Below are 57,671 nucleotides of genomic sequence, written 5' to 3' on the forward strand. Positions count from 1 at the left end.
AGCTCGATCCGCCGGCCCATCGGGTCTTTTGCTCACTACTCAATCCACTGCTTTCACCAATGCGGGTAACGGAACTGGAACCGGCTATCCGCGAGCGAGCAATCACGCTGATCGAGAGGATCGCCGCATCGGGGACAAGCTGCGACGTCATGAAGGATTTCGCCTTTCCCTTCGCGGTCAACGTCTTCCTTCGCTGTCTGGGCCTGCCGGATAACCGACTGGACACATTTGTCGGCTGGGCGAAAGATTTGCTCCACGGCGATGATGTGAGACGGCCGGAGGCTGCCCGGACGATTGTGGCATTCATCGTCGAACTTGCAGGCTTGTGCCGCAAGGAACCCATGACATTTATCGTGCAGGCACAGGTCGAGGGCCGCGGGCTGACCGCTATGACCGCACGGCCTGCATCGGCCGCGGCTGCCGCTTCAAGGTCTGCTCGCGCGAGGTTATGTATCTTTACGACATCCGACGGGAAGAATTTATCGAATGACGCCGATCCGCACCGAACGTTTGATGCTGCGCAACTGGCAGGACCGCGACCGCGAGCTCTTTCACCGGATCAGTTCCGACGAGCGCGTCATGGAATTCTTTCCGTTCCGCCGCGACCGACCCCAGTCAGACGCCACGATGAACGAAATGCGGGACGTCATTGACCGCGATGGATTCGGCTGGTCGGCTGTCGAGATTGCAGTTTCCGGCGAGTGCATCGGCCTCGTTGGGCTAAGTTTCGCCGACATGGAACCTGTAGCGCCGGCCGGCGCCGTTGAGATAGGCTGGCGGCTGGCGCCTGAATACTGGGGCAAAGGCTATGTCACCGAGGCGGCCGAGGCTTGGCTCGCCTACGGCTTTGAAACGCTCGGTCTTCACGAGATCATGTCCTTCGCCGTGTGGAACAATCTTCGCTCGACGGCGGTGATGGAACGTCTTGGCATGAGCCGTGATCGTTCCGGCGGCTTTGACCATCCCCGCGTTCCGGACACGCATCCGCAACTTAAGCGCCACGTACTCTACAGGCTCTCGCGCAAGGACTGGCAGGCAAGAAAAAGGGCGACCCCTAGAGCGGGATGAGATTAATTTCGGTCAGCCCAGGAAGACGCGCATCAGCATCGCCGTGTCCAACCGATCGGTCTTCGCCCGACGATGCTCGCGCGACACCGCGACGCTAGAGCAGTTTCTGGATAATCACGGTTAGGCATCGTAGCCGGCGTGGGCGAACAGGTTTTCGCATTCTTTGGGGTGGAAACGATCGATGGCGACGGCCACGGCGTCCCATAATTCCGGGATGGACCGGGCTGCTGCCTTTCGCAGTAAAGCCTTCAGCTTGGCGAAGGCCATCTCAATGGGGTTAAAGTCCGGGGAGTAGGGCGGAAGATAGCGAAGGGAAGCCCCCGCAGCCTCGATGATTTCGCGGACACCGACCACTTTATGAGCAGGCAGGTTGTCCATCACGACGACATCGTCGGGTTGAAGCGTCGGCACGAGGACGCGGCGCAAGTAGACCAGGAATGCTTCGCCATCCATGGCGCCGTCCAGGAGCCAGGGCGCGACGATCCCGTCGAGGCGCAGGCCGGCCGTGAAGGTCGTGGATTTCCAGTGCCCATGAGGAACAGCCGCCCGGCAACGCTGTCCACGCGCAGAGCGGCCTCGTAGCCGGGCCATCTTGGTATTGAGGCCACTTTCGTCGATGAAGATCAGGCGGCTCGGATCGAGATCGAGTTGGCCTTCGAACCACTCTTCCCGCGCTGCCAAAACATCCGGTCGCTGCTGTTCGGCCGCGTGCGCTGTCTTTTTTTGTACGTGATGCCACGCTTTGCGAAGAACGCATGGACCGTCGTCAGGCTGGCTTTGACCCCGCGCTCTGCCGCAAGGCGATCGACGATCTCGGCAAGCGTGATGTCCCGCTCATCGGTCTCGACCAAGGCGAGAATGAAAGTCTCGTGCGCGTCCAGCTTCGATACCTTCGGCTTGCCCTGCCGCCCAGGTTCCAGATTGCCGCTCGAACGCCAGGCCCGATACCATGCACCAGACGTCGATATCCCGATGGCAAACCGCCGTGCCGCTTCTCGGGTCGACAGGCCTGCCTCTATCGCCTCGATAACACGCGTCCGCAAATCCAGGCTGTAAGCTCGTGCCATGCCGCTGCTCCTTCCGCAAATCACTTCGATCAGGGAATCAGAACAAGCCGTTCACTGCAAACAAACGACTCCGATTAAGGGAAAACCGCTCTAGTCGAATGGACGACGTGCACCTCGATGCCGCGCCTCTCCAGCCACCGCGCCAGCCAGAACCCATCGCGCCCGGCCTCGAAGGCCAGCGCAATCCGTTCGATTGCATTGCCCACCTTGACCGCCTCGTCACGCCACCGCTCCACCAGCCGCAGCAAAGCAATAGGATCAGGCTCCAACTTTTTCAGAGGCAAGCGTTCAATGCCGGGAACCTGTCCCGCCGCCAGCCAACTCGATTCACTCATTTCAACAACGACGATTACGCTGCTATTTTGATCAAACGGGACGAGCGAACGGCTCAGATCGTCAACCTGGGTCATGGTCATGGGACACCTCTATCGCTTCTATCAAACGACGATGGTGCCATGCCCGTCGCCGCTCACCCCATAGCTTCTCCAGATTCCACTTCGGGGCTTGATCGTGATTCAAGCTTTTGATGGAACGATTCGTGCTGACTGATGCCCAATGGGCGAAGATGGAACCGCATTGCCTTGGCAAGGCGACGGACCCTGGACGAAGCGGAGGCGACAACCGCCGCTTTATCGAGGCAGTGCTTTGGATCGTACGGACGGGGAGCCCGTGGCGAGACCTTCCGGCGTTCTTCGGCCAGTGGAACAGCGTCTTCAAGCGATACCGCAATTGGGTCAAAGCCGATGTTTTCGTTCGGCTTTTCGAGGCCTGCTCTGAGGCGCCCGACATGGAGTACGCCATGGTCGACGCTACCATCGTCAAGGTCCATCGCCACGGCCAGGGCGCAAAAGATCCCATGAGGCGACGGGCGGCGGAACTCAGGTAAGGTTTCGGGGTCCGACATCCTAACCCTGGAGACGTCTCATGAATCTCTCATCCGTTGCTCCGCCGCCCGCCGGCGAGAAGACTGCCACGATTTTCGTTGCACTGGAATTGAGCAAGTCGACCTGGCTTGTGGCGCTGCACTCGCCGGCGGTCGACAAGATCAGCCTGCATCGCCTGCAAGGAGGTGACACCGAAGGGCTTATGGCTCTCATTGAACACCGGCGCGAACAGGCGCAGGCCGCCTTGACGCGTCCGGTTCGGGTAATGTCGTGCTACGAGGCCGGCTACGACGGTTTCTGGCTACATCGTTTCCTGTGCGACCGCGGCATCGACAATCAGGTTCTGGACGCGGCCAGCATCCTGGTCGACCGCCGGTCACGCCGCGCCAAGACGGACCGCCTCGATGCGGCGGCGCTGCTGCGCACGCTGATGGCGCTGGAACGTGGCGAGCCGAGGGTCTGCCGGGTTGTGCGGGTGCCGAGCCTCGAGCAGGAGAACGATCGCCGTCGCAGCCGGGAACGGGCTCGGCTCGTCAACGAACGCGGCCAGCATTCCAGCCGCGTCAAGGGGCTTTTGATGACCCAGGGCATCCGCGACTTCAAGCCAGCCAGACGGGACTGGCGTGAGCAGCTCGAGACGCTGCGCACGGCTGACGGGCGGGATCTGCCGTCCTGCCTGAAGAACGAGATCAAGCGCGAGTGCCACCGCTTGTGGCAAGTGATTGAGATGATCATGGAGGTCGAGGCTGAGCAGCGTCAGGCCGCCGAGATCACAGCTCCCGGGATCATCCAACTGAGTCATCTGCGTGGCATTGGCCTGACGATCGCAAGCGTAATGACGAACGAGGTGTTCTTCCGCGACTTCCAGAATCGGCGTGAGGTCGCCGGTTATCTCGGTCTTGCATCCAGCCCTTGGAGCAGCGGCGCGGTCAGCCGCGATCAAGGCATCCAGAGATCGGGCAATCCGCGAGCGCGTCGAACCGCCATTGAACTTGCCTGGCTGTGGCTGCGCCATCAGCCCGATAGCGGTCTCGCGCGCTGGTTTCATGAGCGCGTCGGCGCCGGCAAAGGACGCATCCGCCGCACCATGATCGTCGCCTTGGCGCGCAAGCTGATAATCGCCTTGTGGCGGTATCTGACCCAGGGCCTGCTGCCGGAGGGCGCCATGACCAAGGCCTGACGAAAGAGTTCGACGCGAGGGGCGGCCAACGTCACTTGCGACGAAGCGGGATGGATGTGGACCGGCGCCCCCCAGGGCTGTTAACGCCGTCAAAAAGATGGGTCCCATCCTTCCCGGCCTCGCCAAACTTGCCCGTGCATGCGGGATATGGGTGCAGGCTCCACCAGAGCCGACCGGATATGAGGTGATGTGGACTTGTTCCGCAATTCGCCGCGAGGCCGATCCCGACAGCGTCCGAAGTGATTTCGCCGCCGCTACCGTTGACACAACTCGCCTCATATGAGGGGGACTCAGAGCCAGGCCATTGGCCGCTCCAAGGGCGGCATGACGACCAAAATCCTGGCGCTGACCGACGCCCTCGGCAACCTCGTCCGCTTTGTCTTGCTGCCGGGGCAGCGGTTCGACACGGTCGGCATTGAACCACTCGTCGACGGTCTCTCCTTCGACGCTCTGATCGCCGACAAGGCCTTCGACAGCAACTCCATCATCGCCGACCTCGACCAACGTGGTGCCAAGATCGTCATTTCCCAGCATCCGCGACGAACCAAGCCGCTTCCCTTCGATGCCGAGATGTACAAGTGGCGTCATCTGATCGAGAATTTCTTCTGCAAACTCAAAGAGTTCAAACGCATCGCCATGCGTGCCGACAAAACCGACAAGAGCTTTGCCGCGTTCATTCACCTCGCCGCCGCCATCATAAGCTCCAGATGAATATCAACAGCCCTTAGCCGCCCTAGCACTACTTTGGCAGATTTTTAGCGACGGGCAGTTTTTGTGATTCCCAAGAGAGGGTTTGCGTGATTCATGGGAGGTCGGCTTATGGAGGGCCGATCAATGGACGTGGATTGGCAAGCCGATCTGGATCGCTGGCTCGCGCCGTTTGTCGCGGCGCTACGGCACAAGACGAGGGCGCGGATGTGTCCGGCCTATATCGCCGGGCTGATTGGTCCAGGAGATCGCAAGAGCGTTCAGCCGATGGCGGCGCGCGCTGGCGAGGTCGGCTACGATCAGCTTCATCATTTCGTCGCTGCCGGCGTTTGGGACAGTGCTCCCCTCGAAGCTGCCCTGCTGAAGGAGGCAGATGGTCTGGTTGGCGATGATGCCGGGTTTCTTGTCATCGATGACACGGCGTTGCCCAAGAAGGGACGTCACTCGGTTGGCGTCGCGCCACAATATGCTTCGTCGCTCGGAAAGACTGCCAATTGTCAGTCGCTGGTCTCGGTAACGTTGGCCTCGCGCGAGGTGCCGGTGATGGTGGGCCTGCGGCTCTTCCTGCCCGAGAGCTGGACCGATGATCCTGAGCGCATGGCGCGGGCCGGTGTGCCGAAGGATAGACAAACCGCTCTGACAAAGCCGGAGATTGCGATCGAGGAGATCGACCGCGTCATCGCCTCCGGTGCGCATTTTGGCTGTGTGCTTGCCGATTCAGGGTACGGCTCCAGCGGGCCTTTCCGTCAGGCTTTGAGTGAGCGCAGTCTGCTGTGGGCGGTAGGACTATCGCGACGCCAAAACGTCTATCCGGCCGATGTTGATCTGATCTTCCCGGTCGCGACCACCGGCAGGCGCCGCCAATATCACATCCCGGACCGGTCGCCGGTCTCTGCCGAGGTAATGCTGTCTGGTGAGAAATGGCAGAAGATAAGCTGGCGGCGCGGCACTAAAGGTCGGCTGACATGCCTCTTTGCGGCTCGCCGTGTCCGCGTTGCGGATGGTCATAAGCACCGGATGCTCGACAATCGCATGCAATGCATGCCAGGCGACGAGGTCTGGCTCGTCGGCGAACGCCGGTCGACTGGCGAGCAGAAATACTATGTGTCGAACTTACCGGCCGATGCGAGCCTCAAGCTGCTCGCCGCCACGATCAAAGCCAGGTGGGTCTGTGAGCAGGCACATCAGCAATTGAAGGAGGAACTCGGCCTCGACCACTTCGAAGGTAGATCCTGGACCGGATTACACAGACACGCCTTGATGACCATGATCGCCTACGCCTTTCTCCAATCCCGCCGCCTCAAAGCAGCGGGACGGAAAAAAAAGAGTCGGCGGACCACCGCCACAACCGAGCATGCCAGCCATCAGGCAGGCCATCCTCGACCTCTTCGCACGGCCGCCACCCAGGCGATGCCCCCACTGTGAGAAACTCCTCGCCGACGCCGTCGAATCTAAACTGCCAAAGTAGTGCTTCTGTAATGGGCCTTCGTTCGTCAAGTCCCCTCTGAACGATATCTCGTCGCCAGGATCATGCTTCTGTCCGTGGTCAGCGCGAAGGCCGCCACACTATGCCATCAGATCCAGAGCTGACAGGTCAATCTAGGAAGCGTGGTTTGCCGAAGCATTCACAGCACTACACACGACCTTGCCAAGCCCTCGTCCCGGCGACGGGACCTCAGGAGAGCGGTGCCGTTTCGGCTCGCTCCGAACGCTCTATCTCCTATGCCATCGCTGCGGCCTTGCTCCAGCGGAAGTCGGTCGCATCCACCCACATGCGATGGAGCACGACGCCCAACTTGCGGGCAAGGGCCACCTTGGCGCGCTTCATGCCCCGACGTTTGGCCACGTCGAGCGCCCAGTGCTTCAGGCTCGAGAAGCGGATCGCCCGCGTCAGCATGACGTGCGCAGCTTCAAAGAGCGCAGTTCGCACCATGGCGTCGCCGACCTTGCTGACACCACCGTCCCGATCGGTCTCACCGGATTGATATTTTTTGGGCGTAAGCCCGAAGTAGGCTCCGACCGTACTGGATTTTCCAAACCGCATCGGGTCGTCCACCGCCGAGCGATAGGTCAGGGCGACCAAGGCCCCAACGCCAGGTGTGCTCATCAATCTGTGGCAGACCTTATCAGCGCGCGCGATCTTCAGCATCTCGCGATGGAGCTTGCTGAACTCGCACCACAACGCCATCCGCGCCGCCAGCATCGCACCAATCACCGTCTCCAAAGTGACGTGGCCTGCTGTCAGCTCCCGGATGCGCGTCTCAAACTTTCCACGACTGACCTCTCCGACCTTCAGCCCATAGCCGCGCAAGATCCCGCGGATGCTAAGTTCGACGTCGAGAAGCTTGCCTTGCAGAAGCTTGCGTCCAACAAGAAGGGCTCGGCTATCCTTGCAAGTCACCGATTTGGCATGAACCGGACGGTACCATCCCATCCTCAGCAGTTGGGCGATCCCGCGTGCATCTTTCCGGTCGGTCTTCACCGTCATAGCCGAGAGCGCCGCCTTCACGTGCCGCGTCTCCAGCAAAACCGCATCGCGTCCGGCGGCCACAAGCCCGGCATGCAGCCATTGCGACAATGGCCCGGCCTCGAGCCCAATGCGACTAACAGACAATTCCAGTTCGTCGAAATAGCGGACCAGCGCCTCCGGCTCGCTGGCGATCTTGACCTCGCGCATGATCGTTCCGGTCGCGTCAACAATGCACACGCTGCTCTCTTCCAGAGAGACATCGATTCCCGCATAATGTTCCATGGCTGTTCCTCTCATGATGTTTGGAGCCGATCGCTCGGACTCCGTTTCAACACCATCATTCTGAGGGACAGCCACCCAACCTGGCTATGCTCGCGAAGGCCGGCCCATTACGGCATCTAGTCTAGTCACCTGAATCTGAAGTTCGGTTCATTGTCTTGTGGCAGAAGCGCTTGACCGACGCGAGGATCTGGTCGGCGGATTTGACCCATTTGTATGGGGTGGGGTTCTCGTTGTGGGTTTCGATGAAGGCGTCGATATCAGCTTCCAGTTCTGCGGTGGAACGATGTACACCGCGCTGCAACTGCTTTCGCGTCAGCTCTGCAAACCACCGCTCGACCTGATTGATCCAGGATGCCGACGTTGGCGTGAAGTGAACATGCCAGTGTGGACGGCGCGCGAGCCAAGCCTTGATCCTCGGCGTCTTGTGGGTCGCATAGTTGTCCATCACCAGATGCACGTCCGGCCCATTGGGCATTTCGGCGTCAATCCGCTTCAGGAAGTCGAGGAATTCGGTAGCCCGGTGACGTTTGTAGCAATGGCCGATCACGGCGCCAGTCGCAACGTCGAGCGCCGCAAACAGGGATGTCGTGCCGTTTCGGACGTAGGTATGGGTGCGCCGTTCGGCGACACCTGGCGCCATGGGCGGAACCGGCTGCTCGCGGTCCAATGCCTGGATTTGCGATTTCTCATCCACGCATAGCACGATCGCCCGGTCCGGTGGTGACATATATAGGCCGACGATGTCCTGCACCGGATCGGAGGAAAGCTTGAATGTCTCGGCACGATGCGGCTGCAGGCCAAACGCGCTCCAGATCCGACGGATGGTGGTATGCGAAAGGCCGCTGTCGGCTGCCATCGAGCGGATCGACCAGTGCGTGGCATCCTTGGGAGTGGTGTTCAACGTACGCTCAACGACCTGAGCAACCTGGGCATCGGAGACAGTTCGTGGTCGACCGGCACGATATTCATCTGTCAGCCCTTCAATACCATCCTGAACGAACCGACGGCGCCACTTGCCAACCGTGTGCTCGTGAACACCCAGGCGTTCGGCAACGTCTTTGCTTTGCAAACCCTGCGCGCACAGCAAGACCATCCGGCATCGATCCGACAAGGACCGCGGCGCTTTATGCCGGCGCACCTGAGATTCGAGGAAACTTCTATCCGCGTCGCTCAGAACGACAAGGTCCGCCTGCCTGCCAACCATGAATCAAACTCCTGCTCTTGTGACAGAAGCCGAACAAATGAAGCTTACTTTGGTTCCAGGTGACTAGGACAATGAGTTCTTCTGGACTCAATCCACGCTGATCGTCAGGGACCTCAACTCGCCGGCCTTCGATGCCAGGATCAGAAGCGCGTTCTTGCGCCCCTGTTCCTTCAGTGCACCGATCCGGTCCATGACGTCCTACCGGAAGAACTGATGACCCATGGGTGGGACCGACAGGGTTGCTGCATGAAGGGGAAGAGACAAAGCCAGGAGGACGCTACCATGTTCGCCCATCACAATGGCTGGCTCGGCACCGGCCAGTGGCCGCGGACCGAGCTGGAGTGGGGTTCGACCAGGGCGCGGCCTTGAGCTGGCGCGCCTTTCAAAGAACGGTGCGTCGGTGGGGCGTCACCCGAACCTTGAAAGAGGTCCCATGAGCCTGGAATACGAGAACGATGGGGCTCTCCATGCGAAACTTATCGAGGAGGTGCTGTCGCAATATCCCGACAAGGGCGGCGAAGCGCCGCAAAAAGCATCTCAGCGTCGCAAAAAGCGGCGACGAGGCTGGCGAGGTCGTTTTCAATGCGACGTCAAATCGAACATCAAGACATCAAGTCCATTCCGGGCGTGATGACGGTTCGCGGCTGCGCCTATGCCGGCTCCAAGGGCGTGGTGTGGGGTCCAGTCAAGGATATGGTCCATATCTCGCACGGACCGGTCGGCTGCGGGCAATATTCCTGGTCGCCGCGCCGCAACTACTACGTCGGTACGACGGGCATCGACAGCGGCTGTTCGTCAACCGGTATGGCGCGCCGCTCAGCGTAAGCGGCGTCTCTGTCCCATTGATTATGCCGTTGCGACAGTCAGTTCGTGCGCTTGCTGATAGTACTATGCGCACGTCGGGAAGTCCCAGACGTGCTCATTACAAGGCGTTAGTCCGTTGCGCATAAGCCCTGGCATGAGGGCGTCGATATCTTTAGCGAGATGGCCATTTGCGAGGCTGATGAAGAGATCTCGCAGGTAGGCGTAGGGCTCGACACCATTCATTTTGCAGCTTCCGATCAGGCTGGCAAAGCGGGCCTAATTCCGTCCGCCTTCATCGTGGCCCGAGAATAAAGCATTGCGGCGGTTCATGGCCGGGCGGCGTATGGCGTTTTCGACCAGGTTTGATTCGACGTCGACGCAGCCGTCGTCCAGGAAAAGCCGAAAGCCATCCTGGCGTTTCAGCATATAGGCCATGGCCTCGCCGAGATCGGACTTGCGCGAGACGCGTGCCGTGCGATCTGGCGTAGCCAGGTGAGAGCACCCACCATAGGCATCAACTTGAATCGTGCCGTTGAAGCCGTCGAGGATCTCCGCGGCATATTCGCCTTTCCGCCCAGGCGTGGAATACCAGGCCTGCCGGAGCGGGTCCGTTCCAACCGCGATCATCGCGCAAAACAGCCCAGAGATAGCCGGTTTTCGTTTTGCCGCGTCCCGGATCCAACCCTGTCGGATCCAACCCTGGTGCCGTGGTTTCATCGACAGTAGAGTCTTGAGCTACCTTGCTTCAGGACAATGGCCATGTGGTCGACGACCGGCGCGATCACAGCACCCGTCCGGCCCATCCAATCTGCCAGGACCCTGCGGTCGATCGGCACTCCGTGTCGGGCCATGACTGCCGCCTGACGATTACGCGGCATGTGTTCGGAATGCTTCGACACGGCTATTTGGGCCAGAAGCGCCTCTGTCGGCCAACTGCCTTCCAACAGGTGTGCCGGTGCCTTGGCCTGAACGACGCCCGCGCGACCCTTGGGGCAAGCGTATTTGGGGCGGATCGTGACAATCACCTGATAGCAAGCCGGAATTTGATCGAGCGTTCCGTCCGATCTTCGCCGATCCAAACCATGTTGCCGCAACCGCAGGGGCAAGCAATGCTATCGGGCTCGGTCACCCGCTCGACCCGCGGCAGGCTCTGGGGCAGCGTGCTCTGCGCTCCTTGCGAGGAACGGTCTTTTCGGGATCGACTGCGCTGGCCGCGATCTTTTCCTCGACGGACCCGGCCCACTGCGAGACAGCCGAAATCCTACCAATGGAATTTGTCGAGATATGGAAAAGAATTCCGGAGCGCGAATTTCGACTTATGTGATCCCTGGCGAGCGTGGCTCGCGATGTTGTGTTTTGAACGGCGCCGCCGCACGGACATACCAGCCCGGGGACCAGATCATAGTCTGCAATCCCATCCAACTCGAGGAAACCGCAAACACCTCGCTCAGGCCACGGATCGGCACCTTCGATCAGGACAACCAATGTGACCGCCTGAGCTACGCGGTCGATGTCGACGCGGATGGTTCAGTATCGTGAACGAGGTAAACGCTCCTGTGGCCCTTCCTGCCGGAGTCGCCGGTGTATGATCTGATAACGCTGTCCCAAGCTAAAGCCCCGACGCTGGAACGGGCCGAGCCGGGGCTCCACCGATCCAGGCGGACACTTAATCGAAGTTGTTGCGGTAAGATCAATCGGCCGACCGCAAGATCGGGGGCGAGCGGGAAAGCTTGGCTCGTCCTGAACGCAATTGCCCCTACCCATTGCTCCCGCATGAGATCACCGTCGGAAAAGAAACTGGTCGACTGATCCCGTTTGCGGGCCGCGCCGGTCGGAGGCACAATCGCAAGCTTGGTGCGGGGTGGAAGCTCTCCCACATGCAATTCAAGGAGACGCTGGTCCAGTTCCTTGTCCGGTGCTGTGAGGCGATGGTTCAGGCGAAGATAATCCATCCAGGTCGGCGTGCGGAATGTCTCTGTCCAATGCTGCGGCTCCTGCAGGTCGCGCTGAAGGTTCCAGTGCCGAGCATCGACGCGGCTTTGCACCCGGCGTCGTTCCCTCATCTGATCTAGAGCAGTTTCTGGATAATCACGGTTAGGCATCGTAGCCGGCGTGGGCGAACAGGTTTTCGCATTCTTTGGGGTGGAAACGATCGATGGCGACGGCCACGGCGTCCCATAATTCCGGGATGGACCGGGCTGCTGCCTTTCGCAGTAAAGCCTTCAGCTTGGCGAAGGCCATCTCAATGGGGTTAAAGTCCGGGGAGTAGGGCGGAAGATAGCGAAGGGAAGCCCCCGCAGCCTCGATGATTTCGCGGACACCGACCACTTTATGAGCAGGCAGGTTGTCCATCACGACGACATCGTCGGGTTGAAGCGTCGGCACGAGGACGCGGCGCAAGTAGACCAGGAATGCTTCGCCATCCATGGCGCCGTCCAGGAGCCAGGGCGCGACGATCCCGTCGAGGCGCAGGCCGGCCGTGAAGGTCGTGGATTTCCAGTGCCCATGAGGAACAGCCGCCCGGCAACGCTGTCCACGCGCAGAGCGGCCTCGTAGCCGGGCCATCTTGGTATTGAGGCCACTTTCGTCGATGAAGATCAGGCGGCTCGGATCGAGATCGAGTTGGCCTTCGAACCACTCTTCCCGCGCTGCCAAAACATCCGGTCGCTGCTGTTCGGCCGCGTGCGCTGTCTTTTTTTGTACGTGATGCCACGCTTTGCGAAGAACGCATGGACCGTCGTCAGGCTGGCTTTGACCCCGCGCTCTGCCGCAAGGCGATCGACGATCTCGGCAAGCGTGATGTCCCGCTCATCGGTCTCGACCAAGGCGAGAATGAAAGTCTCGTGCGCGTCCAGCTTCGATACCTTCGGCTTGCCCTGCCGCCCAGGTTCCAGATTGCCGCTCGAACGCCAGGCCCGATACCATGCACCAGACGTCGATATCCCGATGGCAAACCGCCGTGCCGCTTCTCGGGTCGACAGGCCTGCCTCTATCGCCTCGATAACACGCGTCCGCAAATCCAGGCTGTAAGCTCGTGCCATGCCGCTGCTCCTTCCGCAAATCACTTCGATCAGGGAATCAGAACAAGCCGTTCACTGCAAACAAACGACTCCGATTAAGGGAAAACCGCTCTAGCAGGCTTCTCTGATTGGGGTCGTTAAGGTCAAGCTCCTCGTCGTGATATTTTTCCCTACTATGTCGCCCCGCGGGTCACTCGCTTCTCTTCGCGGTCGACGTTAGGCTCAGGACTCATTGATCAGAGCCAGAAGATGACGGTTGCCGCGATGCAGATGGCGGACAAGAAGGTGTGGGCGCAGCGATCGTAGCGGGTGTGGATGCGCCGCCAGTCCTTGAGCCTGCCGAACATGTTCTCGATCTTGTGCCTCTGGCGGTAGAGCGCCTTGTCATGGGGGATCGGCACTTTGCGGTTGGTCTTGGAGGGGATGCAGGCAGTGATGTCGCGCTCGGCCAGCGCGGTGCGGAACCAGTCGGCGTCGTAACCTTTGTCGCCGAGCAGCGATTGGGCTTTGGGTAAGGTGCCGAGCATCAAGGCAGCGCCCTTGTAATCGCTCATCTGGCCTTCGCTGAGCAACATGATCAGCGGTCGCCCCTGGCCATCGCACACGGCGTGGAGCTTCGAGTTCAATCCACCCTTGGTGCGCCCGATACGTCGGGGAACAGGCCCTTTTTTAAAAGGCTGGCTGCTGTCCGATGCGCCTTGAGGTGGGTGGCGTCGATCATGAGTTGGTCGGGCCTGCCACCCTTGGCCGCGAGCGCGGAGAAGATCTTGTTGAACACGCCCAGCCGGCTCCAGCGGATGAAGCGGTTGTAGATCGTCTTCGGCGGGCCGTAATCCGGCGGCGCATCCCGCCAGCGCAGCCCGTTCCTGATCACGAAGATGATGCCGCTAATCACCCGACGATCATCCACCCGGGGCACGCCGTGCGACAGCGGAAAATATGGCTCAATCCGACGCATCTGCGCCTGCGACAACCAGATCAGATCACTCATGCAGCGCCTCCTCGCGCTGCCATTGAATCAAGCGATCCCCACCTCCGCAAGCAATTTAATGGGTCCTGATCCTAGGTCGCCGCATGATGGGGTCAGTAGAGCGAGGCGTCTCAATCTGTTGAACGACCTTGGGAGAGTTCGCCCAGGCGCGCGGGTGCCCGCTATCACCGGAGGCTCGACAGAATTTCGCAGGGATCAGCGTCAAGAGCCGCGGTTACCTCAAGAAACTCAATGACATCGAGACGCCGCTCTCCACCCTCGTACTTGGCCACGAAAGATTGCGGACGAACAAGCTTCTCAGCAACCTGCGCCTGGGTCAGGCCTTTGGCCTTGCGCAGCGATACGAGATGAGCCAGAAACCTCTGGTGGCGGGGCGATCGAAGAGATTTGGGCATGTAGGCGAACCGGTCAGGTAAAGACCGGCTCAGCGACTAATCCCGGTTTCGGATTATCCCAGTTTGGGATATGCTCTGCTGATCCAGCGCTCAACTGGCGAGGTTCGCAGCAGCCATGAATCAATCAACGGGAACAGATAAAACTCGAAGCTCAACTCTGCACGACGAAGTGCCCTGGTCAGACAGCATCACGAGCTACGACAGGCAGCATCGAACCATTTACCTGCGCATCCTCGACGCTTGCGCCTACAATGCCAGCATCGAGGAAATAGCCGATCTCATTCTCGGCATCGATCCGATCCTTGAACCGGTCCGCGCCCGCAAGGCTGTTCGCAGCCATATCGACCGCGCCAACTGGATAGTGACGACCGGCAGCAAGCACCTGTTCGGCGGCTGACGCACAGCGCGGATTGCGACGCCTTTTTCAGACGAGGAAGTCCCGGTACTCGCCATTCATCAGCGCGCGACCGCGAGAGACGGCGCGGCGGATGTGGTCGCGCAGGTGATCGCGAGGATCGTTCCAGTCGGCGTGGACACGCCCTTTACCGATCAGCGCCTCAGCGATTTCGCGATGTGATGCTCCGGCAACCGATCCGTCGAGCGCACGAAGAACGAAGGCCAATCGGGTGCAGCGCCTTTCGGGCGGAAACAAGCGGGTGGGCGGTTCTTCATCGAGACAAAGGGCATTGAGGCACTCGAGCGCCCACAAGCGATGCTTCAAAAGTTCTGAGGGCCAGATCGCCTCAGCACGCAGGCAAACGGGTCCCGGTAGGGACGATGGTTGCCCATCGCCCCCCGGCCAGATCCGTACGTGCGGCACTACCGCATACGGCTCCTATCGGATGTTGTGACGGTGAACCGAGCATCTGGATGCGGATGCACCAGCCGACATGGTGGCAGGTATTTGCGAAGCAGCCTTTGGAAACGATCCCAAGACAGCCGGTTTCGTTGGCTTCGACGCATCAAAGCGTGTCGCCAAGCGCGACCAACTTCCCAGCGGAACCCTCCCAATCTTCGTAGATTGTCTGGCACCGCATGGTAGTTCAAATACCCCTGTAACACTTGCCGTAGCCACCGACCTACTACTGCCACCGGTTCATGGCGTCGTCGCATTAGCGTTTCCTGAATGGCCGCCAGCGTCGTGCGCATGCGCTTCTTGATCGTCAGACGGACAATCTTGAAGCCTCCATCATTGCGCCGCCTGCCACAGCAATGCGTGAATCCCAGAAAGTCGAAAGTCGTTGGCTTGCGGATACCACGTTCCCGGCATTGTCGCGCAGCATACCGCCCAAAGCGTATTAGCCGCGTCTTTTCCGGGTGTAGTTGCAAGCCGAACTGAGCGAGACGCTCCCGCAATGCTTGCAGGAAGCGCTGCGCCTCTCCTTCGTACTGGAACCCAATCACGCTGTCGTCGGCATAACGTACAATGATCACGTCGCCTTTAGCATCTCGAGTACGCCATTGCTGGACCCATAAATCCAATGCGTAATGCAGGTAGATATTCGATAGCACGGGGCTAATTACAGAGCCTTGAGGAGTTCCTCGCGTTGATGCCACGCGGCGGCCATCCTCAATCGTGCCCGCTTTCAACCATTTGTGGATCAGACGAATCAGTTTGCGGTCACCAACTCGATGCGACAGGAAACGAACCGTCCACTCGTGATCGATTTCATCGTAAAACGAGCGAATATCCGCGTCCAGTATCCAGTTGATCTTCCGTTTGTCGATCCCAACCCACAAGGCGTCCAGCGCGTCATGCTGTCCCCTTCCTTGTCGGAACCCATATGAGAAGCCGAGGAAGTCTTGCTCATAGATCGCGTTCAGAACCGTGGTGACGGCCATCTGCACGACTTTTTCTTCCAGCGCTGCAATGCCGGGGGACGGAGTCTTCCGTCATTCTTCGGAATGTAGACCCGTCGGGACGGTTGTGCACGATATGCACCGGATTGAATCTCCCGATGTAATTCGTGCACACGCCCGTCGAGCATCTTCTCATAGTCGTACCACGTCACGCCGTCCACACCGCTCGCCGCCTGCTTGCGAAGCGCATGGAAGCTCTCCACCAATAACGTCGGAGTGATGTGGTGCATCAGCGCCGTGAAACGCAATTTCGGGTCCCGTTTGGCGGCTTCCCGTACGCCCTCGATACCCATCGAAGCGTGTTTGATCCGGCTCTGCGTCCGGCACGCTGGAGTTTCGAAGACGTTCCCTCCGATTACACCCCTTCCCTCCATTGCCTCCGCAGGATCATCTCCCTTGTTCGGCAACTTCTGCGGTACTATGGGTGTATCCGACTTCTCATCAGCGTCGATGACTGGCTTGTGGTCAGCGACCTTCCCAGTCCCATCCAGTCCATTTGCACTGGACACTGATGAGATCTCGCTGCTTCCGTATGAAAGACTTCCCGGCATGCACAGGGTCTCCGACCGCGCAGGATCGGGGCATGGCTTGCGATTAACGCCATGCACCGTGTTGCCTTCCGCTTCGCTTAACAGCGTCGGCATCCCGAATTGATCATTTCGCGGCTCAATGGCCGGCCTGCCGGTTTCCCCTGTCAACGCTTCGACGCACACCTCGCGATGTGCCCCGCATGACTCGGGGTCAGAGTGATTCGCCACTTCTTCTCCGTATTGAACTTTCATCAACTATCTTTCATCGGCTTTGCAGCCGCACTAAGCGCGAATTTCCTGGCACGTTGATGCGGTCCGGTTGATGTGATGGGCGTATCCTGCGGTCGCTTTTGATCAGGCCGCGTCGGCTTTGGCGAAGTTGAAGGGCAGCAGGTCTGTATGTCGGCATCTGTTGCGCGCTGCGGCAGTTCGCTGAGGACGTGGCGCAGATAAGCCAAGGGCTCGATGCCGCAAGCTCGGCATGTCAGCATGAGGCTGTAGACGACGGCGCTCGCCCTGGCTCCGTCCACGGTGTCGCTGAACAGCCAGGACTTTCTGCCGGTGGCAAAGATTCGGATGTCGCGTTCGAGGAGGTTGTTGTCGATCGGCATCCTGCCGTCTTCTGTGTAGCGTGTCAGGTATTCCCACTGGTTCAGGGTGTAGGACACGGCGTCGCCGATCTTGCTATCGGGCAAGACCTTCGGGGCGATGTCGTCGAGCCATACCTTGAGGGCGTTCAGGATGGGGACGCTGTGTTGCTGGCGGAAGCGGCGAATGCAGCTGGTCTGCGTTTCACCTTTGTCCGGTTTTTCGTCGCGCGCTTGCTTTTCAATCCGGTAGAGCTGTTCAAAGAACTTCAGCGCCTGCTCCGGCGGACCGCCGCCTTTCTCTCTTGCCTTGAGGGCATCCACGAAGCGACGTCTGGCATGGGCCATACATCCAACATGGGTGGCCCCTGCCAGCGTGCGCCAAGCGGTATAGCCATCGCTCATCAGGATGCCGCGGTAATCGCCGAGGAAGGCCTGCGGATAAATCTGGCCGCGGCCGGGTTGATAATCGAGAAGAACGATCGGTTCGTCACTGTCCTCGCTGCTGCGATACGCCCACATGTAAGATGTGCTGGTGGCCTCCCTGTCCTTTTCCTTCAGCACCTGGACCGTCGTCTCGTCGCCGTGGATGAGGGACTGCGACCTGAGCCGCAGCTTCAGCGCGTCATAGTGTGGGAGAGATGCCTCTCGCTCGAGCCGATCACCCAGTGACCCAGTGCGCCACGGCTGACAGGAACGCCGGCGCGCTCGAAGGCTTGGGCCAGACGATAGAGCGGCGTGCCGTCGACGTATTTGTGAACAAGAGCAAAGGCCAGCGTCGAGGCCGTGGCGATGCTGCCCGGCAAGGGCTGCGCGGGCATCGGCGCGATGATAACCGGCGTGTTGATGCCGGTGCGATCGCAATGGCGGCAGGCATACTTGAACCGAACATTCTGCAGGACCTTTGCCTGCACCTCGATATGAAGCTGCTCGGTGACGGCCTCACCCATGCGATGCATCTGGTGACGGCAGCAGGGGCAGGCCTTCTGATCGTCGGCAAGGTCATATTCGACGCGTTCGCGCGGCAGGTGTTCCGGTAGAGGCTTGCGGCCACGCTTCTTTCCCTCCGGCTTTCCAGCGGACGCAAAGCCAGTGTCCGGCAGGTCGATGACCTCGCCATCGCCGCCGCCGGCGTCGTCTTCATCGGCAACCTCGGCTTCATTGAAGAGACGGTCCACGTGCTTTTCGCTCTTCGGCGCAAAACGATGAAGCCGCGCCAGTGCCAACTCTTCCTCGAGCTTGACCACGCGTTCCGTGAGCTGACGGTTCTCTGCCTGCAGCGCCGCAATGCGCGCCATCAACTCCTCAACAGTGGGTTCGCCGGGTCGGGTCATCAGATTCTTGAATCTGAACCGTTTCGCCCCGTCAACCGCACACGTTGAGCGCTGTCAGCCGGCGATCTGGTATTGCCGCACCGGATGGCGGACCATCGCGTCGATGTCGATGCCGTCGAGAATCCAATGGAGCTGTTCGGTCGAAAGCGTAACCACCGCCGTCTCCCGGCGCGGCCAACGAAACTTGTCTTCCGTTAATCGCTTCAGGACCATCACAAAACCGGACCGATCGAAGAACAACAACTTCATCCGGTCGCGGCGGCGATTGCAAAACGCAAAGACCGCAGGCGCAAACGGGTCAAGCTCCATCACCTCCTGCACCAGGACCGCAAGGCTGTTTATGCCGGCGCGAAAGTCGATCGGCTCGCGATGCAGGTAGACCTTGATATCAGCGCCCAGTCTGAACATGGCCCAGTGCTCCAATGATCGCCGTCAACGCATCCACATCACCGCATTCCAGCGAAAGCTTCACGCCGTTCGGCAGCAACGCGCTGATTTTGGAAGAACCTGACAGACGGGCCGTCTTCTTCAGTGATGCCGGTTGTTCTTCACTACACGCGACCGGCATATCCAGCGAGCAGGTCCCGACAGGCAGGCTACAGTCTGCTGCGATGACTGGGATAAACGCCGAGCTGCCAGATACCGCCGAGGAGTAAGCCTCCCTGGCATCCTTGACCCATTTGCGCAGAAGGTTGGCATTGACCCCATGGGCAAGCGCGAGGCCTGATATCGACACACCAGGCTCAAGGCAGGCCGCAACAAGCCGCGCCTTTGATCCCGGATCGTACCGGCGTCGCCCATCGCGCCCCACACGCCGCACACGCAGTTTCTGATCATCGTCACTCATATTTGGTGTCCACCTATTTTAAGTGGACACTTCATGCGGCAGAGACCTCAACGCGAAAAGGTGCCAGGAAATTAGCGCTTACGGCAAACGGGCCGCAGGATATCCGCACCCGAAACTGCGAGCTGGAGGCTATGCGCCGCAGTTCGGAGATGGACGTGCTGGCTCTCGTCGGGCCTCAGTAGGACTGTCGCACGACATGACAATGCCGTCAGGTCGAACGGCGATGCGGTCGGCTGTTGCGCCACGATAGGCAGTACATGGGCGCACCGGCGCGGAGGGACTGTCAGGAATTCCGTGTGTGGGCGGTCGGTTGAACATTAAGCGGCCATTGCTCTGATGAATCGCTCGCCGAAGATGACGGCGAATTGAGCCTTGGCCATTGCCCATTCACGTGGCGGCATTTTCCACTCCTTTTCCGATCGGTTCAAGATCAGATAGAGCAGCTTGGTTGACCGAGACCGGCAAGTTGGAGATCGACGTGCCGCGCGACCGTCAGTCGAATTTCGACCCGCAATTGATCGCCAAATATCAGCGCCGCTTTCCCGGCTTCGACGACAAGATTGTGTCGATGTATGCGCGTGGCATGAGCACTCGGGAGATCACCGGACACCTGCGGGACCTTTACGGCATCGACGTATCGCCGGACCTGATCTCGACTGTGACGGACGCGGTTCTGGATGAAGTTGCCACCTGGCAGCAGCGGCCGCTCGACGCGATCTATCCGCTCGTGTTCTTCGACGCCATCCGGGTCAAGATCCGCGACGAAGGCATGGTGCGTAACAAGGCCATCCATATCGCTCTGGGTGTGCGCGCGGATGGCGCAAAGGAGGTTCTGGGCCTCTGGCTCAAACAGAATGAAGGCGCCAAGTTCTGGCTGCGCGTCATGAACGAGCTCAAGAACCGCGGCGTCGAGGACATCCTTTGGCCGTCGTCGATGGCCTGAAGGGCTTCCCGGACGGCAGTACAGCGCTGTTTCCCCAGGCTATCGTTCAAACCTGTATTGTTCATCTGCTGCGCAACTCCATGGATTTTGTCTCATGGAAAGACCGCAGAATGTTGGCCGGCGCGCTCATGGAAATCTATCGGGCCACGGACGCCGATGCCGCTGAAAAGGCGCTAACGGCGTTCGAGGCCGGTCCTTTGGGGGCAACGCTACTCTGCAATCGGCCAGAGCTGGCGGCGAGCGTGGGGCGATGTCATCCCGTTCTTCGCTTTCCCCAACGACGTGCGGGATCGACAAGGCCTATGCTTCGGATCGTGGTATTCTTCCCGTGCGCGGGCGACCTCGTGGCGAAGCGCGGCGCATCGGCTGGAAGCGCCGCCGGGCAGCCTATTCAAACCTTGCCGGATTGAGGCGCCCGCGCGCCCTTTCCTTGGGCGCGGGCGCCAGCTCTCGACGAAGTGCTCGTAGCTCGCCTGGGCCTTCGTGGCGATGTTCATCTCCTGATGCCGCAGTTCCTTGACGTGGTAGGCATAGGTTGGACCGCGCGAGTTGCCCTTTTTCTGTGGCTTCCCGGCCTGGAGTTCCATGCCGCGCATCTTGTGAGCGACCAGGCTGGGCCGCGCCCAGAGATAGTCCTTCTCCTTCGTCAGCATGTGCCCGATGAGCACTGCCAGCTTGCGCGCCACGGCGACTGCGGCCACCTGGTGACCGCGCCTTGCCCGGATGCGGACAAAGAAGGCATGCAGCGGACCGGGTGCCTTCGCCGCTGCCCAGGCCGCTTCCACAAGCATAGCCCGGGCATGGCTGCGTCCGACCTTACTGATGCGTCCGTGATGGGCAGCGCCGAGGCCAGACTGACGCACACGGGGATTGAGACCGAAGTAGCTGACCAGCTTCTGCGGGGACTTGAACCGAGTGATCTCGCCGATCGCCGCCATCAAACCGGCCGACACCGTCAGATTGACACCGGTGATGGTCAGAAGTCGCCTGATCGCGGGATCGTCCAGTGTGCTCTCGGCAATCTCCCGGTCGAGGATTGCCAGGTCCTCGGCAAGCCGATCGAGTTCGCGCACATGCCGCTCGATCGCACCACGTTCATCGTCGGGTACGGACTGGCGCATTAGCCAGGCGCGACCGCGACCGTTGAACAGATCGGCATGCGGACACTTCGGGATCAGATGAGCGTGCAGAATCGCATGCACCTCGTTCTTGATCCGCGTGCGATGCCGCACGACTTGGTAGCGTCGGGCAACCAGTCTGCGCATCCGCTCGGTGTCGGCATCTGGCGTCCAGATCTCCGGCAGATAGCCCGCTGCATGAAGGCTCGCTAAGGTGCCTGCATCGACCTTGTCGGTCTTCACATGGGAATGGGCGATCGCCTTCACCTGCAGCGGGTTGGCGATCACCACCCGCTGCACGAAAGGCGACAGCACCCGTGATACCGCCATGCAGTTGCCGGTCGCCTCGATCACCACCTCGTCCGTCGCCAAAAGGCTCTTGCCGAAGCCTTCCAGCGCCGTCCGGGTCATGTCGACCCGGCCGCCATGGCGAAGCTTGCCTTCTTCCCAGAAAACCACCTCCCCAAAGGTGCGGTGGATGTCCATTCCAATCACGCGTCGCATGCGCGCCTCCTGTCAGAGTGTTGATGACGGGAGCGGCGGGCGACACGACAACTACGGATTCGCGCTCTCGGCGCAACCGGGCGAGTCGCAGAGGCGGCCAGCTACTAACACGAGCTCGCAGCTCATCGTATGGATCGGCCTGCCCGCACCTTCGTGCTCCCGGTGCCTCTGTCCCGGATGGTCGCACCATATGCTACGATCTTCAGAACCGCAGCCAGACTTCGGCACCAGGAATCTTATACCGGTTACCAACCCGATCGAGGCCTTGAACTCAAAACTCAGACGCGCTGTCAGAGCCAGGGGGCACTTTCCAAGCGACGATGCCGCAACCAAGCTGCTCTATCTGATCTTGAACCGATCGGAAAAGGAGTGGAAAATGCCGCCACGTGAATGGGCAATGGCCAAGGCTCAATTCGCCGTCATCTTCGGCGAGCGACTCATCAGGGCAATGGCCGCTTAATGTTCAACCGACCGCCCACACACGGAATTCATGACAGTCCCCGGCGCGGCCACCAGAACACGGCCGCACTGCGTCCGTAAGACTCAGCGAAACAAAACACCCCAGCGCGAGAGATCGCCGGCCGAAGCGATAACGTCGATAACGGCTCCGCGAGACAGTCTATGGGCCTCCTGGAGCGCAGCGAGCAGATCACTCTGGAATGCCGAGTTACGACGCAAGAATTCCCAGTGCGGTTGCACACGTAGGAATATCAGCGATGCGAGGATTTCGAATCGATGAGAAGCGCAACCAACTGGCTTCTGGTCTTTACACCGAGCTTCCTGCGGGCGTTATCGAGATGAAACTCGGCGGTGCGCTGTGTGATCCCGAGAATGAAGCCCGTCTCCCAGGCCGACTTGCCACGTGCTACCCATTGCGCGCACTCGTATTCGCGCGCCGTCAAAGGCACACCGTCGACGATCCGGGCAGCGGACAGTTTTCGTCGAACAAACATGTGAAAACAGGTCGCAATGTATGGGAGATCGTCCTCATAGCGTTCCATGACGCGGAAAAATACAGGATCGCGCTTGTCAGCGGCAAAGGTCATCGCCGCAAAATTGCCGCGGTGATCCATAATCGGGATCGTCAAACCACAGCAAATGCCGAACTGCGCCGCTTCGTCAAAGACCCTCTGCTCGGCTTCTGATGGCTCAACCCCCGGCAGTGCGGAGCCCCATCGAAATGGGTATCCGCCGCAGCGGGCGCGCACTATGACGGGATCGACGCTCTGGTACTGGTGCTCAAGATAGCGCGCTGTCCAGGGCGCCGGATAGTTCGAGATCAGCGTGGGCTTGTCCTTAGAACGCGGCGGGAGCGAGAGGTAGGCGAAGGCGAGCAGGTCGAATTGTGAGGCCACATCGCCGAGAGCGGTGTGGAAATCGACCTCATCCACGCTGTCCCAAAGCCGTTCCAGAAATCTTTCGAAGACAGGTTGCATGTCTGTCCTTGGGTCTTCGGCAACTTGCTTGCAGGTGGCAAAGTCCAGGTGGACTTGCAATGTCTCAAAAATGCGCCCTGCCGGCGGGGAGGTGCACCGGCAGGGCTCGCCGCCCAAAGGATGCGGTCAAATGGGAGGACCGGACAGGCGCGGCAAAAAAATGCTGGTGGGCACCAGCAAAGATTATACCGCGCCTTCGGCCTTCAGCACGCGGAACGTCGTGTCAACTGATTTCGCGGTGGCGTCGACGATGATGTCCACCTCGTCCCTGGTGATGATCAGTGGCGGGGCAAAGCCGAGGATATCGCCATGCGGCATGGCCCGGCCGATGACCCCATTGTCAAGCAGAGCAGCGGCGGCACGCGCGCCCACCTGGAGTTCGGGCTCAAACGGTACGCGCGCTTTGGGATCGCGCATCAGCTCTACGGCAGACAGGATTCCGAGGCCGCGAACTTCGCCGACAATAGGATGTCCCTCCAATTCGGCTTTCATACGGGAAAGCCAATAGGGCCCGACATCTCGAACATGCTCCAGAATGTTTCTTTCCTTAAGCACTTGAATGTTGGCAAGTGCGGCCGCCGCGCAAAGCGTATGACCGGAATATGTCCAGCCATGACCGAGAGGTCCGTGCTTCTCCGTTCCTTCTTCCAGGACCGACCAGACGCGGTCGCCGATAATCGACCCGGAAATGGGGAGGTAGGCGGAACTCAAACCTTTGGCGATGGTGACGAAATCCGGACGCATACCATAGAGGTGGGAACCGAATTTCTCACCGGTTCGCGCGAAACCGCAAACCACTTCATCGGCGATCAGAAGGATATCGTACTTATCCAGCACCTCTTGAATGGCCGTCCAGTACCCTTTTGGAGGCGGAACGATGCCGCCGGTCCCAAGTGCCGGTTCTCCGATAAAGGCTGCAACCGTATCTGGGCCCTCAGCAAGAATAAGGGTTTCAAGTTCGTCGGCACAGCGCTTGGAGAAGGCTTCCTCAGTTTCGCCCTCATGCGCCTGGCGATAGTAATGTGGCGTCGTTGTATGGCGCACCAGGCTCAAAGGCAGGTCGAAAAACTTGTGAAAGAACGGAAGGCCCGTCAGGCTACCGGTGACCAGACCGGAACCGTGATAACCGCGATGTCGCGAGATGATCTTCTTCTTTTCAGGGCGGCCGAGAATGTTATTGTAGTACCACACCAGCTTGATGTTGGTTTCGTTAGCGTCGGAACCGGAAAGACCGAAATAGACCCTTCGCATGTTCTGGCCGAAATATTCGACGACCGCCTCCGCCAGGAGAGCGACCGGCTTCGTGCCCTGGCTGGCGTAGACATGCGCGAACGGCAACTCGTGTGCTTGCCGGGCAATGGCGTCGGCTATCTCGGTGCAGCCATACCCCATATTGACGCAATAGAGCCCGCCAAAACCATCGAGGCTTTTTCGGCCTTCAGTATCCCAGATGTAGACGCCTTCCGCTCTCGCCATGATCCGATTTGGCGTCTCGCTGCGGCTGTGCTTGGCTAAGTGCGTAGACGGATGAAAGACGAAGTTTCGATCCTTCTCCCGGAGTTGCTCGGTTCCCAGATTGCTCAAATTCATCGTTCCTCTCCTCGCGATCAGCCGCCGGAGGACACTCAGCCGCCTCCCAAGCAATTAGCATACCAGCAAACACCTCACGAATTTCGCGGGAATCCACGTCTTTTGCCGACGAATTCTCGAAATCGGCATCAAACGCCGTGAAAACCAAGGCTTCGGGAGTTTGCCATCGCCTTGGTGCGGAAAGGAGAATCGGCGAATTCTTCGTTACGACAAGCTGGTCGAGATCTGCCCGACCATTCACGAGGTCAGCGAAACTGGGCCATTGATTTGATGCGGGCGCCGCGGGTTCTGTTCGCCCGCGTATGTCTGCGAAAGGTACCGCGTAGAGTCGGGGGCATAGTACGAGATGCGCCGTCCAAGGGCCGCCATCCGGGAGTCCAGCAGAATCTGCACGATGCGTTCTTCGTGTCGCCGGAATATGTTCGGGCATATGCCGATGAGCACGCTCGTGGCGGCACGCACTAGAGCAGTTTCTGGATAATCACGGTTAGGCATCGTAGCCGGCGTGGGCGAACAGGTTTTCGCATTCTTTGGGGTGGAAACGATCGATGGCGACGGCCACGGCGTCCCATAATTCCGGGATGGACCGGGCTGCTGCCTTTCGCAGTAAAGCCTTCAGCTTGGCGAAGGCCATCTCAATGGGGTTAAAGTCCGGGGAGTAGGGCGGAAGATAGCGAAGGGAAGCCCCCGCAGCCTCGATGATTTCGCGGACACCGACCACTTTATGAGCAGGCAGGTTGTCCATCACGACGACATCGTCGGGTTGAAGCGTCGGTACGAGGACGCGGCGCAAGTAGACCAGGAATGCTTCGCCATCCATGGCGCCGTCCAGGAGCCAGGGCGCGACGATCCCGTCGAGGCGCAGGCCGGCCGTGAAGGTCGTGGATTTCCAGTGCCCATGAGGAACAGCCGCCCGGCAACGCTGTCCACGCGCAGAGCGGCCTCGTAGCCGGGCCATCTTGGTATTGAGGCCACTTTCGTCGATGAAGATCAGGCGGCTCGGATCGAAATCGAGTTGGCCTTCGAACCACTCTTCCCGCGCTGCCAAAACATCCGGTCGCTGCTGTTCGGCCGCGTGCGCTGTCTTTTTTTGTACGTGATGCCACGCTTTGCGAAGAACGCATGGACCGTCGTCAGGCTGGCTTTGACCCCGCGCTCTGCCGCAAGGCGATCGACGATCTCGGCAAGCGTGATGTCCCGCTCATCGGTCTCGACCAAGGCGAGAATGAAAGTCTCGTGCGCGTCCAGCTTCGATACCTTCGGCTTGCCCTGCCGCCCAGGTTCCAGATTGCCGCTCGAACGCCAGGCCCGATACCATGCACCAGACGTCGATATCCCGATGGCAAACCGCCGTGCCGCTTCTCGGGTCGACAGGCCTGCCTCTATCGCCTCGATAACACGCGTCCGCAAATCCAGGCTGTAAGCTCGTGCCATGCCGCTGCTCCTTCCGCAAATCACTTCGATCAGGGAATCAGAACAAGCCGTTCACTGCAAACAAACGACTCCGATTAAGGGAAAACCGCTCAGTATGCGGCGTCTCCGCCCCATAATAGATCGCCGCCGGCGGCGCAGGCCCTTTGGCGGGACAGCCGCGCCGGCGAATGTGTCGCCCGCCATCTGGATCGCTGTCGCGGCATCCTTCAGGTCGACGGATACGCCGCCTATAACCGGCTGGCCAAGCCCGATCGGGCCAATGACGGTGTGACGCTGGCGGTCTGTTAGTTACACACGCGCGGCGCAAGTTCTACGAACATGGCGGCGGCCGACTTGGTTCGATTCGGCAAAGAGAGGCAGCGGTGTCGTGGAAGCGTCAAGCCACCAGATTAGGCAGTTCCTGAAAAACGTCAACACACTATCTTTCAAGTCGTGTCAGCGACCAACGGAGCGCAAGGTGGCCCGGCCAGGCGACACTATACGAAGCTGAGATTCACGCGCTCCGACGGTGTGCTGACTGCCTGACCGGTTCAATCCCAGAGCTAAACTCGCGCTATCCCAAGAATCTCTCGATTTTCGAAAACGCAACCAATAAGGAGATAGGAGCTGCTCATGCCAACTCAGACAGGGTCAGGCCCGGCGGAAATTGCAACAGTTCCTGCAATCAGCGAGGCGGATGCACGAATTGAGCGCCAACTCTGCGAGTTCGCGACTTCCGATTCAGCCTTGATCTGGGAGACTCAAGACGAACTGTCCAGCGCGATTGCGGAGGCGGGCATGCACTTTGAGGGCCGGGCGTATCCCGTATGTCTCCGGCCCCTGGCGATAGACTGCGATCTGGCAAATCACCTGAGCGCTACCGCTGAGGGCGTGATCAAGCTCCTTGACGTCGCCGCTGAGCTGTATTGCTGCAATGAAGAGGTACAAAGTCTGTTTCCATCCTATAAAGATCTGGGGCATTGGATCACTTGTCTTCCACAATATCGACCAATTGTAAGAATATGCCGACTGGACGGCTTATTCGGGAGCGATGGTTATTATAAGATACTTGAAACGAATACGGAAGGGCCGGGCGGCGTTATACAGAACGGCCTCGCCGCAAAAGTCTGGAGCCGTATTCCCAATCCTTTGGCACACGGCCTGGCACTTGACGTGAGTAAGCAGCCTTTCGCGAAAGACCCGAACTGTTTTGTTCGGGAGCTGGTGTCTGCCTACCACGCTGCAACTGGCAGCGAGCTGAGAACCGCCGCTGTAGTCAACTTTCGCGGCCGTTATACAAACGAAGTAGAGTGGATTGTGAGTGGCTTGAGAGACGTCGGCGTCGAAGCAGCGTTGCTAGACATTACCGCGATGAAGCGGACACCTCGTGGGCTAGTCGGGCCGGACGGCGAAATAATTGATCTTGTTTACAATAAACTCGATGTCAGAGAAATCGCTAAATATATTGAAACAGGAGAATACTTAGATGCGTGTGCAGCTCAAGAGGTGGTTTCGATAAACCCCTGGATCTCCCAGTGGATATTATCTGACAAAGCGATCCTTGCTGTACTCAGCGATGATCGATTCGCCTCGAACTTCAACGCCAAGCAGGTCGAGCTCATTGCACGCCACATTCCATGGACCCGTCTTGTTAGAGCGGGAGTAACAACCAACCCCGAACGACGTCGAATCGAGCTCATCGGTTACATTCGGGAGAATAAGGCCAATCTTGTTCTGAAGCCCTCTAATGCGACGCGCGGCGAGCATGTCTTGGTTGGGCATCTCACTCCCTCAGAAGTGTGGGAGGAACATATTGACCGGGCCGCCCGCAACCCATACGTCGTTCAAGAGTACATCAGGCCCGGAGAGGTTACGGCTCTCCACCTGCCAAGCCGCTCGATCAAGAAAATGGCGTATGGAATTGACTGTTATGTATTCGGTGGCCGCTTTGCAGGTTTTCAGTCGCGCGCAAGCTTCGATGCTGTGATGAACGTTGGGCGGAGCGGGATTCTAATGCCCGTCGCTGTCGCTGGTGGGTGAACAGATTGGTGCCGATCCGTATTTATGTGCCGGGCTTTAGTATGTGGCGGCGTGCGCCAGAAGCCTGTCATTCAACCGTGTTGGTGAGCTTTGCCGCCACGAAATACCTGGTCAGTTTCTCCCTCGGGCCAAGGATGTTCCGTGATGGAGAAAGTGGTATGTTGGACTGATTTTAGATATCCTAGAGTCGTCAGGGAGCTATGGCTGAAACTGGGTGATGACGGTTTGAGAAGGGCGGCGTATCGAGGCGGGTGATTGAAGCTTGCCAGAACCTCTAAAGGAGAGCGATACGCCATGAACGAGACTATCAACATTGTTCGCCTTCGTCAGCCCGACGAAATCGATGATCCCCTGACGGATGTGCTTCGGAGCGGCGCGCGCAAATTGCTTGCGCAGGCGATCGAGATGGAAGCCGAAGCGTTTCTTGCCGAGATGCGGGATCTGAAGCTGCCGGACGGACGTGACTGCGGATTCCGACGAAGCCGGCCAGGGATTGAAATAAGCAGCTGGTCAAGGACGTCTTGGTCGACGACGATACCGTCATCATCCGCCACTCGCTCCCGATGCAGACGACGATACCGCCGCCCGGAAAAGCGTCATCGCCTTCCAACGGGAAATCGCCATCGGCTGACAAAAGTTACCTTTTGCGTTCAGGGAGTGCTTAGCCCGATTTTGTCGAATCTTTTCCTGCACTATGCATTTGATCTCTGGATGACGAGGACGCATCCCGAACTTCCATGGTGTCGATATGCCGACGATGGTCTCGTGCATTGCCGGAGCGAGCAACAAGCCGAAGCCCTCAAGGCGGAGCTTATACCAACGGTCTCGGGTGCTGACTCTTTTGTGGTTTTGGAGCATCTCACGAAGCGTGATCCCGTGTTGCCGAAGGAGATTCGGCCATGGGATCAGCGGTGAGGTTACGAACGGACTATTCGGCGACGGAACTGCGTCGCCTGGCGCGTGGGTCGAAGGATGTGCGGCAGAGCAGCCGGCTCTTGTCGATCGCTGCGGTACTGGACGGGATGAGCCGGTCAGATGCGGGGCGGATTGGCGGCATGGACCGCCAGACGCTGCGGGACTGGGTGCACCGGTTCAACGCGGCCGGCCCCGATGGCCTTGTCGACCACTGGTCGTCGGGCCCGCCGTGCCGGCTGTCGCCTGAACAGAATGCTGAACTGGCGGCAATCGTGGAGAAGGGGCCGGATCGCGCCGTCGACGGCGTCGTGCGCTGGCGGCGCATCGACCTCAAGCGCGTCATCAAGGAGCGTTTCGGCATCGATTACGATACCCGCTATGTCGGGAAGCTGCAGCACAAGCTCGGCTTCTCGCATATGAGCGCACGGCCGCACCACCCGGCGCAGGACGCCCATATCATCGAAGCGTTCAAAAAAATTGGCAGCGCACGCTGAAGGCTCATCTTTGCGACCTGCCGCCGCGTACGAAGGTGGAACTCTGGTTCCAGATGCTATGAGCACGGATATCGTCGAGAGTGGCGGGTGTCCGACCTCACTCGAAGGAAGCCATCATGTCCTCGAATACCATCGACCTGGAGAACGTCATCACCATCGCAATCGAGCTCAGCCGATCAGAATGGCTCGTCGCCTCCCGCTTGCCGGGAGTGGAAAAACCTCGATTTCTTAAGATCGATGCCGGCGACACGGCCGCTCTTCTATCGCATTTCTCGTCACTGCAGGCCCGTGTCTTTTCCCGGTCGGGCGCAGCGCCTGCAGTTTGTTGCTGCTTCGAGGCGGGGCGTGACGGCTTCTGGCTACACCGATTGCTGACCGCCCACGGAATCACCAATCATGTGCTCGAGCCGACCAGCATTCTCGTCAATCGTCGTGCCCGTCGGGCCAAGACCGACCGGCTCGATGCGGAAGGCATGCTGCGCGTGCTTGCGGCCTACCTTCAAGGGGACCGACAGGTTTGCAGCACGGTGCGTGTGCCGACGCCCGATGAGGAGCACGCCAAACGCATTCACCGCGAGCGCGAGCACCTGGTGCAGGAGAGGCTGCGCATCGAGAACCGCATCCAGGCATTGCTGTTCACGCAGGGGATCCACAAGAGGCCTTCTCTACGCACATGGGAGCGTGATCTTGCTGCTGTCCGAACTGGTGATGGCCGTGAATTGGCGCACCATCTTCGGGCTGAGTTGGACCGCCTGCGTCGCCGGCTCGTCATCACGTTGGAGTTGATCCGGGAGGTCGAAGCCGAACGCGACGAGGTGGCCAACGCCAATCCGAAAGACCAGGCTTGCGGAAAGATTGCAAGCCTGTGCCTTATCCGCGGCGTCGGTGCAAACTTCGCCGCTGTGCTTACGCGGGAGGTCTTTTACCGTTCGTTTGATAATCGGCGGCAACTTGCCAGCTATGTCGGCATCACGCCGATGCCTTACCAAAGTGGCGGCATGGACAGGGATCGGCGCATCAGTCGAGCCGGGAATCCCCGCGCGAGAACAACCATGATCCAGCTTGCCTGGCTTTGGCTTCGCTACCAGCCTGGCAGCGACCTGGCCAAGTGGTTTCGCGATCGCGTCGGGACGCTGACGGGACGCACGCGCCGGATCGCGATCGTGGCGATGGCGCGAAAACTGCTGATCGCACTCTGGCGCTATGCCGAAGACGGGGTGGTGCCGGCCGGCGCCGACATTCGCACCGAAGAACCAGCAGCGGCATAGACGACAAGGATTCGCCGCCGACACTGCTCGGTTCGGCGGCGACTAGTGGTTCCTGCCTAACATAAGAGTCCGGCAGGTGATTCCCTTGGGCGCCTGCGCATGCGAGTCTGGCGTATGCGCACAGGAATATCCTTCACCGTTTCGCCGACCGATCGCCAGCGCCTGGCGGCACTGATCAGAGATCGCAATGCGCCGCAGAAGCACGTCTGGCGTGCGCGGATCATCCTGTTGAGCGCCGACGGCTTGGGCACGGTCGCGATCATGCGGCAAACCGGCAAGTCGAAGACCTGTGTGTGGCGCTGGCAGGAGCGCTTCGACGCGGAAGGCTTCGAGGGGCTGCTGCGCGACAGGACGCGGGCCTCGCGCATTCCGCCGCTCGGACCCGAGGTGGCCGAGCGTGTGGTGGCGCTGACGTTGCAAGACCCGCCGAGCGAGACGACGCACTGGACTGCGACATGATGGCGCAAGCGGCGGACGTCAGCGCCAGCGCGGTGCGTCGCATCTGGAGGGCACACGGGCTGCAGCCGAACCGCTGGCGGCAGTTCAAGCTCTCCACCGATCCGCAGTTCGTCGACAAACTGCGCGACGTCGTCGGCCTCTACGTCGACCCGCCGGCGCATGCCATCGTGCTTTCTGTCGACGAGAAAGGCCAAATCCAGGCGCTCGACCGCACCCAGCCCGGCTTGCCCATGAAGAAGGGGCGGCTCGGCACCATGACCCACGACTACAGGCGCAACGGCACGACCACGCTGTTTGCCGCTCTCAATGTGCTCGACGGCACCGTCATCGGCCGCAACATGCAGCGCCACCGCCACCAGGAGTTCATCCGCTTTCTCAACGCCGTCGACGCCGAGGTGCCGGCCGACAAGGCCGTTAACGTCGTCCTCGACAACTACGCCGCTCACAAGCATCCCAAGGTGCGCGCATGGCTCAACCGCCATCAGCGCTTCACCTTCCACTTCACGCCGACCTCGTGTTCCTGGCTCAACGCCGTCGAGGGCTTCTTCGCCAAACTGTCGAAGCGTCGCCTCAAGCGGGGCGTGTTCCATTCCGTCGTCGACCTGCAGGCCGCCATCAATCGCTACATCGCCGAGCACAACCGGCAACCCAAGCCCTTCGTCTGGACCGTCGACCCCAATGAAATCATCGCTGCCGTCAAACGTAGGCACCAAACGTTAGATTCCATCCACTCTCATGATTGCTGACAATAGCCTTTGGCATAGGTTGCAGCCCGCCGGATCCGATCGGCGGCCGAGGTACTTGTACGGCGGATATGAGGTGCAAGAGGCGGGACTTGAACGTCGGTCAACAATCTCTCATCCGCGGGTCGAGCCGCATGACCTTGTTTCGTTTGGGGCTGCCTCTGTCTAGGTGGCGAGCGTCAAGGCTCATAGTGGAGACGAGGGCTCCCCGGCATTGTCCCGCCTCCAGCACCGCATATCGCGCCGAGGCTGATGTTGGGTGTTGCGATCTCCTCTCCTGGGCTGTCTGTCAAGTTGATGTCATGCCGCCTTTGGGGTCGATTGAACCGTGCAGGCGATCGACCAGATGAAGCCCACCATCTCGCGTGCGATGGCGACATTGACGACGTTGGCGTTCTTGCCGCGCGCGCTGAGCCGACGATATCGGGTGCACAGTCGAACCTGCGCTTTCCATCCGATGTCGCGAACGACCTTTGGCAGCGCCTCGATTCGATCGACCTTGTGACGGCCGATGCGCGGTCTCATCCGGTAAGCCCAGGCGCCTTCGACCAGCGCGCGTCGGGCATGGGTGTTGCCGGTCTTGGTGATGCCGCAGCGCCGGATGGTTTCGCCGCTCGATCGCTCGCCCGGGACCAAGCCGAAATAGGCCATGAGCTGGCGCGGGTTCGAGAAACGCGTGAAGTCACCGACTTCCGCGACCAGCACCACGGCATTGATCAGCGCGATACCCCGCATTGCCTGCAAGGCGTCAACAACCGGGCGCTGGTTCCATTCCGGGAGAAGGCTGAGTATCTGTCCCTCGACCTGCTGCAGGCGCCGTTCCGCATCCATGACGGCATCGACGTAATCCTGAAATGCGATCTGCTGAGCGGGATGTTCGAAAGCCAAAGTCGAAAGCCATCGCCGGAAAGCCATTCGCCAGGCGGTCCCCCGCTCATGCTTGCGCCCGTGTCGCAGCAGAAATCCTTGAAGATGTTGGCGCGCTCGCGTCACCACTTGTCGAACCACGCTGCGCAGCCGGATCATGTCGCGCATGGCTTCATGATCGGCATCGGGCACCCAGACTGGCGTCAGCTCTCCGGCCCGGTGGAGGCGGGCGAGCATGGTCGCATCGCGACGGTTCGTCTTCACGCGATCACCGGGCTTCTTCGGAATCAGTGACGGCGCCACCACGTCGCACCGGTGGCCGAGGCGCGTGAGTTGGCGATGAACGCCATAGCCGCACGGTCCGGCCTCATAGCAAAACACCAGCGGTTTACCGGACTTCCCCAGACGATCGCACAGCTTGCTGATGGCATCAGGGTCATTCGCAATCTCGCCAAGATATTCCACCGAGCCGGAGCGCCCGTTCTCCGCCACCGCGATTGAAATCCGTTCTTTGTGAATATCCAAACCGACAAATCGGGTATGTTCCATGTGGCCCGTCTCCTATGCATGAGGCTCTGTGCCGGCCCAGCCGGCTTAACCCTCGTACCGTTGCATATCGGATGACGGGCCGCCCTCAGGCCCAGCAATCATAGGGACTAAACTAGCCCCAGGGGGCGAGATCATCTCAGAATCCGGGGGCGCAATCATGTCGGAACAAAGGGGCGGCTTCGTCGGAATCGGCATCGCTGCGAGTTTGACGAAACCCATGAAGTTTGCGAGCAGCTTGTCGTAACGGGTTGCGACGCGCCTGAACTGCTTGAGCTTGTTGAAGAAGCGTTCGATGCGGTTGCGCTCTTTGTAGAGATCGCGGTCGTATGGCCGCTGGACCTTGCGGTTGCGCTTGGGCGGGTGAGACCTCCTTCTGTTGTTTTCCTTTCGTTTGCCGCTTCGCCTCAAGCTGCTTTCACCGACTGTGCGGGCTCGTAGAATGTGCCACCCGAGAGGATGGCCCACACGACCCTCGCATTCTTGTTGGCGAGCGCGACAGCCGCGACGTTGGGGTGTCGTCTTTGCCGCAGCTTACTGAGCCAGAGGCTTCGTGGATCCTGCTTGCCGGCTGCTTTGCCAAGCGCAGCACGAGCCCCATGGATCATCAATGTGCGCAGATAGCGATCGCCCCGCTGCTGATGCCGAATAGCCGGGCTCGCCCTCCGCTGGATCGTTGTTTGGGTACCAGGCCAAGCCAGGCCGCGAACTGACGGCCATTTTTGAAGCAGGTTCTATCGCCTACGGCAGCGATCAAGGCGGTTGCCGTCACGGGGCCGATGCCTTCGATCTTCCCAAGCCGTTGGCACTGCTCGCTGGTGCGGAAGATTTCCCGTATCCGCCGATCATAAATTGCAATGCGATCGTCGAGCTCGGCCAATTCCGTCTGCAGCTCCCTCATCAGCGACCGGACCATCTCGCTGAGTCCGTCATCATCATTCCCCACGATGACGGCGAGGCCGCGCCGCAGCTGCGAGATATCGCGGGGAATGACGATCCCGTGCTCGGAAAGAAGGCCGCGAATCTGGTTCACAAGCCGAACTCGATCGGCGACCAGACGCCGACGAATGCGATGAACGGCCTGGACCGCCAGCTGATCAGTCGATTTCGGCGGCACAAAGCGCATCGAAGGCCGGCCGACCGCTTCGCAGATGGCTTCCGCATCGTTTCGGTCGTTCTTGTTGGACTTCACATATGGTGTAACGAACTGAGGACTGATCAGCCGAACCTCATGGCCAAGCTCGGTGAGCACCCTTGCCCAGTAATGCGCGCCGTTCGAGGCTTCCATGCCGACCAGGCATCGGGGCAGATTGGCGAAGAAGCAGGCTACCGCGATGATCTGCTCTTCCGTGAACCGCTTTCTCTTCATCAGTCCGTCCTTCGATCAAGGGCCGGACTCTAATCTCAGATGGAGGAAATTCTCAGTGGCAGGTCAACATTATCCATTTCCGGCTTCGGAACTTGCATCTTGCGCGTAAAATTTTTCGATCCCCGACTGCCGCAGATGAATTGATTCATCACGCCCAACCAGCCACCCGGGCTGGCCCGGCATTTTCATATACAGGTCCATGCTATCTGGTATGCCAGGGCCTACGCCTCGCACCTCAGCGCCGGTTATGGTCTGGTTGTCCCATTCGTAAATTTCGTTTTCGATTTTGAAATTTATACTTCTCTTTGGCAGCCATAAGCTTCGATCCTTCTCTCTTAGTTGCTCGGCTCCCAGATTGCCCAAGCGCATCGTCTCCCTTCTCGCGAATTCACGGAGAACACCCGGCCAGCCGCCTCTCTATACCAGAAACGCCTCTCGAATTTCGCGGGAAAGCACGTCTTTCGCCGACTAATTCTCGGAATCGGCATCAAACGCCGTGAAAAACGAGGCCTTCGAGGATTTACCGTTGCCTCAGAGTTGACAAGGGGATTGGTGAATTGGATTTCACTGGTTTTGTCACAACAAGGCTGTAGTATTGGTCTATGCCCAAGCCTGCCTGCAGCAATTCCTCCATGAAATCCTGATACGCAGCCATGGAAGGAGATGAAATGCGCATCAGATAATCGATCCGCCCCCCGATAGCCCAGCAGTCCAGGATTTCCGGAATCTCTTGGATCGCAGTCTCGAAGTGGCGTTGATCCTCGAGACGATGACGATCCAGAACCACCTCCACCATTATAGAGATGAGGCCCCCGATGAGGGCTGGACTGAGTCGAGCATAGAACCCCTCAATGATCCCTGCGGCTTTGAGCACACGGAGCCGCTCCGAACAGGCCGACGCCGAAAGGTGAACGCGCTTTGCGAGCTCGCTCTTCGAAATCCGACCATCTGACTGGATCTCTGAGAGAATGCGGATGTCCCAAGCGTCTAGGCGCACAGGAGAGGGTTTCGACTTCATGACCTTTTGCTCTCAAGCGGTGGTCGACAGCGTAATTAGTGCCAACCAATTCTATCATTGATTGAAGGAATGCAGTGGGCGTCATTCGTCCTCGGCCCGAAACGCGTCAGTGCGAGGTTGTCGAAAGTCGGGTCACTGAGAGCGATCCAAGCAGAAAGAAAGGCTGTAGAAAAGTTGGGCTATTGCCCCTTCCCTAACCGGGCATTTGGAGAGGGGTGATCGCCTGTCGGCGGCGACCTCGTCGTAAATAGATAGCGCATTTTTTGGTATCTCCGGTGCTTGACTTGATTGGCACCCTCGAAAGCACCCGAGCGTCGATCGTATGGGCGGCAGGTCGATGCAGTGTTTACATCCGAGCATTTGGCATCCGGAGCGACTTGAAGGCCTTTCTTATCTGGCTCGCCGAGGAGCTGAACCACAAAATGCCGCTTGTGTTACCGATGCGGCCCAAAATCCTGCGCGGGAGTCTGGCCGGATCGCGAAGCCGGGAAGACTCAAACACCGATGCAGCGGGCGATGCTGTCGGCTGCCATGCGCTTGCGCCAATCAAGAGGCCCGGAATTGTGAATGGAGTTTCCCTCAACATCGACAGCCATGATGACCGGCATGTCCTGGACCTCGAATTCATAGATCGCTTCCATGCCCAGGTCTTCAAAGGCAACGATGCGCGCCGCCTTTATCGATTTTGAAATCAAGTACGCAGCGCCACCCACTGCGATGAGATAGGGCGCCTTGTGTCTGACAATCGACTCGATCGCCGCCGGTCCCCTCTCCGCCTTACCGACCATCGCGAAAAGTCCGGTTTCGGCGAGGATCTTGTCGGTAAAACCGTCCATCCGGCTGGAGGTCGTTGGGCCGGCCGGCCCGACGACCTCATCCCTCACTGAGCGGACGGGTCCGACGTAGTAGATCACGCGTCCCCGCAGATCGATCGGAAGCGGCTTGCCGGCATCGATCAGGTCGACCATTCGCTGGTGGGCAGCGTCTCGGCCCGTCAGCATCTTTCCGGACAAAAGTAGGGTTTCACCGCAGCGCCATGATGCCGTCTCTTCTTTTGTGACCGCATTGAGATTGACCCGCCGGACGCCAGTTGCGTGCAAATCCTCATGACCGATCTGGGGCCATTCGGAAAGGTCAGGCGGCTCAAGCCTGATGGGTCCAGAGTCGTCCAAGATAAACTTCAGGTGCCGGTTGGCGGCGCATTGCGGGATGAGTGCCACGGGCTTGGATGCCACATGAGTAGGATAGGTCGCAACCTTGACGTCAACGACTGTCGTCAGACCCCCGAGACCCTGGGCTCCGATACCGAGCGCATTAATGCGTTCATAAAGCTCAATCCGCAGTGCCTCCTCAGCGCATGATGGCCCCCTACCGATCAAATCCGACATGTCGATAGGTTCGTTCATGGCCTCCTTGGCCAGCAGCATCGCCTTTTCAGCGCTACCACCGATGCCGACCGAGATCAGGCCGGGGGGGCACCATCCGCTGCCCAGGGTCGAAACAGTGTCGACCACCCAGTCGGCAACAGACGCGCTGGGGTTAAGGGTGGTGAAACGCGCCTTGTTTTCCGATCCGCCCCCTTTTGCGGCGATGGTGATTTCAATCTGGTTGCCTTGCACAAGGTCGACGTGGACGACTGCCGGTGTGTTGTCGCGGGTGTTCAATCGTGCGGCAAGCGGATCCGAGACGATCGATGGTCGAAGGGGATTGTCGGGGTCGAGATAGGCTCGGCGGACGCCCTCATTCACCAGATTGGCGAAACTGGCCGTTGATTTGATGCGGACACCCATGCCAACCTTTGCAAAGACCACCACGAGACCGGTGTCCTGGCAGATCGGGCGCCGTCCGAAGGCCGCCATGCGGGAGTTCAGCAAAATCTGACCGATGGCGTTCTTAGCCGACGGACTCTGCTCGCGCGCATATGCCTGCGAAAGGTATCGGATGTAGTCGGGGGGATGGTAGTACGAGATATACTGAAGGGCATCGGCGACGCTCTCTGTAATATCCCTGCCGGCAATGGTCCGTGTTTTTTTATCCACGAAATCTCATCCCAATGACCCGAGCCCGTTGACCAGTTTCAGGCTTTGGAAGCTCCGCAATCCCTGCTCGCCCCCCTCATATCCATAGCCGCTTTGTTTGACGCCCCCATATGGTGCATCCGCGGAAACCCCTTTCAGGTAATTTACACTGATCGCGCCTGCCGAAAGCCCGCCGATCAGCGCCCGTTTTGCATCGGCGGCGCCGGTGAAGAAGTAGGCAGCCAGGCCATACTCAGTGGCGTTGGCTTCTTCGATCGCCTCCTCGATCGTGTCGAACGGCGCCACGGTGAGGATCGGCCCAAACGGCTCGTCATGAAGCACTTTCGCATCTTTTGGCACCCCTGTCAGGATGGTCGGCGGCCAGAAAAAGCCCGGCTGGTCGAGGCGGGTGCCGCCGGTTTCGACGCGGGCGCCCCGATCGACCGCATCCTCGATCAGACGCTGCATGGCCTCGATTCGCCGCGCGTTTGCCATTGGACCCATGTCCGTCGCCGGGTCGTCCGGTGGGCCGATCTTGATTTCGCGGGCGACTTCGGTCATCCGGGACAGGAATACCTCGTAGAGAGGCCGCGCGACGAGGATCCTGCTGGGCGCATTGCAGCTCTGGCCCGCGCATTCGAACTTGTATTCCGAAATTGCCGGTATGGCTTTTGCCAGGTCGGCATCCTCGCATACAACAACCGGGGAGTGCCCACCGAGTTCAAGAATGCACCGCTGCAAGTTATTCGCGGCGAGCTTGGCCAGCTGTTTTCCAACCTCGGTTGAGCCCGTGAAAGTTAGCACCTTGACGATCGGCGAACTGAGGAGATGCCGGGATATTTGCACAGGCACACCAAAGACGAGATTGACCACGCCGTCCGGAATACCCGCTCGTCGCAAGGCTTCGACGAAATGAACGGCAGCGCTTGGTGTCTCTTCAGCCCCTTTGAGGATCACCGGACAGCCTGCCGCCAAAGCAGGGGCGAGCTTGCGGGCGATGAGAACGGCGGGATAGTTCCAAGGGGTGAAGGCAGCAACGACGCCAAGGGGCTCGGGGACGATCATCCGGTTCGGGCCCATCGGAATAGGAGCCGACAGCTCTTCGGCGTGGGTGCCGTTCCACTCCAGTGTTTCGACGGCGCGCGCGTATTCGCCTGTTGCTTCGGCAATCGTCTTCCCCTGTTCTCTCGACAAATCCCTGGCTGCGTCTCCCACCACGGTTGCCAGGATCCTGGCGGCCGCCACAAGGATCTCGCCGCGCTCTTTCGGAGGCCGCGAGGACCATGCCCGGCGGCTTCGCTCTGCAGAACCGATGGCCTCATCCAGATCCGACACCGTCGCCACCGCCACCGAGGCAAACTTTTTCTCTGTCGCCGGATTGGTTACCGGCAGAGTGGTTCCGTCGCTACCGTCTCGCCACCTGCCGTTGATGAAAAGCTGATAGCTCGTGGCGTTGGACATCCCATGCTCCGCTTGACTGAATTCCTGCCAGTGCGAGACCATCCGATATCCGGCTCATGGGCTCGCTTCTCTGCAGTTTCATCGGGATGGTCACGGTCGGTCAAATATGGAATATCGACCAAAACCATCTCGAATACAGATTGATAAGGCTCAGGCAGTCGCGGAGGAGCGATAGCACTGAAACTGGTTGGGATGTGCCTAAGTGTCTGCTCCAAAAAGAAGTGAGTGATTTCAGCGGGTTGTGATTCTGTCGGATTGCTGAGATTCGACGGAGATCATGATGCCCTGGACCGAAACCACTCGCCCTCACTATGAACGGCGCTGCCCGCGCTACGCAAGCGACCTGACGGACGCGGAGTGGGCGCTGATCGAGCCGCTGATGCCGGCGCCGAACCGGATCGGTCGGCCGCGCAAGACGGACCTGCGCGAGGTCGTGAACGCGCTGCTTTACATGGCGTCGTCGGGCGGAGCATGGCGGCTTCTGCCGAAGGACTTCCCACCGTTCTCGACGGTGCAGAAATACTTCTGGCGCTGGCGGGACGAAGGATTGCTGCGCGCCATCAACAATGAACTCGTCATGGCGGCGCGCGAACGGGAAGGCCGGGAGGCGAGCCCGTCCGCCGGCGTTATCGACAGATGGGGTATTCGGCTTGAGCCTCATCTTTTGGCGGTGATGCCATTAAGGTGCTGCGCTTCGAGCTGATGATAAAACGTGGTCGGTTCCCTGGAACAGCCACAAGCATCAGGAAGGAGAAGATGAAACATTATGCAGGATTGGACGTCTCGGTGAAAGAGACCGCAATTTGCATCGTCGAGGAAACAGGCACGGTGTGCCGCGAGGTGAAGGTGCCGAGCCATCCCGAGGATCTTGCGCGGGTGCTGAAGGATCCCGCCTGGCGGTTGGAACGCGTCGGGCTTGAAGCCGGACCGTTGTCGCAATGGCTGTTCGAGGGTCTTGCCAAAGCCGGCTTGCCAGTGGTTTGCATTGAGACGCGTCACGTCAAAGCATTCCTGAAGGCGAGCCGAACAAGACCGACCGCAATGATGCGCGCGGGATCGCGCAGATGATGCGGGTCAATCTGTTCCGCCCGGTGCATGTCAAGACCCTGACGAGCCAGAAGCGTCGGGCGCTGCTGACGGCGCGCAAGCTCTTAAAGGAAAAGGCGATTGCCATCGAGAACGACATCCGCGGGCTGTTGCGCAACTTCGGGCTCAAGGTTGGCAAGGTCGGTGCGGTCAAGTTTGAGGAGCGGATCCGCGATCTCACCGAAGGCATGCCCGAGCTGGCCGAGATCGTCGAACCGCTGCTCGACGCGCGCCGCAATTTGCGTCAGAATTTTGCCGCCCTGCACCGCAAGCTTCTGGCGATCGTCCGGGATGATGAGGTTTGCCGTCGGCTGATGTCGATCCCTGGTGTCGGCCCCGTCGTGTCGCTGGCCTACACCGCGACGATCGATATCCCGGCTCGCTTCCGCAACTCCAAGGCGGTCGGTCCGATTTTGGGCCTGACGCCGGCGCTCCATGAATCGGGCGAAAGCCGCCGGGTGGGCGGGATCTCGTTATGCGGCGACGGCATGATTCGAACGTTGCTCTACGAGGCCGCACAGACCCTGCTGACGCGGGTGACGAAATGGTCCTGGCTGAAGGCCTGGGCGATGGGCGTCGCCAAGCGGCGCGGCCAGGGGAAAGCCATCGTGGCGCTCGCCCGCCGGCTGGCGGTGATCATGCATCGCATCTGGAGTGACGGCACACAGTTCCGCTGGACCAGGACGGAAGTCATGCCGGTCGCGGGCTGAAAAATTGATAAACATCGCCCCCCCGATAGACGGGGACGACACCAGTTTCCACCTACCGGTGGAAAGATGTCCTTCGCGGGACGAGGATGAGGTGAGTTCGCCGACTGGCTTGCCTGGATTGCCCCATCATCGGCAATCAAGGCGCTCGACAGATTGTTCCACCCCATTCTTCTGAATCCCCATAAAGGGTAGGGCCAGCGCGCCGATCCCGGAGAGAAGCAAGGCCCGCGAAAGACGTCCAATGCCGGTGAAGTGGAAAAGAGCTAATAGAAGGCGCTTGACTTCAAACCGCCGAATAGAGAAGTCAGTCGGTCAAGACCACCGAAAGCGGCGGAATACGAGGCTTCGACGCCGGCAAGACGATCATGGGCCGCAAGCGCCACATCGTCGTCGACACGCTGGGCCTGCTGGTCGGCGTCGTCGTTCACGCCGCCGACATTCAAGACCGCGACGGCGCGCCGGCGGTCCTGAAATCCATACTCAAGCGCTGGCCGTGGCTGCGCCATGTCTTCGCCGACGGCGGCTATGCAGGGCTGAAACTGCGGGGTGCCCTGCAAAAGATCGGCAAGTTCACGATGGAGATCATCAAGCGATCGGACAGCGCCAAAGGCTTCGAGATTCTGCCACGCCGATGGGTCGTTGAGCGGACCTTCGCATGGCTGGGTAGGTGCCGTAGGCTGGCCAAGGACTTCGAGCGATCCATCGAATCCGCTCAGGCCTGGGTCCTCATCGCAAACATCCGCATGCTTACCCGACGGCTCGCAAGGGCCTGAAAACACGGCGGTCATTCCGATTCAGACACTAAGCCCGGTCCGGAGCCGTGGCCGACCAGTGCCCGCTCTCGATCAAAGTCCTGACGACCTTGGGGATCAGCTTGCGGACCGCAGAGACGGCTGGAGAGCGATCGTCTTTCGGGTTGACGGAAAGGACAACGGAACGGGTGATCACTGGATCAATGATTTTGACCGTTCGGACCTGTCCCTGAGAGGCTTCTTTCTGAATGGCCGAAGGGGTAAGGATGGAATACGCCTTTCCTTCCATGACCATATTGATGATCGTAGGAAGGGAGTCGACTTCGAATCTGACGTTCAGCACACAACCGTGTTGCGCAACGACATCAGCCACCGAACGCCTGACGTTGTTGTTGCGCATTGGAACCGCCAGCGGGAACGCATACAGGTCGGCGAGCGGAATCGTATCTTCGAAAGGCGGTTCACCCGGCGGCACCACCAGGCAAAATTCTTCGCGGGCCAGCACCGTCATTCGCCCCACGCTCTCGGCAGTGCGGTACAGGACTGCCAGATTGAAGCGGCCAGCAGCCATCCACTCCTCCAGCGGTCCCGTCATGCCCTCGATCATCTTAAGTGAGATCCTCGGCAATTCGCTTCTTACCGATTCAAGCAGCGGACCGCTAAGGACGCGAGCAGCTCCGGACGGAATTCCAATTGTCACCTCCCCGGAAGGAGCCGCCACCGAGTTGGTCAGTTCCGCCTCAGTGAGCTGAATTTCCTTCAGGATGATCCGCGCGCGCTCGAGCAGCTTGTCTCCGGACGCCGTGACGCTGACACCGGTTCGATCGCGAACCAGCAGTTGAGTGCCGAATCCTTCCTCCAGTTGCCGAACATGCAGGCTTAGAGCGCTTTGAGCAACGTTGAGGGTCGCAGCTGCCTTCGTGAAACTGCCGGCTTCAACCACGCCGACAAAGTATCTCAACTGCCTGATGTCCACGCTGAACAAATCCAACCGGGACATGATCCCCAGTGCTTTCCTAACTATCTCGAAACAAGATGGTAAGCAAGCAACAACCGTCGAGCCATGCTCCGAAAACCAGCGCCTTCGGCTGGTGACTAAAAGCTCAGTTGTTGCTAGCGAGAGCCAGGATCTCGTGGGCGCGTCGAACCACTGGGGGATCAATCATCTTACCATTCAACGAGAATGCAGCCAGTCCACGCATGGCGGCATCATTTTCCGCCGCGACAACACGATGGGCCCACTCGAGTTCCCGTGCGTTTGGCGAGAAAGCCTCATTGAATATTGCCACCTGTATCGGATGGATCGCCAAAGCTCCGGCAAAGCCAAGCCGCCACGCACGCACCGCGGCTTCACGAAGCTTATGAGTGTCCGAGAACTCGCCGATGCTTCCTATGAAGCCGAGCGGGAGCAAGCCGGCCGCACGGGCGGCAAACAGAACGGAAAGGTTCGGCGTCAACAGAAGATCGAATTCCGGGGCGCCGCCGACAGCGGCACTGAAGTCTTCAGGCCCAAGCGCCATTGCGACCATCCTGGGATGCGCCGACGCAATGGCAGCGAGTATTTGCAAGGCACCGGGGGTTTCAATCTGGGCAAGGAACCGGATGCTTCCCTGGACAAGATGTCTTTCGCGTTCAAGTTCCGAGACCGCATTCGCGATCTCTAATACCCACTCTGCCGAATCCGTCTTCGGAAGAACAAGTGCGTCAACACCCGCTAGGACGGCTGCATCGAGATCCGCCGCCAACGCGCGCAAACCACGATTCACGCGGACCAAAACCGAAGCACCCCTACGGCCCACCTTTGCCACGGATTCAGGCAGCTGCCGACGTGCCTCCCCCTTCTGGTCCCGAGGAACGGAGTCCTCCAGATCGAGAATGACGCCATCTGCACCCCGCTCATGGGCCGTCTCCACAAAGCGTGGAACGTGAGCGGGCACGAAGAGTAGGGATCGCCAACGGGGTACAGACATCGCGCTTTCAACGGCCGGAACGGTTTTCCTGATCATTGAATCGCCTTTATCGTCGATCTTAGCGTGGTGGTGGTGGCGGCGAGCTCGCTGGTCGGCCGATGCGCTGAGATGATCCGAGGTACACAGGCTCTTTGTAACGCGAGCGCACGCACCTTATTGAGACGCGCGCTCACGCTGACGCGGCTCTTTCGCGCAAAAGCCACAGAACCTCCTTGCGGACAGCCTCGGTGTGAGCGCCAAGAGCCGGAACTGGTCGCAACGAGGGGCGCTCAGAGTTGAAAATCGCAGCCGGCGCTATCGTCTCGACAGTTCCTTCGGGTGTGCCAACCTGCACCCTGCGAATGTGTGGATGCCTCGAAACATCCGCCACCTCGTTCAGTCGGCCATATGCCAGACCGGCTGCCTCGAGCTCGTGCATTGCTTCGTGGCAGGACAGTTCGGAAAAGCGCTGTTCAATGATCTCATCAAGTTGCGCACGATGACCGAGGCGCTCCATGTTATCGGTAAAACCCGGTGCGCGTGTGAGCTCGGGTCGCTTGAGAAATTTCTCGCAGAAATTTACCCATTCGCGGTCATTCTGAACCGAAAAGATGACGTCTTTGCCATCAGCGCAACGATATGCACCATATGGCGCCAGCGATGGATGTTTCACGCCCGCGCGTACCGTGTGATAGTCGCTGTAGTCTTGTTGTAGAACCGGAACATTCATCCAGTCGGCGACGGCATCGAAGAGTGACACCTGAATACTTGTCCCTTCGCCGGTGACCTCGCGGTGATAGAGCGCCTGAAGAATGGCGCTATGCGCCGTCATGCCGGCTGAGATATCGCAGACCGACACCCCTATACGCGCCGGCCCTTGTTGGGTCCCGGTAATCGCGCATAGTCCTGTTTCGGCCTGGACGATGAGATCGTAGGCCTTCAAGTGGGAATACGGTCCTGTCTCCCCGAAACCAGAGATGTCGCAGGTGATCAGTCGCGGATATCGTTGACGGAGATCAGCCGAACCGAAACCCAGTTTTTCGATGCTGCCCGGCTTCAGATTCTGAATAAAGACGTCAGCACTGGCAATGAGCGTGTCCAAGACGGCGCGGTCCGCTTCCGACCTCAGGTCCAGACAGACTGACTCCTTACCCCGGTTGAGCCAGACGAAGTAAGCGCTCTGCCCCCGCACCAGCTTGTCGTAGTTGCGGGCAAAGTCGCCTTCGGGCCTTTCGACTTTGATTACGCGGGCACCGGCATCCGCAAGGCGCGACGATGCGTAAGGCGCGGCCACGGCCTGCTCCACCGCGACGACAGTGACCCCTTCAAGAGAGTTCTGCATGCGACACCGTGCTTTTCATCCAATGTTTTCTTTTTCAGTCCGAGAACGATTCAGCATCGCCAGCAAACGGTTTTGTTCGTTCCCAACAATGGAGAATGCCTCGTCGACACCCATGCCGGGCTTTGCAAGCATCATGTCGGCCTGGGTCGCCACCGATACGTGGACAGAAGCCTGGGCGGAGAGATTTGTCTCGGTGCAGCTTCCCCCCACATACGCCCCTACCTTATTCGCCTTGCAGATTAGAACTGCGCGCGCCGTATCGGCGAGCGAGCCGACGTCCGGTGTCTTGATTTGGACCAGATGCGCGGCCTTCGCTTCCGCAAAGTGCCGGATATCCTCAAGCGTATTGCATCTCTCATCCACGACAATGCGCGCGCTGGAATCCCGGTTGTCCAAAATCGACACGATCTTGGCATAGTTCTCAATTTGAGCTTGCGTCGAACCAAAATCCGCCGGGGCCTCGATGTTGAGCCTGAAACCCGGAACGGTGTCGGCGACCCTGCAAATGAAGTCCGCGATGCTTCGCGGCTCGAGGCCGATTTCCTGGCCGATCCAGCCATACACATCGAAATGCAGCACCGGATGATACCCCGGGCGGCCGATTTGGCGCGTACGAGTTGCAACCCACTTCACGAACTTCACGAAGGTCTGGCCGTCGACACCGAATTTCTGCCGTGAGTTGATCAGGCCGTGGGGAAGCACATCCACAGCCTTCAGAATCATCTTGTCGACATTGATTTCGCGAGCATCGCCGCTCTGGCAGTAAATCGGAACCCTACTCGTTGGCAGCGGTAGATCAAATTCGCTGCATACGATCTCCGCCATCGTCGTGTGTTGAAGATGGGCCACTGCGCGAAGGAGCGCCTGACTGACGCCATACTCGATCGAGAGAGGTAACCGCTTACCTTCGAAGGGCTCGAAAATTTTCGCGCACGCATCAAGGTAGTAAGACGGATCGACATTGAGAAGCCGCGGCACCACGACCCGCGATGTCAAATCCGAGATTTGAGCAGTTTCAAACAAAGGATCGCGTCCGCCCGCACCAGAATATTGAACGCCCATCATGTCGCCCCAAACAACGGTGTCGTCGGCGAGGACAAGCCCGACACTAAGCGACGATGCCGGAACGCGAAGCGACGTGAACCCAGGTGTTATCGGTTCACCGACATATGTGAAGCCGTCCTGGGTTGCGCCGGACCGAATGGCAGCTTGATCGTCATAAAAGAATGCGCCGTTGCCAGGCGCGAGGAGGACTTCTTTGATCTGCAATTCAGTAACTCGATTCGTTCTGAGGGGAGTAAATTCGTTCTGCTATTGTTAAATGCAAGGCGCTGGCTGGTCGGCGCCGGTTCTTAGTTTTTCAGTGGTCGCGCAACGAGCGCTACTCCTTGGTTGGCGTGGACATGCGCCCCCGATCGTATGGCGACAACGATGGATGTTCCATTCGCGCGGATATCAATGGACTCAGCGGACAGCGAATCCATCGGATGCAGGATGCCCATGAGATCTCCCTGCTTCACTTCATCCAGTACGGAGCAGCGAGGTTCGAAAATACCGGTTGCGGGCGATTTCAACTCGTCGTACGGATGCGTCTCGAGTGTTTGGCTGGACTTCCGTTGACGGAACGTTGGATACTCGGCTTTACCCTCGACCAGCCCGAGCGCGATGAACGCGTTGCGTACTCCAGCCTCATAAATCGCGAGATTGTCCGCGCCGACCGTGCCGCCGCCGAATTCAGTGCAAACAAATACCTTGCCCTGGTTTTGGGCCACGATATCGAACATTCCGGCCGTGTCGTTGTAATCCCAGACCAAAGTCAGGGGCAATTTGAACGCCTGCGCCATTCTCACCGTCCTGGCCATGAGATCAGGATCGGCAATGGGGTGCGTCGTGGCCGCCGGTGGAAAATCCCACTTTGGTCCGAAGCTGTGCAGATCGAACACGGTGTCGGCCACTGGCAACAATACGCGCGAAACCGCATCCGCGATTCGTTCGGTCACTGACCCGCCGGCCCGGCCTGGAAACACGCGATTGAGATTCAATCCATCGAGCGGAGTATTGCGGCTCCATGCCTCCACAGCCAATGGATTGAGCACCGGTAGGACGATGATCCTTCCACAGGTTTGGGCTACTGGCAGCCACTCGACAAGCCGTCGTGCGACAAGTGGCCCTTCCAGTTCATTGCCATGATTTCCGCCGGTGACAAGAAGGCGCGGCCCCTCACCTTTGTTGAGACTGAAGACCGGGAGCGAAAGCTCTCCTCGGTCGGCACCTCCCGGGACAACAAGATGCCCCCTGCTCACGCCGGGCGCATCGAGATCGACCGTAAGGTGTGGTATTTCGTTCATTCTTCAACCTATTGCGAATATTCAGGTGAACGGGCGCGTCACGCGTTTGCATTCTCCTGCTCTGGAAGTATGCGCCACGCGTCGTTCAATCCGCCAATATAATGTCCCGGACTGTGCCATCGCGTTTTTAGATGGCCGCCGTCTGGCTTGGTAGAACTCCCGCTCTCGATGTTCAAAAGGAAAGACGGAAACCGTGACGAATAGCTGGCTTTCCCGTCCCACACCCCAGGACCGCAACGATGCTTGTTAGGCACGTTGATCTGAGTTGGCGATGAGCAGATCTAAGGTGGTTCCGCCTGGTGATACAGTTTGGCGGCCTGGCTAAGGTGGATCCGGGTTTTCTAGGCCGCCAATTGCTCCGTCGTTTCTGCGATAGCATTGACCACGTCGGGTGTCCTGCCGCCGAAGGTCGAGTGCGGGCGCCGCCGATTGTAATAGTCAATCCAGAAACCGATACCGCCGCGTGCCTCGCTACCCGTCTCCAAGGCTTCGTTTTTATGGCTGCGCCACAACCGCTCGATGAAGACGTTGTCCATCCAGCGGCCGCGCCCATCCATTAGATGCCGATGCCTGCGTCCTTGAGCGTCATCGTGAAGGCGAAGCTGGTGAACTGCGAGCCCTGATCGGTGTTGAAGATGTCGGGCCTGCCGTGGCGGGCAATCGCCTCTTCGAGCGCGGCGACGCAGAAGTCGGCATTCATCGTGTTCCACAGCCGCCAGGCCAGCACCTTGCGGCTGAACCAGTCAATGATGGCGACGAGAATAGAGAAAGCCGCGCCGCATCGGGAGTGGAGTAAGAAGCGCAGCAGCGCTTCTCCTCCCCAAACCGTACGTGCACCTTTCAGCGCATACGGATCTCTATCAATCGTGGCCTATGGCCATGGCAACATCATGATAGTTTGAGGTGATGGTGCTGCGAGATTCGCTCCGGAAGATGTACGGATTGATCTCCGGGTCTCGCCATCGGAACTGCGCCTTGGGAGTCGATACCATTCGGCCCAGCGCCTTGCCGACATGGTTTCCGCGTTCACTTCATCCGTAGACGAGCCAGGTTTTTGCGTTGCCCGCGTCCGGCGCTCGATACCAGCTCCGCATCAAGGGCATGATGCGTGACCGATATTTTCGCGCCAGCCAGTGCACCAGTTTCCAGACCACGACATGGTCGATATGCCAGAAGGTGCGTGCTGTGAAGTCGGTGAACTTGTAGAAGGCCGCCCATCCTGCCAGTTGGCGGTTCAGGCGGTCCACCATGTCGACCTTGCCAACATCATGATTGCCGGAAAGGGTCTCGGTCAGTTTGCGAACAAACGCCGCTGCCAATTTTTTTGAACGCTTCGATGATATGGGCGTCCTGCGTGCGCTCATATGCGAGAAGCCGAGCTTGTGCTGCAGCTTCCCGACATAGCGGGTATCGTAATCGATGCCGAAACGCTCCTTGATGACGCGCTTGAGGTCGATGCGCCGCCAGCGCACGACGCCGTCGACGGCGCGATCCGGCCCCTTCTCCACGATTGCCGCCAGTTCAGCATTCTGTTCAGGCGACAGCCGGCACGGCGGGCCCGACGACCAGTGGTCGACAAGGCCATCGGGGCCGGCCGCGTTGAACCGGTGCACCCAGTCCCGCAGCGTCTGGCGGTCCATGCCGCCAATCCGCCCCGCATCTGACCGGCTCATCCCGTCCAGTACCGCAGCGATCGACAAGAGCCGGCTGCTCTGCCGCACATCCTTCGACCCACGCGCCAGGCGACGCAGTTCCGTCGCCGAATAGTCCGTTCGTAACCTCACCGCTGATCCCATGGCCGAATCTCCTTCGGCAACACGGGGTCACGCTTCGGAGATGCTCCAAAACCACAAAAGAGTCAGCACCCGAGACCGTTGGTATTACTCGTTAGTAATTTGGATAACAATTGATTGCTGATAACTATACTATAACCACGGGCAGGTGTATCGGCCGGGGTGGCCGTTTGAAGGCAGAGTCACTGCTAGAGTTACGATCAGAAACTGGGTTGTGAAGGCAGACCGAAATCGCTCCGTGCAGTTCAAGAGATGGAATGGCGGGCGATCCCTTAGGGTAGGTGCCAACCATCTGGAAACGCGATCGGACCGCCTCGGATACTATATTGGCGAGCTCAACGCCAAGTGGCGCATAGTTGGGCAGGCGGATCAAGATGCATCCGCCTCATCAATGCTATCCGATGAGTGCAGGTCGGCCAGGATCGTTGGCGCGCGATGTGGAGGAAGTTGGAAAATGCCCGACCGACATTGATTGATTGGCTCACGCATCAGCGCAGCGATGAGTTCTGGAAGCATGGCTCGGTCTGCGAGGACTACGGTGCAATTGATTGCGCGGTTTTAGCGGTCGGTGGATGGGCAGATGGCTTTTCGAATGCCGTGCTCCGGCTTCTCTCAAATCTGAAAGCGCCACTGCATTTCCCCCCTGAATCATAGTTAGTCGCTCCACTCGGGGCCGCCGAAAATCCGGAGAGAGCCGTGGAAGACATGCGCGTCGTCACCGATTTCCCGCGCGAGGTGCGCGAAATCGAGGATCTCTGGATCCCGTTGCCAGACGACGTGAAGCTGGCCGCCCGGATCTGGCTTCCGGAGGATGCCGAGACCGATCCGGTGCCGGCGATTCTGGAATACCTGCCCTATCGCAAGCGCGACGGAACGGTGGAACGCGATGCGCTGACGCATCCCTATTTCGCCGGTCACGGCTATGCCGCCGTGCGTGTCGACATGCGGGGCTCCGGCGACAGCGAGGGGCTGTGCAAGGGCGAATATCTGAAGCAGGAGCAGGACGACTGTTTGGCCGTCATTGAATGGCTGGCGAAGCAGCCCTGGTGCTCGGGAAGCGTCGGCATGATCGGCATCAGCTGGGGCGGCTTCAACGGGCTGCAGGTTGCCGCCCGCCGCCCGCCGGCGCTGAAAGCCGTCATCTCGCTGTGCTCGACCGACGATCGCTACAACGACGATGTGCATTATCTAGCCCGCTTGATGCACGGCGATCGGCTTTCGGCGGCCTGCATGGCGATCTGGCCGCCCTTGGGGTGCATTTTGACAAGCCTCGTCGGGCGCCGGCGATGATCCGTCGTGGTGGAAGGCGGGGGTTTGCGGGTTGAGGTCGGCGGGTTTGTTTCGGTACGTCTGCGCCCCATCGTTTATGTCGCGAGTTGCGGGATGCGGCTGAGGACGATGCGCAGAATACGCTGGTCGGGGCAGGAGGTCGGCAGGTGCAGGCGGATCTGGGTTTTCATCTCGACCACGCGGGCGGCGATCTTGATGAGGCGCAATCGCAGCGTGTCGAATTGGGCGACGGCAAAGCTCGAGCGTTTCGGCATCGCGGCGCGCAGGCCCCACATCAGCCAGTAGGCGCCGGCATGCAGGAACAGCCGGAACTGGTTGGCCGTCGCTCTTGTGCAGGAGGTGCGGTCGGCGGCGAGATGCGTCTTCCACGACTTGATGTGGTTCTCGGCAGCGCCGCGCCGGCAGTAGACATCCTCGTAGAGCGCCTTGGCCTTGCCACTTGGGCACCTCGAACTACGGCATTTCCGAGACCTGTGGGGCGGCAAAGCGGTTCGGCCCGGGCTGATGGCGGGAAGTGGCTTCGGTTTTGGTCGTTGAGGTTGATGCTGGGTGCCGAGTTTGGTGTCGCGGCGGCGTTTTCCGCCGCTTTTGGCGTCATGCAGGCGCAGTTCGCCCCTGGTGCCAGACGTAGCGCATCAGATTGTAGGCGAGGTTCGTCATGCCGATCTTGGTCCTGGCGCGGGCGATGCCGATCGTGCGGATGAAGAGTTTCATCTGCGCCTTCTGACGGGCGAAGACGTGCTCGACGAAGGCTCGGGTCTTTGAGCGCCGGCCGTTGGCCCGCGACGTCGCTTCGCTCATAGGCCGGCCCTTCGGCTTCTTGTGGTGGATTTCGGAGACATATCCGTTCCGGTCGAGCCACTCCTCGTTCTTCTTCGAGCGATAGGCGGTGTCGGCCCAGACCGTAGACCCGGTATTGGCGCGGTTGAGCACGTTGCGAAGCTGCGCGCCGTCATAGGCGGATGCGCTCGTGACGTTCCAGCCGCGGATGAAGCCGTGCCGGCGGTCGATGGCGGCATGGTTCTTGTAGCCGAAAGCGGGAATGGCGATGTCGCGCTGCTGCGCCTTTCCCTCCTCGGCGACCTTGGCCTTGGAGAACTTCACCGTCCAGCGGGCATCGCGATCCTTCTGGCGCAGCTTGGCCGGCTTCTCCTTCCATGCGTCCGGCACCTTGCCCGCCTTGATGTCGGCCTTCTCGGCGTCGGTGTTGCGCTGCTTCGGCGCCGCCACGATGGTGGCGTCGACGATCTGCCCGCCCATCGCCAGATAGCCGGCCTTGGCGAGGTGCTTGTCGAAGCGGGCAAACAGGTTCTCCACCGCGCAGGCCTGCGTCAGATGCTCGCGAAACAGCCAAATCGTCTTGGCGTCTGGCACTCTGTCGCCGAGCCCCAGTCCGAGGAAGCGCATGAAGGACAGCCGGTCCTGGATCTGGAACTCGGCCTGGTCGTCGGACAGCCCGTAGAGCGCCTGCAGCACCATGATCTTGAACATCATCACCGGGTCGTAGGCAGGACGACCGCCCCTGGCGCCGTCCGAGCGCTTCAGCACCTTGGCCAAAGGCTTGCGGAAAACCTCCCACGGCACAACGGCGTTCAACTTCTCCAGGGGATCGCCGGCTTCGCTTAGCCGAGCATAGCGCTCATCGATATCCCAGAACCCGGCCTGTCCCCGCATCCAATCCCTCCTTCCAAATCGCAACGGCAGTGAATCACAAACCGGTCAAAATGGGGAGGTTTTTCGAGACCTCCAGTTGGAGCCGCGTAGAGCGCATCATCGCCCGCGTCGAGGTCGGCGCCCAAGGTGCCGATACCCGCTTCATCGTCACCAACCTTGCAAGTGGCAAGGCCAAGGCGCTCTACGAGGATGTCTACTGCCGGCGCGGCGCTGCCGAGAACCACATCAAGTCGTGGCCGCCGACCGCACATCCTGCACAAGAGCGACGGTCAACCAGTTCCGGCTGTTCCTGCATGCCGGCGCCTACTGGCTGATGTGGGGCCTGCGCGCCGCGATGCCGAAACGCTCGAGCTTTGCCGTCGCCCAATTCGACACGCTGCGATTGCGCCTCATCAAGATCGCCGCCCGCGTGGTCGAGATGAAAACCCAGATCCGCCTGCACCTGCCGACATCCTGCCCCGACCAGCGTATTCTGCGCATCGTCCTCAGCCGCATCCCGCAACTCGCGACATAAACGATGGGGCGCAGACGTCCCGAAACAAACCCGCCGACCTCAACCCGCAAACCCCCGCCTTCCGTCACGACGGATCATCGCCGGCGCCCGACGAGGCTTGTCAAAATGCACTCCGAGGGCGGCCAGATCGCCATGCAGGCCGCCGAAAGCCGATCGCCGTGCATCAAGCGGGCTAGAGGCCAAAGGCTGGGATCGGCACGTAAGCGACATAATCGATGATGTTGTCGAGCAGTTCGTCCGACCAGGTCGGCAGGAGTTCCTTGACTTCGAGGTTGCGCGTTATCGTACTGTCGATGCCGTCGAGGAACAGAAAGGAACAGCGCCAACCCGAGCCGCTGTCCAGCGCTCTTCTCTTGCCGCAACCAACGACAAGAACGCCATGAAAGAGCCCGACGCGATGATAAGATGCACCGAAAAGGCCCAGACCTGCGGCCATGTGACTTTTTTAGGCTTCACGGTTCCCGCCAATCGCGTTTGCAGCGAGAGCCGAATGGATAAACATAGCCACCAAGCATGGGCGGACAATCTGTTGTGGCAAGGTCGCACGAATTCGTCCCTCATCGTGCAATCCTGTTTACCACCAAAAGCTTCCCCTACCATTCAGGCAGCTAATAGCAGCACTGCTTTCCAGACAAGCCGACATCCGGTCGAAAACGGCGGCTGCGGCTTCAACCACAACTCCACATGAGAGTACTTCTTGAACGAAGATTAAAGTGTTGCAGCGTTGAAGAAAAGGCTTTCGGTTATTATCTCTTTGCTGTCACCAATGTCGTCTCCATTAAAATAGATTATCACGCCAGTTTCGTCCATTTCACGGAAGCCCATATAGGTCTTGACACCGGGATCGCTGCCAGCGTGTCCCCAAATAACATCACCATTTTCAAGGATAAGTCTGTTCCAGCACAGAGGGCGACCATCATGGACGTCAGAGAGCATCAAGTTGATGGTTGACTGTTTCAGCAACTGATTTCCGCCCCTGTATGCATAAGTGGCGAGAAAGAGCGAAAGTTCCTCGACGCTCGTACGCGCAAGTCCCTCCATATAGGTGGGGTAACTGTAGAGGCAATGCGGCATACGGGCCCCCGGCGTAAGCTCGTCAATTGTCAAACCCGGAGCTGCCAACAATTGCCGGCCGCTTTCCAACTTTTCTTTGGTAATCTTGCCATAGAGAACCGCATGCCGGTCTAGGTTGACATCACCCAGATACCAGCCTGTGCTATTCATGCCCAAGGGAGTGAAGATGTGGTGAGCGCAATAGTCGTTAAAGCGAGCGCCAGTCACGCACTCGACTAGGCGACCCAGCAAGCCATAAGCAACATTGCAATACCCGCCAGGCTGATCTCGCTCGAGTATGCCGGGCGCCCACCCATGAAAATTGTCGTCGGCGTCAAAATAGGCCCCTCCTGACGTTAGATACGCCTCGAGCCAGTCGCCAAGAGCAGCCGTCGGATCGCCGCAGGCGTAGCTCTCCCAGTAAGACTTCCCATCCCGGATTGACGAACGATGATTCAAGAGCCGCCGTGTTGTGATGGCCACCGATGGATGTTTCGGATTCACGACCTGATATGTAAGGTATCTACTAACGTCCGCATCGAGGTCAATTAGCCCTCGCTCCCAAAGCTGCATGACTGCTGTTGCCGTGATGGTTTTCGAGATGGAGCCGATATTCATGATGGTTTTCGGCGTCATCGGAACTTTGCGGGTCACATCTGCCCATCCATAACCCTTTGCCCAAACGAGCCTGCCATTTTGCACGATCCCAACTGCTGAGCCTGGGATCGAAAAATCCTTGAGCTTGCCCTCGATGACCGCGTCAATCGATGATCGCATAGATGTTTACTCCTTCACGAGAATCGTCAAATCCTACAAGGGTGCCCCTGGAAATCGACGTGCCGAATTTGCCGCTGAGGATGCGACCGCCCAATGCAGCACGTCATCCGAGAACCGCCACGAAGCAAAGTCGGCGACGAAAGATACCGCCCTACCGCCGCAGCGAACGAAGTCGCCTGGATGAAAAGCCATCGGTTACGAAGCAAGCTCATTCCTGCTGTTCGGCTCGTTAAGTTTTCAGTTTTCTCAATTGCCGCGGTTTACGTCAAATTCAGTCTATGTATCGAGGTCATCTGGTTTTCATATCGACCTTGGAGTGCCGGTGAGGCCGCAATTCCGTCGCAGTATCGCCGGGCGAGATGTGAGCGGCGAATGTGCTCTCAGAGCCATCATGTAGTCACTCGCGTGGATTATTGGAGCCAGGTCGCATGAGCGGGGCTCGCTCGCCGAGTCACGAAATTCAGCCTGCTTTAAAGGCGTTGCGCAGGACCCGTTTAGCCGGAGAGTCCAGGTGGTTCCTCGTCACGCAGTATCGTCTCGGCGGAATCGGCCAGCACCTGACAGCCGAGTACCAGGTCGGCATCGTCTGTATTCTCGGTCCAATGGTGGCTGATACCACCAATACTTGGAATGAAAAGCATAGCGGACCTTAGTTTACGCGCCACGACTTGGGCGTCGTGACCAGCCCCACTTGGCATCCTTACATAGGCGTCGTGAGCATGGCGCGCGGCCGCGTTCTCTATCGCGTTCTGGAAGGCCGGATCCATATGGCACGGTTTACCGGTCTCGGTCTGCTCGATCTCGGCACTGCACCCGGTTGTGATCGCGGTCTCTTCAACCAGCTCCCTTAACACAGCATCGAGTTGCTGAAGCACCGACATCTCTGAATCCCGGAACTGGAACAGCATCTCTGCCTTCCCCGGAATTATGCTGGGAGCACCCGGCTCCAGGCTAATGCGGCCTGTGGTCCACACGGAGCGCGGGCCGGCCACTTGAGGAAAGCGCCTTGCAATGGCCATGGCCAGCATTGCTGCTGCGACGCCGGCATCCTTGCGGATCGCCATCCGCGTCGTGCCAGCGTGGTTCTGGATGCCATGGAAGACGATTGAGTACTGCCAGATCCCGACGATGCTCGTAACAACGCCGATCCGCTTGCTCGAGGCTTCCAAAGCGTCGCCTTGTTCGATGTGTGCTTCGAGATAACCGACGTAGCGTTCCGGTTCCAGCAGAGATCGAGGAACACCGGCCAGGCCGGCTCCGCGGAGCGCCTCCCTGAGCGTCAGCCCGTGATCGACATTCACCGCGCGATCGATCTCCGCCTCGTCGATGTCACCAATGAACGAACGGCTTCCGAGCATTGAGACGTAGTGACCTTCTTCATCCGCCCACGCCACGGGGGCGATGGGAAGGCCTGCGCAGTCCGGCGTTTCCGCGAACGTCCGGGCAATCTCAAGGCCGTAGATCACACCAAGCGCGCCGTCGAGCCATCCGGCATAATTCTGGGACTCTGCGTGCGACCCGATCAACAGCGATCGCCGGTCCGACCGAGGCGTGCCGAACACGTTGCCGACCCCGTCAATATGAGCCTGAAGCCCTACGGCTTCGTACTGCTGCGCGAGCCAGCGGCGGCTGTCCATATCCTCTCGCGAATAGGTCGGACGATGGACACCGGTCTTGTACGCGCCGAACTGCGCGAAACGTCTTAGATTGGATAGCAACCGTTCGGCGTTAATCTTTGGCATCTGCTGCCCTGTCTTTAATGGTGGCACGGACGCAGCCGAGTGCAGCGGTCCGCAATGATGCGTGTCGACCTTCTACTGAATAGATGGCCGCATAATGGATGCGCCCCCGAAGAGCCGGACAAGTTTCATGAACAGCGGTGTATCTAATTTGCGAGCTATCAACCATTTCCCGATCTAGCACTCAGCCGGAGTCTCTTTAATAAAGTGAACGAAGTCTGGCATCTGCGCACGATACGATTAGGTAAGCACGGGTTTCATCCCACCGACCTCGCGCGCAGGAAGCTGTAAGAGGCCAAGCTCATACAATAATGCAGCGCCCGTACGAATACCGCTGTGGAAGCAACTGAGTGTCAGATTTTCATTCGGCGCATGGTTTGCCTCGTCGTGATTCGCGTAAGGAGTGTCGAAGGCAGGAATACCGAGAATCTTAGTGAATACATAGTTGGGGAGCGTGCCGAAGCCGGCGGGGACCAGCAAAGGCTCCTCCCCTTGAGCAGCGACGAAGGCACGGCGAAGAGGCGCGGTGAATGGAGAGGCAATAGGCGTTTTCGAAGGATACATGCTTCCTTGCGCTATGAATTCCACTTCGGGCCCGTGTTTCTCCACATGGGCGGCGACCTTGCGAAGGATGTCCGCAGGGTCCTGTGCTTCAACCAGCCGTATGTCGCATTTTACGAAGGCTTCGTTGGGCAGCACACTCTTGCTACCAGACCCGCCATAGCCGCCATGGAAGCCATTGATCGTCAGCGTCGGGCGGAAACACAGGCGCTCGTAGAAGGGGCGTTCGGCGGGCGCGTCAAGCCGCGCAAGATCGAGACTGCGCTTCACTGCCTCGACATCGAGAGGTAAACGCTCGACCGCGACCAATTCCTCCTTGGACGGGGGCTCGATATCATCGTGGAAGCCGTCAATGGTGATTGCACCGTCCGTATTCTTCATGGTGCCGAGCAGGTGCACCAACGTCCAGATCGGATTGGGTACTACGCCGCCGAAATTACCAGAATGCAAGTCACTATTAGCGTGGCGACAACGCAACTCGAAGGATACCTCGCCACGTGAACCGAACTTGATCACAGGCGCACCGCTTGCATGACGTGGGCCATCGGCGGTAACGGCAAGGTCAGCTTTAAGCGTTTCATTGTTGGCACGCACGAAATCGGCGATGTGCGGGCTGCCGATCTCCTCTTCGCCTTCCAGCAGCAAGATGA

Annotated in this window: 40 protein-coding genes and 27 pseudogenes (2 of these 67 cut by a window edge); 25 read left to right on the forward strand and 42 right to left on the reverse strand. The window is 59.4% G+C overall.

All coding sequences use genetic code 11. From position 1 onward, the window contains the following. Positions 1–386, forward strand: a pseudogene (locus tag ACFSOZ_RS18125) (cytochrome P450 family protein) (its annotated part extends 297 nt beyond the left edge of the window); the annotation flags it as partial. Positions 387–486: 100 nt separating this feature from the next. Then, positions 487–1,068, forward strand: coding sequence for a GNAT family N-acetyltransferase (locus ACFSOZ_RS18130; protein WP_379100287.1), 582 nt, complete (start codon positions 487–489; stop codon positions 1,066–1,068). A gap of 120 nt (positions 1,069–1,188) precedes the next feature. On the opposite strand, the gene ACFSOZ_RS18135 is transcribed toward ACFSOZ_RS18130, so the two are convergent. Together ACFSOZ_RS18135 and ACFSOZ_RS18140 are read right to left on the reverse strand one after the other, a co-directional pair. After that, a protein-coding gene (locus ACFSOZ_RS18135) for an IS630 family transposase (protein ID WP_417568608.1) occupies positions 1,189–2,135 on the reverse strand; the annotation gives its coding sequence in 2 pieces (ribosomal slippage) (positions 1,189–1,791 and positions 1,794–2,135; 945 coding nt in all). A 74-nt stretch (positions 2,136–2,209) separates the two neighbouring features. After that, positions 2,210–2,551 (reverse strand): hypothetical protein, encoded by a 342-nt coding sequence (locus ACFSOZ_RS18140; protein WP_379100289.1) that lies wholly within the window; start codon positions 2,549–2,551, stop codon positions 2,210–2,212. Between the two features lie 110 nt (positions 2,552–2,661). On the opposite strand from ACFSOZ_RS18140, the gene ACFSOZ_RS18145 reads away from it, so the two are divergent. The 4 genes and pseudogenes from ACFSOZ_RS18145 to ACFSOZ_RS18160 all read left to right on the forward strand — a co-directional run bounded on the left by ACFSOZ_RS18145 (position 2,662) and on the right by ACFSOZ_RS18160 (position 6,332). Then, complete coding sequence (locus ACFSOZ_RS18145; RefSeq protein WP_379100291.1) at positions 2,662–3,021, forward strand: IS5 family transposase; 360 nt, start codon at positions 2,662–2,664, stop codon at positions 3,019–3,021. A gap of 38 nt (positions 3,022–3,059) precedes the next feature. Then, a complete protein-coding gene (locus ACFSOZ_RS18150) occupies positions 3,060–4,199 on the forward strand; it encodes an IS110 family RNA-guided transposase (protein ID WP_379100172.1) in 1,140 nt (379 codons plus the stop codon). 282 nt (positions 4,200–4,481) lie between these two features. Then, positions 4,482–4,910: pseudogene (locus tag ACFSOZ_RS18155) on the forward strand (IS5 family transposase); the annotation flags it as partial. 123 nt (positions 4,911–5,033) lie between these two features. Next, entirely contained in the window at positions 5,034–6,332 is a 1,299-nt protein-coding gene (locus ACFSOZ_RS18160) for an IS701 family transposase (RefSeq protein WP_379100293.1), read from the forward strand. A gap of 295 nt (positions 6,333–6,627) precedes the next feature. Here ACFSOZ_RS18160 and ACFSOZ_RS18165 read toward each other — a convergent pair whose 3' ends face one another. Both ACFSOZ_RS18165 and ACFSOZ_RS18170 read right to left on the reverse strand, forming a co-directional pair. Next, the gene (locus ACFSOZ_RS18165) at positions 6,628–7,659 is read right to left on the reverse strand and encodes an IS110 family RNA-guided transposase (protein ID WP_378976780.1); all 1,032 of its coding nucleotides are present in this window, start codon (positions 7,657–7,659) and stop codon (positions 6,628–6,630) included. A gap of 121 nt (positions 7,660–7,780) precedes the next feature. Continuing rightward, entirely contained in the window at positions 7,781–8,863 is a 1,083-nt protein-coding gene (locus ACFSOZ_RS18170) for an IS630 family transposase (RefSeq protein ID WP_379100295.1), read from the reverse strand. A 246-nt stretch (positions 8,864–9,109) separates the two neighbouring features. On the opposite strand from ACFSOZ_RS18170, the gene ACFSOZ_RS18175 reads away from it, so the two are divergent. Next, positions 9,110–9,232: a hypothetical protein gene (locus ACFSOZ_RS18175; RefSeq protein WP_379100297.1), complete on the forward strand. Its 123-nt coding sequence runs from the start codon at positions 9,110–9,112 to the stop codon at positions 9,230–9,232. A 64-nt stretch (positions 9,233–9,296) separates the two neighbouring features. Continuing rightward, positions 9,297–9,649: pseudogene (locus tag ACFSOZ_RS18180) on the forward strand (nitrogenase component 1); the annotation flags it as partial. Between the two features lie 102 nt (positions 9,650–9,751). Here ACFSOZ_RS18180 and tnpC (ACFSOZ_RS18185) read toward each other — a convergent pair. Further along, a pseudogene (gene tnpC / locus ACFSOZ_RS18185) lies at positions 9,752–10,900 on the reverse strand (IS66 family transposase); the annotation flags it as partial. Here tnpC (ACFSOZ_RS18185) and ACFSOZ_RS18190 point away from each other — a divergent pair. Next, positions 10,842–11,206: pseudogene (locus tag ACFSOZ_RS18190) on the forward strand (aspartate 1-decarboxylase). The pseudogenes tnpC (ACFSOZ_RS18185) and ACFSOZ_RS18190 overlap by 59 nt on opposite strands. Before the next feature lie 272 nt (positions 11,207–11,478). On the opposite strand, the pseudogene ACFSOZ_RS18195 reads toward ACFSOZ_RS18190, so the two are convergent. The 4 genes and pseudogenes from ACFSOZ_RS18195 to ACFSOZ_RS18210 all read right to left on the reverse strand — a co-directional run. After that, positions 11,479–11,742, reverse strand: a pseudogene (locus ACFSOZ_RS18195) (MFS transporter); the annotation flags it as partial. 19 nt (positions 11,743–11,761) lie between these two features. Further along, a protein-coding gene (locus tag ACFSOZ_RS18200; protein ID WP_417568608.1) for an IS630 family transposase occupies positions 11,762–12,708 on the reverse strand; the annotation gives its coding sequence in 2 pieces (ribosomal slippage) (positions 11,762–12,364 and positions 12,367–12,708; 945 coding nt in all). Between the two features lie 215 nt (positions 12,709–12,923). Then, a protein-coding gene (locus ACFSOZ_RS18205; protein WP_378922006.1) for an IS5 family transposase occupies positions 12,924–13,678 on the reverse strand; the annotation gives its coding sequence in 2 pieces (ribosomal slippage) (positions 12,924–13,345 and positions 13,345–13,678; 756 coding nt in all). Between the two features lie 164 nt (positions 13,679–13,842). After that, the gene (locus tag ACFSOZ_RS18210; RefSeq protein ID WP_379100299.1) at positions 13,843–14,073 is read right to left on the reverse strand and encodes a helix-turn-helix domain-containing protein; all 231 of its coding nucleotides are present in this window, start codon (positions 14,071–14,073) and stop codon (positions 13,843–13,845) included. A gap of 169 nt (positions 14,074–14,242) precedes the next feature. On the opposite strand from ACFSOZ_RS18210, the gene ACFSOZ_RS18215 reads away from it, so the two are divergent. Then, positions 14,243–14,470: a hypothetical protein gene (locus tag ACFSOZ_RS18215; RefSeq protein WP_379100301.1), complete on the forward strand. Its 228-nt coding sequence runs from the start codon at positions 14,243–14,245 to the stop codon at positions 14,468–14,470. Positions 14,471–14,497: 27 nt separating this feature from the next. Here the strand turns inward: ACFSOZ_RS18215 and ACFSOZ_RS18220 are convergent, their stop codons facing one another. The 7 genes and pseudogenes from ACFSOZ_RS18220 to ACFSOZ_RS18245 all read right to left on the reverse strand — a co-directional run. Continuing rightward, positions 14,498–14,893 (reverse strand): DUF2285 domain-containing protein, encoded by a 396-nt coding sequence (locus ACFSOZ_RS18220; protein WP_379100303.1) that lies wholly within the window; start codon positions 14,891–14,893, stop codon positions 14,498–14,500. Then, positions 14,893–15,915: a reverse transcriptase domain-containing protein gene (locus tag ACFSOZ_RS38765; RefSeq protein ID WP_465264465.1), complete on the reverse strand. Its 1,023-nt coding sequence runs from the start codon at positions 15,913–15,915 to the stop codon at positions 14,893–14,895. Before ACFSOZ_RS38765 ends, ACFSOZ_RS18220 begins: the two co-directional genes overlap by 1 nt. Then, on the reverse strand, positions 15,894–16,715 hold the full coding sequence (locus tag ACFSOZ_RS38770; RefSeq protein ID WP_465264466.1) for a hypothetical protein: 822 nt from the start codon (positions 16,713–16,715) through the stop codon (positions 15,894–15,896). The genes ACFSOZ_RS38765 and ACFSOZ_RS38770 overlap by 22 nt, the downstream gene beginning before the upstream one ends. A gap of 102 nt (positions 16,716–16,817) precedes the next feature. Continuing rightward, positions 16,818–18,384: pseudogene (tnpC, locus tag ACFSOZ_RS18230) on the reverse strand (IS66 family transposase). Between the two features lie 54 nt (positions 18,385–18,438). Continuing rightward, positions 18,439–18,792, reverse strand: a complete 354-nt coding sequence (gene tnpB, locus ACFSOZ_RS18235; RefSeq protein ID WP_379100304.1) for an IS66 family insertion sequence element accessory protein TnpB — start codon at positions 18,790–18,792, stop codon at positions 18,439–18,441. Continuing rightward, complete coding sequence (tnpA, locus tag ACFSOZ_RS18240; RefSeq protein ID WP_379100305.1) at positions 18,773–19,231, reverse strand: IS66-like element accessory protein TnpA; 459 nt, start codon at positions 19,229–19,231, stop codon at positions 18,773–18,775. The genes tnpB and tnpA overlap by 20 nt, the downstream gene beginning before the upstream one ends. Positions 19,232–19,548: 317 nt before the next feature. Beyond that, positions 19,549–19,683 (reverse strand): annotated as a pseudogene (locus ACFSOZ_RS18245) (IS256 family transposase); the annotation flags it as partial. Here ACFSOZ_RS18245 and ACFSOZ_RS18250 point away from each other — a divergent pair. Continuing rightward, positions 19,680–20,462, forward strand: a pseudogene (locus ACFSOZ_RS18250) (IS256 family transposase); the annotation flags it as partial. The pseudogenes ACFSOZ_RS18245 and ACFSOZ_RS18250 sit on opposite strands and share 4 nt — an antisense overlap. Positions 20,463–20,587: 125 nt before the next feature. Here ACFSOZ_RS18250 and ACFSOZ_RS18255 read toward each other — a convergent pair. Beyond that, a pseudogene (locus ACFSOZ_RS18255) lies at positions 20,588–21,778 on the reverse strand (IS110 family RNA-guided transposase); the annotation flags it as partial. 256 nt (positions 21,779–22,034) lie between these two features. On the opposite strand from ACFSOZ_RS18255, the pseudogene ACFSOZ_RS18260 reads away from it, so the two are divergent. Next, a pseudogene (locus tag ACFSOZ_RS18260) lies at positions 22,035–22,256 on the forward strand (transposase); the annotation flags it as partial. Positions 22,257–22,339: 83 nt separating this feature from the next. Here the strand turns inward: ACFSOZ_RS18260 and ACFSOZ_RS18265 are convergent. The 4 genes from ACFSOZ_RS18265 to ACFSOZ_RS18280 form a co-directional block, all read right to left on the reverse strand. After that, positions 22,340–22,495 (reverse strand): transcriptional regulator domain-containing protein, encoded by a 156-nt coding sequence (locus tag ACFSOZ_RS18265; protein WP_379100306.1) that lies wholly within the window; start codon positions 22,493–22,495, stop codon positions 22,340–22,342. Positions 22,496–22,506: 11 nt separating this feature from the next. Then, complete coding sequence (locus ACFSOZ_RS18270; RefSeq protein WP_379100307.1) at positions 22,507–23,232, reverse strand: LuxR family transcriptional regulator; 726 nt, start codon at positions 23,230–23,232, stop codon at positions 22,507–22,509. Positions 23,233–23,415: 183 nt separating this feature from the next. After that, a complete protein-coding gene (locus ACFSOZ_RS18275) occupies positions 23,416–24,822 on the reverse strand; it encodes an aminotransferase (protein ID WP_379100308.1) in 1,407 nt (468 codons plus the stop codon). Positions 24,823–25,309: 487 nt separating this feature from the next. Beyond that, positions 25,310–26,256 (reverse strand): IS630 family transposase gene (locus ACFSOZ_RS18280; RefSeq protein ID WP_417568610.1). Its coding sequence is split into 2 segments (ribosomal slippage): positions 25,310–25,912 and positions 25,915–26,256, totalling 945 coding nucleotides; the frame shifts between segments, so codons are not numbered across the junction. Positions 26,257–26,379: 123 nt separating this feature from the next. On the opposite strand from ACFSOZ_RS18280, the pseudogene ACFSOZ_RS18285 reads away from it, so the two are divergent. The 7 genes and pseudogenes from ACFSOZ_RS18285 to ACFSOZ_RS18315 all read left to right on the forward strand — a co-directional run. Continuing rightward, positions 26,380–26,573 (forward strand): annotated as a pseudogene (locus tag ACFSOZ_RS18285) (IS66 family transposase); the annotation flags it as partial. 295 nt (positions 26,574–26,868) lie between these two features. Next, positions 26,869–28,275, forward strand: coding sequence for a hypothetical protein (locus ACFSOZ_RS18290; RefSeq protein ID WP_379100310.1), 1,407 nt, complete (start codon positions 26,869–26,871; stop codon positions 28,273–28,275). Positions 28,276–28,569: 294 nt separating this feature from the next. Next, a pseudogene (locus tag ACFSOZ_RS18295) lies at positions 28,570–28,737 on the forward strand (IS256 family transposase); the annotation flags it as partial. 192 nt (positions 28,738–28,929) lie between these two features. Next, positions 28,930–29,088, forward strand: a pseudogene (locus ACFSOZ_RS18300) (reverse transcriptase domain-containing protein); the annotation flags it as partial. 86 nt (positions 29,089–29,174) lie between these two features. Beyond that, a pseudogene (locus ACFSOZ_RS18305) lies at positions 29,175–29,737 on the forward strand (helix-turn-helix domain-containing protein); the annotation flags it as partial. A gap of 63 nt (positions 29,738–29,800) precedes the next feature. After that, on the forward strand, positions 29,801–30,952 hold the full coding sequence (locus tag ACFSOZ_RS18310; RefSeq protein WP_379100311.1) for an IS110 family RNA-guided transposase: 1,152 nt from the start codon (positions 29,801–29,803) through the stop codon (positions 30,950–30,952). 114 nt (positions 30,953–31,066) lie between these two features. Beyond that, positions 31,067–32,157 (forward strand): annotated as a pseudogene (locus tag ACFSOZ_RS18315) (IS630 family transposase). Positions 32,158–32,454: 297 nt separating this feature from the next. Here the strand turns inward: ACFSOZ_RS18315 and ACFSOZ_RS18320 are convergent. The 7 genes and pseudogenes from ACFSOZ_RS18320 to ACFSOZ_RS18350 form a co-directional block, all read right to left on the reverse strand. Beyond that, the gene (locus ACFSOZ_RS18320) at positions 32,455–33,570 is read right to left on the reverse strand and encodes an IS110 family RNA-guided transposase (RefSeq protein WP_379100241.1); all 1,116 of its coding nucleotides are present in this window, start codon (positions 33,568–33,570) and stop codon (positions 32,455–32,457) included. 186 nt (positions 33,571–33,756) lie between these two features. Next, a pseudogene (locus tag ACFSOZ_RS18325) lies at positions 33,757–33,978 on the reverse strand (transposase); the annotation flags it as partial. Then, a pseudogene (locus ACFSOZ_RS18330) lies at positions 33,975–34,900 on the reverse strand (IS110 family RNA-guided transposase); the annotation flags it as partial. The pseudogenes ACFSOZ_RS18325 and ACFSOZ_RS18330, both read right to left, overlap by 4 nt. A gap of 105 nt (positions 34,901–35,005) precedes the next feature. Further along, on the reverse strand, positions 35,006–35,299 hold the full coding sequence (locus ACFSOZ_RS18335; RefSeq protein WP_379100313.1) for a multiubiquitin domain-containing protein: 294 nt from the start codon (positions 35,297–35,299) through the stop codon (positions 35,006–35,008). Between the two features lie 157 nt (positions 35,300–35,456). After that, a complete protein-coding gene (locus ACFSOZ_RS18340) occupies positions 35,457–35,954 on the reverse strand; it encodes an Lrp/AsnC family transcriptional regulator (RefSeq protein WP_379100314.1) in 498 nt (165 codons plus the stop codon). Positions 35,955–36,448: 494 nt separating this feature from the next. Then, on the reverse strand, positions 36,449–37,993 hold the full coding sequence (locus ACFSOZ_RS18345) for a fumarate hydratase (RefSeq protein ID WP_379100315.1): 1,545 nt from the start codon (positions 37,991–37,993) through the stop codon (positions 36,449–36,451). Between the two features lie 6 nt (positions 37,994–37,999). Then, a complete protein-coding gene (locus ACFSOZ_RS18350; RefSeq protein WP_379100491.1) occupies positions 38,000–39,433 on the reverse strand; it encodes an NAD-dependent succinate-semialdehyde dehydrogenase in 1,434 nt (477 codons plus the stop codon). A gap of 280 nt (positions 39,434–39,713) precedes the next feature. Between ACFSOZ_RS18350 and ACFSOZ_RS18355 the strand changes: the two are divergent. The 3 pseudogenes from ACFSOZ_RS18355 to ACFSOZ_RS18365 form a co-directional block, all read left to right on the forward strand. Beyond that, a pseudogene (locus tag ACFSOZ_RS18355) lies at positions 39,714–40,082 on the forward strand (transposase); the annotation flags it as partial. Positions 40,083–40,189: 107 nt separating this feature from the next. Beyond that, positions 40,190–41,229 (forward strand): annotated as a pseudogene (locus ACFSOZ_RS18360) (IS110 family RNA-guided transposase). Positions 41,230–41,531: 302 nt separating this feature from the next. Next, positions 41,532–42,002, forward strand: a pseudogene (locus tag ACFSOZ_RS18365) (IS5 family transposase); the annotation flags it as partial. 28 nt (positions 42,003–42,030) lie between these two features. On the opposite strand, the gene ACFSOZ_RS18370 reads toward ACFSOZ_RS18365, so the two are convergent. From ACFSOZ_RS18370 to ACFSOZ_RS18405, 8 genes and pseudogenes are all read right to left on the reverse strand, one after another. Then, positions 42,031–42,957: a LysR family transcriptional regulator gene (locus tag ACFSOZ_RS18370; protein WP_379100316.1), complete on the reverse strand. Its 927-nt coding sequence runs from the start codon at positions 42,955–42,957 to the stop codon at positions 42,031–42,033. Positions 42,958–43,084: 127 nt separating this feature from the next. Beyond that, positions 43,085–43,987 carry an HpcH/HpaI aldolase/citrate lyase family protein gene (locus tag ACFSOZ_RS18375; protein WP_379100317.1) on the reverse strand — a complete coding sequence of 301 codons (903 nt, stop codon included), beginning with the start codon at positions 43,985–43,987 and terminating at the stop codon, positions 43,085–43,087. 133 nt (positions 43,988–44,120) lie between these two features. Beyond that, positions 44,121–45,272 carry a CaiB/BaiF CoA transferase family protein gene (locus ACFSOZ_RS18380; RefSeq protein WP_379100318.1) on the reverse strand — a complete coding sequence of 384 codons (1,152 nt, stop codon included), beginning with the start codon at positions 45,270–45,272 and terminating at the stop codon, positions 44,121–44,123. A 15-nt stretch (positions 45,273–45,287) separates the two neighbouring features. Further along, the gene (locus tag ACFSOZ_RS18385; RefSeq protein WP_379100319.1) at positions 45,288–46,541 is read right to left on the reverse strand and encodes a methylaspartate ammonia-lyase; all 1,254 of its coding nucleotides are present in this window, start codon (positions 46,539–46,541) and stop codon (positions 45,288–45,290) included. A gap of 83 nt (positions 46,542–46,624) precedes the next feature. Then, positions 46,625–47,620: a succinylglutamate desuccinylase/aspartoacylase family protein gene (locus ACFSOZ_RS18390; protein ID WP_379100320.1), complete on the reverse strand. Its 996-nt coding sequence runs from the start codon at positions 47,618–47,620 to the stop codon at positions 46,625–46,627. 341 nt (positions 47,621–47,961) lie between these two features. Then, positions 47,962–48,417, reverse strand: a pseudogene (locus ACFSOZ_RS18395) (transposase); the annotation flags it as partial. A 234-nt stretch (positions 48,418–48,651) separates the two neighbouring features. Beyond that, positions 48,652–48,939 (reverse strand): group II intron maturase-specific domain-containing protein, encoded by a 288-nt coding sequence (locus ACFSOZ_RS18400; protein ID WP_379100493.1) that lies wholly within the window; start codon positions 48,937–48,939, stop codon positions 48,652–48,654. Then, positions 48,931–49,416, reverse strand: a pseudogene (locus ACFSOZ_RS18405) (helix-turn-helix domain-containing protein); the annotation flags it as partial. The pseudogene ACFSOZ_RS18405 and the gene ACFSOZ_RS18400, both read right to left, overlap by 9 nt. Positions 49,417–49,848: 432 nt before the next feature. On the opposite strand from ACFSOZ_RS18405, the gene ACFSOZ_RS18410 reads away from it, so the two are divergent. Continuing rightward, on the forward strand, positions 49,849–50,067 hold the full coding sequence (locus ACFSOZ_RS18410; protein WP_379100321.1) for a CocE/NonD family hydrolase: 219 nt from the start codon (positions 49,849–49,851) through the stop codon (positions 50,065–50,067). 51 nt (positions 50,068–50,118) lie between these two features. Next, positions 50,119–50,616, forward strand: a pseudogene (locus ACFSOZ_RS18415) (CocE/NonD family hydrolase); the annotation flags it as partial. 161 nt (positions 50,617–50,777) lie between these two features. On the opposite strand, the pseudogene ACFSOZ_RS18420 reads toward ACFSOZ_RS18415, so the two are convergent. Next, positions 50,778–51,140, reverse strand: a pseudogene (locus ACFSOZ_RS18420) (transposase); the annotation flags it as partial. Between the two features lie 157 nt (positions 51,141–51,297). Then, positions 51,298–52,377, reverse strand: a complete 1,080-nt coding sequence (locus ACFSOZ_RS18425; RefSeq protein ID WP_095085660.1) for an IS5 family transposase — start codon at positions 52,375–52,377, stop codon at positions 51,298–51,300. A 50-nt stretch (positions 52,378–52,427) separates the two neighbouring features. Between ACFSOZ_RS18425 and ACFSOZ_RS18430 the strand changes: the two are divergent. Then, positions 52,428–52,891: pseudogene (locus ACFSOZ_RS18430) on the forward strand (transposase). 175 nt (positions 52,892–53,066) lie between these two features. Here ACFSOZ_RS18430 and ACFSOZ_RS18435 read toward each other — a convergent pair. From ACFSOZ_RS18435 to ACFSOZ_RS18450, 4 genes and pseudogenes are all read right to left on the reverse strand, one after another. Further along, positions 53,067–53,347 (reverse strand): annotated as a pseudogene (locus tag ACFSOZ_RS18435) (phosphatidylcholine synthase); the annotation flags it as partial. Between the two features lie 252 nt (positions 53,348–53,599). After that, positions 53,600–54,721, reverse strand: a complete 1,122-nt coding sequence (locus ACFSOZ_RS18440; RefSeq protein ID WP_379100322.1) for a serine hydrolase domain-containing protein — start codon at positions 54,719–54,721, stop codon at positions 53,600–53,602. 494 nt (positions 54,722–55,215) lie between these two features. Next, positions 55,216–56,463 carry a hydantoinase/carbamoylase family amidase gene (locus ACFSOZ_RS18445; RefSeq protein WP_379100323.1) on the reverse strand — a complete coding sequence of 416 codons (1,248 nt, stop codon included), beginning with the start codon at positions 56,461–56,463 and terminating at the stop codon, positions 55,216–55,218. 237 nt (positions 56,464–56,700) lie between these two features. Continuing rightward, positions 56,701–57,671, reverse strand: partial view of a M20/M25/M40 family metallo-hydrolase gene (locus ACFSOZ_RS18450; RefSeq protein WP_379100324.1) — the 3' portion only. It continues 439 nt past the right edge of the window; only the last 971 of its 1,410 coding nucleotides appear in the window; the start codon falls outside the window, past its right edge — the gene reads right to left on this strand; it ends in the stop codon at positions 56,701–56,703.

The organism is Mesorhizobium newzealandense (genome assembly GCF_042682145.1).
Lineage (GTDB): Bacteria > Pseudomonadota > Alphaproteobacteria > Rhizobiales > Rhizobiaceae > Mesorhizobium > Mesorhizobium newzealandense.

Bases quoted from the DNA above. Each gene is read 5' to 3' on its own strand.
- tnpB (WP_379100304.1), bottom strand. From the start codon at position 18,792: ATGTTCAGACTGGGCGCTGATATCAAGGTCTACCTGCATCGCGAGCCG.
- ACFSOZ_RS18175 (WP_379100297.1), top strand. From the start codon at position 9,110: ATGAAGGGGAAGAGACAAAGCCAGGAGGACGCTACCATGTTCGCCCAT.
- ACFSOZ_RS18130 (WP_379100287.1), top strand. From the start codon at position 487: ATGACGCCGATCCGCACCGAACGTTTGATGCTGCGCAACTGGCAGGAC.
- ACFSOZ_RS18320 (WP_379100241.1), bottom strand. From the start codon at position 33,570: ATGGAACATACCCGATTTGTCGGTTTGGATATTCACAAAGAACGGATT.
- ACFSOZ_RS18410 (WP_379100321.1), top strand. From the start codon at position 49,849: ATGTGGAGGAAGTTGGAAAATGCCCGACCGACATTGATTGATTGGCTC.
- ACFSOZ_RS18210 (WP_379100299.1), bottom strand. From the start codon at position 14,073: ATGCCCAAATCTCTTCGATCGCCCCGCCACCAGAGGTTTCTGGCTCAT.
- ACFSOZ_RS18270 (WP_379100307.1), bottom strand. From the start codon at position 23,232: ATGCAACCTGTCTTCGAAAGATTTCTGGAACGGCTTTGGGACAGCGTG.
- tnpA (WP_379100305.1), bottom strand. From the start codon at position 19,231: ATGAGTGACGATGATCAGAAACTGCGTGTGCGGCGTGTGGGGCGCGAT.
- ACFSOZ_RS38765 (WP_465264465.1), bottom strand. From the start codon at position 15,915: ATGGCCGTCACCACGGTTCTGAACGCGATCTATGAGCAAGACTTCCTC.
- ACFSOZ_RS18275 (WP_379100308.1), bottom strand. From the start codon at position 24,822: ATGAATTTGAGCAATCTGGGAACCGAGCAACTCCGGGAGAAGGATCGA.
- ACFSOZ_RS38770 (WP_465264466.1), bottom strand. From the start codon at position 16,715: ATGAAAGTTCAATACGGAGAAGAAGTGGCGAATCACTCTGACCCCGAG.
- ACFSOZ_RS18375 (WP_379100317.1), bottom strand. From the start codon at position 43,987: ATGATCAGGAAAACCGTTCCGGCCGTTGAAAGCGCGATGTCTGTACCC.
- ACFSOZ_RS18310 (WP_379100311.1), top strand. From the start codon at position 29,801: ATGTCCTCGAATACCATCGACCTGGAGAACGTCATCACCATCGCAATC.
- ACFSOZ_RS18140 (WP_379100289.1), bottom strand. From the start codon at position 2,551: ATGACCATGACCCAGGTTGACGATCTGAGCCGTTCGCTCGTCCCGTTT.
- ACFSOZ_RS18440 (WP_379100322.1), bottom strand. From the start codon at position 54,721: ATGCGATCATCGATTGACGCGGTCATCGAGGGCAAGCTCAAGGATTTT.
- ACFSOZ_RS18170 (WP_379100295.1), bottom strand. From the start codon at position 8,863: ATGGTTGGCAGGCAGGCGGACCTTGTCGTTCTGAGCGACGCGGATAGA.
- ACFSOZ_RS18380 (WP_379100318.1), bottom strand. From the start codon at position 45,272: ATGCAGAACTCTCTTGAAGGGGTCACTGTCGTCGCGGTGGAGCAGGCC.
- ACFSOZ_RS18160 (WP_379100293.1), top strand. From the start codon at position 5,034: ATGGACGTGGATTGGCAAGCCGATCTGGATCGCTGGCTCGCGCCGTTT.
- ACFSOZ_RS18340 (WP_379100314.1), bottom strand. From the start codon at position 35,954: ATGAAGTCGAAACCCTCTCCTGTGCGCCTAGACGCTTGGGACATCCGC.
- ACFSOZ_RS18165 (WP_378976780.1), bottom strand. From the start codon at position 7,659: ATGGAACATTATGCGGGAATCGATGTCTCTCTGGAAGAGAGCAGCGTG.
- ACFSOZ_RS18145 (WP_379100291.1), top strand. From the start codon at position 2,662: ATGGAACGATTCGTGCTGACTGATGCCCAATGGGCGAAGATGGAACCG.
- ACFSOZ_RS18425 (WP_095085660.1), bottom strand. From the start codon at position 52,377: ATGCGGGGACAGGCCGGGTTCTGGGATATCGATGAGCGCTATGCTCGG.
- ACFSOZ_RS18350 (WP_379100491.1), bottom strand. From the start codon at position 39,433: ATGTCCAACGCCACGAGCTATCAGCTTTTCATCAACGGCAGGTGGCGA.
- ACFSOZ_RS18150 (WP_379100172.1), top strand. From the start codon at position 3,060: ATGAATCTCTCATCCGTTGCTCCGCCGCCCGCCGGCGAGAAGACTGCC.
- ACFSOZ_RS18445 (WP_379100323.1), bottom strand. From the start codon at position 56,463: ATGCCAAAGATTAACGCCGAACGGTTGCTATCCAATCTAAGACGTTTC.
- ACFSOZ_RS18390 (WP_379100320.1), bottom strand. From the start codon at position 47,620: ATGAACGAAATACCACACCTTACGGTCGATCTCGATGCGCCCGGCGTG.
- ACFSOZ_RS18290 (WP_379100310.1), top strand. From the start codon at position 26,869: ATGCCAACTCAGACAGGGTCAGGCCCGGCGGAAATTGCAACAGTTCCT.